Raw genomic sequence first — 53,697 nt, forward strand, 5'->3', positions numbered from 1 at the left:
AGCCGCCCCAATCGCCTCAATATGGGGGTCCGTACCAGCAGCCGCCAGCACCGAAGCAGTCGAACACAGCTCTCGTCGTGGTCAGCACCGTGGCGATCCTGCTGGCGCTCGCGCTCGTCGGGTTCTTGGCGTATTACCTCGTGTCTGGTGGCGGCCCCGGCAATAAGTCGGACGGGGCGGCCGCGCTCACGAGCCGGTCAGTCGATTCTCCGCCGCCGGCCGCCAAGTCGACGGTCACGACGACGGTTGATGAACCGGCTCCTGCGCAGAAGCCGGTCTCCGCTTCCTGCGATTACTCCACATGGGATGTCACTGATCCGGAGGTGACTACACCCGGATTCGCAAGCAATGTCTACAGCGATTTCAAGGCCGCCTGCCGCAATGAAGGCACGCCCAACGTCACGCTCGTGGATGTGTACAGCCCGACCACCGAGAAGTACTACACCATGACCTGCCGCGACCGCGGCGATCAAGTGGTGTGCACCGGCGGACGCAACGCTGCCGTCTACATCTCGTGAAACGGCAGCTAGCGGCGCTTGCCGGTCTTGGAACACTGACACTGAGTGCTTGCACCATCGGGGACCCTCTGACTGAGCCGGCACCGGAATCGGTCGAGATCGTCACAGTGACTGAGACATCAAAGACCTCCGACACACCTGCACCGAGCAGCCCCCCGGCCCCGGCAACTGAAAGTGCTCACGATCTCACCCCTGCTCTGACGGCGGCGGTCGATCACGTGGTCGCCGCTCACGGAGGACAAGCCGCGGTATCGGTCGGAGGAGACTTCTCAGCCGGTGACGCGTCCGGTTTCGCATCCTGGTCAACAATGAAAGTGCCCGTGGCCATTGCGGCGCTCAACGCCCACCCAGAGCTCAGCACCGAGGCAGCCAACGCCATCCAAGTCTCCGATAACGGAGCGGCGGACATCTTGTGGAGGAGCACGACACCTGAGGCTGTTGAAGCTGTCATGGCGGAGGGGCACAGCCCCGTCTCGGTAGAGCGCGAAGTGATCCGACCGGGATTCTCTGCTTTTGGCCAGACCCGCTGGCCTATATCCGAACAGGCTCGCTTCGCGTCCCACCTCGGATGCGTGGCGGGCGCGGCCCCCGTCCTCGAGCTCATGGGCAATATCGCCGGAGGTCAAGCCTACGGCTTAGGCACGATTCCGGGGGCGAGGTTCAAGGGGGGCTGGGGGCCGTCGATAAGCGGCGCGTACGAGGTCCGCCAGTTCGGCCTCGTGCCCGACGCACACGGCCGCATGATCCCCGTTGCAATCGCTGCGAGCGCCGCTGACGGCACGTACGAGTCCGGGCAAGCGATGCTCACGCAGCTGACCACTGAACTCATTCCTGCCCTCGACACCGCACCCAACGCTGTGTGTGCATAGAAAATCTCCCCGCATCCTTGGGATAGGAGGCGGGGAGAAAGGTCGAACTCTACGCTGTCATCGTCAACCAGTGATTTAGCGGCTGGTGAACGGCAGGAGAGCCATCTCGCGCGCGTTCTTCACAGCGGTAGCGACCTGGCGCTGCTGCTGCGGCGTCAGGCCAGTGACGCGACGCGAACGGATCTTGTGGCGATCGGAGATGAACAGACGCAAGGTCTCAATGTCCTTGTAGTCCACAGCTTCGATGCCCTTGGCCTTGAGCGGGTTCTTCTTCGGGCGGCGGGACTGCTCCATCCGCACCTTGCGGTTGTTATTGCGCTTCATGTGTATGCACTCCCTTGCTTACCACGAGGACTTGCGGACGCCGGGCAGCTCACCGCGGTGGGCCATCTCGCGCATACGGACGCGGGAGAGGCCGAACTTGCGGAGGTAGCCGCGGGGGCGGCCGTCGTGCGAGTCGCGGTTACGGACGCGAGCCGGGGAGGCATCGCGCGGCTGACGGTTGAGCTCAAACTGAGCCTCGAGACGGTCCTCGTCGGACGTCTCCGGGTTGCGGATGATCGCCTTGAGCTCCTGACGGCGCTCAGCGTAACGCTCGACGATCTCCTTGCGCTTCTCGTTCTTAGCGATCTTGGACTTCTTCGCCATTCTTATCGCTCCTCGCGGAATTCAACGTGCTTGCGCGCAACCGGATCGTACTTCTTCAGAGTGATGCGGTCCGGGTTGTTGCGCTTGTTCTTACGGGTGACGTAGGTGTAGCCGGTGCCCGCGGTGCTCTTGAGCTTGATGATCGGGCGGATATCGTTACGTGCCATGAGCTAGATCTTCTCCCCTCGGGCACGGATCTGAGCAACAACGGACTCGATGCCGTCGCGGTCGATGATCTTCAGACCCTTGGTGGAAACATTGAGCGTGATGGTACGGCCCTCGGAGGGCAGGTAGAAACGCCGCTTCTGCACGTTGGGGTTCCAACGGCGCGAGTGGCGGCGGTGCGAGTGAGACACGGTTTTGCCGAAAGACGGCTTCTTTCCCGTGACCTGGCAATGTGCCGACATGGTTACTTCTTTCTCCTAGCCGCTTGAGCCACGGAGACTGTGAGGTGGACGCCGCGCTCGTAGCTGGTTATCGGCCGGAAGTGTGAGGATGGCCGTGGTGCTCGAGGGCGTCGCAAGTCACCGGTTGACTAAGCGTAAACGTGTACTTCGACAACAGCGAGAGTAAACACTACACGCGCAAGGTCTCATTTCATAATCGTTTGCACGCTTATCGACGAGCCACTGGGTCAGCCTAAGCAGCTGAGCGCAGCCAGCGGCAGTCCGACTGCGAACGGCGCAAGAACGGCTCCCCTCACAACCACTGTTCTCCAGGGGATGTCAATGCCGTTTCGGCGGAGCTGGTCATGCCACAGCAGGGTGGCGAGCGATGCCCACGGCGTGACGATTGGCCCACAGTTGACACCTATTAATAGGGCGTCAATATGCTGCGGAGTCGGTGCCGACGGCTCAAGGAGGAGGAATGCCGGAATATTATTGAGGGCGTTGGCGGCCACTGCGCCCACCACCGAGAGTGTCGCCGGTCCGGCGTCGAAGATGAGACGACCGTCGGCGAGAACGAGCACTGCGCCGACGCCGAACGACAATGCTGCCGCGAGTGCGAGTGAATCCCATGGAACGAGCGAGAGCGCCTCACGGAAATCCGGCTTCGCGAAAATAAGTAGAACAGCTGCCGCCACCGTGCTGACCAACCAGTACGGCAGCGGGGACACCAGCGCCGGCGGAAGCAGCGCTAGCACGATCAGGGATATCCTCAGCAGCGGGGAAGTGTCCGCCCTGATCTCCGTATCCTGCAGCTTCGGTTCCGAGGGTGCGAATCGGTAAACCACCCAGGAAGCGACGACTGCGACCGTGATGGCCGCTACGGCCGGCACGTCTGTAGACCCGTACGGGTGGGCGAGCAAGTTGGTCAGGTTCGACACTGGAAGAGCGAGCGAACCGAGGTTCGCTATCCACACCACCGCGAACGACACGGGCACGACCTTCAGTCTGTTCTTGCGCGCGAGCGCCACCGCCATGGGCGTGATCATGATCGCGGTCGTGTCCAACGAGAGAAAGACAGTCGACACAATGGCGATGACGACAATCCCGAACCACAACGCCCACTTAGATTTCAATCGTTTTTCCATGGCCTGCGCGATTGCGTCGAATGCGCAGGCTCGGGCCGCCAGGTTGACCACCACGGACATTCCTGCGACGAAAAGTAGCACGGGCGCGAGCCGCAGCGCGGTGGTTTTCAACTCTTCTGGAGCCGCCGCAGCCAAGTAGAGAATGCCCGCCGCGAGCACTAGGAGGAGGCCGATCCGCGATTTCGGGAATGTATCCATCACCTGTACTATGTATCAAGTTGTCTGATCAGGCGTATTCGCCCTGCTCGGATGAAGGACCATTTTCGAACCCAACTCAGGCACGATCCGGTGAAAGCATTGCCGGAACCGACCTGAAGTATCAATCCTGAGGGAAACGAAGAGATGAAAAAAGATATTCACCCCGATTACCACCCGGTGATCTTCCAGGACGCAGGTACTGGCCACCAGTTCCTGACCCGTTCCACTGCAACCTCCGGCCGCACCGCCCAGTGGGAAGACGGCAACGAGTACCCGCTCATCGTCGTCGACGTGACCAGCGAGTCCCACCCGTTCTGGACCGGCGCACAGCGCGTCATGGACACCGCTGGCCGTGTTGAGAAGTTCAACCGCCGCTTCGGCGGCATGGCCCGCCGCAAGAAGAAGTCCGCTAACTAGACGCGGTAAAGGAGGAAAGACACCATGGCAACACCTAAGTTCCGTAAGTCCCGTTCGAACACCCACCACCGCCGTTCGCAGTGGAAGGCAGACAACGCCGCGCTGCAGGAGGTCAAGATCGACGGTCAGACCGTTCGCATCCCGCGCCGCCTGATCAAGGCTGCAGAGCAGGGCCTGATCGACGTCGAGCAGTTCTAAACGCTGCTTCTAACTAGCTAAGCCGGATACCCTTTCGCGGTGTCCGGCTTTTCTTGTGCTTCGAGCCCATTGCCATAATGGGGGGCATGAAAATTCTGGTGGTCGACGATGAACAAGCCGTGCGGGAGTCATTGAGGCGCTCGCTGAAGTTCAACGGGTACGAGGTCGTCTTGGCCGGAGACGGCATCGAGGCACTAGAAGCGATCAAGGCAGAGCGGCCAGACCTGACCATCTTGGATGTGATGATGCCCCGGCTCGACGGTCTCGGGGTGTGCCGCGAATTGCGGTCCTCCGGATACGACCGCCCGATTCTCATGCTTACCGCCCGTGACGGGGTGGCGGAACGTGTCGCGGGTCTGGATGCCGGTGCAGACGACTACCTGCCCAAGCCGTTCGCCCTTGAAGAGCTGCTCGCTCGTGTCCGCTCGTTGTTGCGCCGTGCGCTGGCGGATTCGGAGCTGAATGAGAAGAAGACCCCGAGCGCAGAGGTGACGTTCGGGGACTTGTACCTCAACGCCATCTCGCGGGAGGTGATGCGCGGGAAGCGGCATATCTCGCTGACCCGGACTGAGTTCTCCCTCCTTGAACTCCTCATGCGCAATCCGCGTCACGTGCTGTCCCGCCAAATGATCTTGGAGGAGGTGTGGGGATATGAATTCCCCTCGTCCGGTAATGCGCTCGAGGTCTACATCGGATACCTGCGGCGGAAGACCGAGGCAGGCGGTGAATCGCGCCTGATTCACACTGTGCGCGGAATCGGGTATGTGCTGCGGGAGACCGCTCCGTGATTCTGCGCCGGATGAGCACCGAAGGGGAGACGCTGCTTCGTCCCGACCACAGCTCGCCCGTCCGCGGCAAGATCGCCGCGTTCGCGGGTGCCGGGGTGGCCGTGGCAGTGGGAGCCACGGCGGTGTTGGCCTATTTCGCGGTGTTCGACGCGATGGAGGAGCACGAGCTCAGCTCCTTGAACTCGCGCACAGTGGCTTTGACACGGCAGGTGCAGGAGGCGGATGGGGAGGCGCTGGAGGGGATCGTCGATAAGTTCAGGGCCGATAACCCCTGGTACCGCGCCGCTGTCTCCCCGGCGGAACACGCTGCTTTCATCGGTGATCCGGTGCAGGTTGACCAGATGGCGCGCGACGGTGACCCTGCGAATTGGTCGCGCATTGAGTTCGGCGACGAGATGGTGTCGGTGCTGCGCGATGATGACGGCACGACCGTCGCCGTGGCGCACAACAGGTCGGATTTCGCGCACCTGAAAAGCAGGCTGAAGGCGACGCTGGCCGGCATTGTCGGATTCGGCACCCTGCTGGCCGCGTTGACGGGGAGTGTCATCGCGCGGGCGACCATGCGGCCGGTGGGGCGGTTGCGCCGGGCCGTGGACAGGGTGTCCACGGAAGGAACGCTGGAACCGATCGATGTCGCCGGCGGCGACGAGTATGCGAAGCTCACGGAATCGCTCAACGCGATGATGGAAACACTCAATGAATCCCGGGTGCGGCAGGCCCAGCTTGTCGCGGACGCGGGCCATGAACTGCGTACCCCGTTGACGTCGATGCGCACGAATATCGAGCTGCTGATCATGCTGCACCGCTCCGGACGTGTCGCGCAGGTCCCGGTGGAGGAACTAGATGAGCTGGAGAAGGACGTCAACGCACAGATGGAGGAGCTTTCTTCGCTGATCGGGGATGTGGTGGACCTAGCGCGCGAGGATGACCTGCACAAAGAATTTGAACCCGTCCGATTGGATTCAGTTTTGGCTGAAGCCGTCACTCGCGTGCAGCGCCGTCGCCCCGACGTGAAATTCCGCTTCCGCGCCGACCCATGGGTCATGGATGCGGACCGCGCCGCGCTATCGCGTGCACCGGTCAATTTGCTCGATAACGCGGCCAAATGGTCGCCCCCGGGCGGTGTCGTCCGGGTGTCCCTCCGGGCTGCAAAGCACAGCGCTGTGCTCATCATCGATGATTCCGGCCCAGGAATCCCCCCGGAAGAACGGGACAATGTCTTCGAGCGTTTCTACCGCGCTCCTGAGTCGCGGTCCATGCCTGGTTCCGGGCTCGGTCTCGCCATCGCCCGCCAGGTGCTGGAGCGGCACGGAGCAACGATCTCGATCGGGGATTCAGATGACGGAGGCACGAGGATCCGTGTGCTGTTCCCTGCGGCTCACAGCGACCATTCAGTAACCACTACGATGAAGGATTACTGGAAAAGATGACTGGCACAGCGTCGAAAGGGACAATGACCGACCATGACAACTCCGGAATATCCCACGAACCCGACTTTCGGCGGGCCGGTCACCCCGCCGCCGTACACTGAGCAGCCACCCGTGCAGGTGGTGCCCGCGAAGAAGCGCGGAGTCGGTGCGGTCGCAGCCGTGGCCATCTCTCTCGTCACCGGCCTTGTTTCCGGCGTGGCCGGCGGTTACGTGGCGGGTTCGATCGCTGGGGCCGCAAAAGAAACAGCGCAAACCTCCGGAATTGGGGCCAGCGACAACGACAACGCGCTCGAGGCTCCGGTGAAGCCGGATAAAACACCTGCTGCTGAGGGCTCCGTGGAAAAGGTCGCGGAATCTGTCCTGCCCGCAGTTGTGTCCATTGAGGTCGCCACTCGCACGAGCGGGGCCGAGGGATCCGGCTCCATCATCAGTTCGGACGGTAAGGTGCTTACCAACCACCACGTAGTCGCGGACGCCGAAAGCGCAGGCGCGCAGATGAGGGTGACACTTAACGACGGCTCGAAGCACCCCGCCACCTTCATCGCCTCCGATGTGAACACCGATATCGCTGTGATCCAGATCGAGGGTGTGAAGGATCTGCCGACGATTCAGTTCGGCGATTCTGACAGCCTCGCTGTCGGCCAGTCAGTGGTCGCGGTGGGGTCGCCGCTCGGGTTGTCGGCGACCGTGACCACAGGCATTGTGTCGGCGATGAACCGGCCCGTTAGAGCGGCACAGGGTGGGGGAGAAAGTTCCCTGATCGACGGCATTCAGACCGACGCCGCGATCAACCCCGGTAACTCAGGTGGCCCGTTGGTGGATATGAACGGTCACCTGATCGGTATGAACTCGGTCATTGCGTCTCTGTCCCAGGGTGCGTCGGGTGAAGCGGGCTCGATCGGCCTCGGTTTCGCTATTCCCTCCAATTTCGCGCGGCGGGTCGCCGAACAGCTCATTACCGAGGGCAAGGCCCGGCAGCCGATGATGGGCATTGAGGTGGATATCAGGCAGGCATCCGGCGGCGCGCTGGTGAGCAGAGTGCAGCCGGGCAGTCCCGCTGACCGCGGCGGCTTGCGGGCAGGTGATCTTGTCGAACGCATCAATGACCGGCCGATTGAATCGTCTGATGCGCTTGTCGCCGCGACCCGGTCCTTCGATTTCGGCGAGACCGTTAAGCTGCAGGTTCAGACTCAGGGATCCGAAGAAACCAGAACGGTAGAGGTGACTCTAAGTTCCGAGTAGATTCACTAAGTAGCAAAAACGCCACGTCCACGAGGAGCCCGACCATGTCTAACACTCTCGATGCGCTAGACCTTCACGAGCCCGACGAGGCTTTCCTGATTGCTTCGGAGGCGGAAGTGGAGTTGCCGTCGCAGCCGTGCGCGCTCGCGGTGCTGATCAGCGACCACAAGCGGGGCGGGGCCATCGCCGAGGGCTCCGACCAGCTCGTGTTCGAGCTCTTGCAGGAGATGGGCTACAAAGTCGACGGCGTGGTGAGCGTGAAGTCGAAGAAGTCCGAGATCCGCAAAGTCATTGAGACTGCAGTCGTGGGTGGAGTGGACCTCGTGGTCACCATCGGCGGCACCGGCGTGGGTCCGCGCGACAAGGCTCCGGAAGCCACGCGTGCGGTGATCGACCAGCTCGTGCCGGGAGTGGGTCAAGCAGTGCGCTCTTCCGGTCAGGCGTGCGGCGCGGTAGATGCATGCACATCCCGCGGTATTTGTGGTGTCTCGGGCTCGACCGTGGTTGTGAACTTGGCTCCGTCCCGCGCAGCTATCAGGGACGGCATGTCCACCATCGCTCCGCTTGTCGCCCACCTGATCAGCGAACTGCGTAAGTACAGCGTCCAGTAGTTGCAGATGGCACCGCGGCAGCGGCGTCGGGTGAAACGCATTTCCGACGTCGATTACGACAGGAAAGCGGACCGCCCCAATGAGGAACGGTCCGCTGGTGACGGCGAGAGGTTCGTCGAATTCGACGATGCGCTGACGGACGACGCGCCGTTGGATTATGCGGCGGAGAGGCCGCCACACTACGGCGATTAGCCCTTGATCTGCGGGTTCTTGCCGCTTGCGAGGAGGTCGCGGATCTCGGTGAGCAGTTCCTGCTCGGTCGGGTCCTTTGTGTCCGGGTCGATGCCCTTGCGGCGCTTCTGCTGCTCGTCCAGCTTGTTCATCGGGGCGACGATGAGGAAGTAAACGACAGCTGCGATCAGCAGGAAGTTGATGATTGCGGTGAGCAGTGCACCGAAGTCCATGAAGGTGGCGTCGTTGCCCGGAATGATTTTGAAGCCGAGGCCGGAGAAGTCGGCGCCGCCCACGGAGTTGATCAGCGGGTTGATGATGTTGTCGGTGAACGCGGTGACGATAGCGGTGAAAGCGGCACCGATCACGACACCGACTGCGAGGTCGATGACGTTGCCGCGCATGATGAAGTCTTTGAAGCCCTGGAGCATGATGAGTCCCTCCTAATGGGGGTTGATGAATTTTATTGCCCGACAGAAATTACTACAGTGACCTCGCTAAAGCCATCCTCGTGCGTCTAAGTTCGCAGAAATGTCAGCGGGAGTTCGCCTGATGTACTAAGAAGCAATAGCTATGACCACTGCGAGTGGCGAGGATAGTGACGCGGCAGCAACCTCAGCCGCGTCAGCGTGGCGCAGCAGCAGGAGGACGCTGGAGCTGCTGTCGTCGTCCGGGGTGCCCGCCACGACCACTGTGCCAGCCTCTGCCACCGTGCGCGGGGCGCCGTCGCCGGCTGTGACGACTGACACCTGGTCCCCGTGGTGGAGCATCGGAATGATGTCGGGGTCGGCGAGCTTCACCGGAACCAGGGTGTAGTCTGCCGCGTCGTTTCCGACGAGCGCTCGGGTGAGGTCGGGCCCGATGAGACGGGTGGGGGTCACGACTTCCCCCGCGGACGCGTGCGAAGCAACGATCTGACCTTCCGCGTCATCGACGGAAGATAGAGCAGCCGCGGGCGCGACATCTCCGGGTAGCGGGCGCAGATCAACATCGCCCGCCGCGATCACATCGCCCGGCCCCACGTCGCGCGCGAACACGAGAACCTGGGGATCAGAACCAGCGCGGCTGACCAGAGCGCTCACCCCCGCGCAAAGAACGAGGGCGACGGCGGCGCCCCGACGCAGCATCACTGCCCGCCTGTAACCAGGGGTGCGGAGTAAATCAAAGATGTCCATGCCCTATTGGACTGCCGGACCACCCCTTCGGTTCCCCAGCCGCATGAATCCGGACTGCGTCACCACCCCATCGACCGGATGATCGTGCGGCTCGCACGGTAGCTCGTCGTGAACCTCGTCGTCGTACACGAGTGCCACCACTGGGCACGCGACCGATTTCAGCGCGCGGTCGTAATAGCCGGCACCTTGCCCAAGACGGACCCCTGCGCGATCGACGCCGAGCGCAGGAACAATCACGGCATCGCACTCGAGCCCGCTTATCGACGTCTCACCTGGCCCCTCCGGCTCCCAAATCCCGAAGTGCGCCCCCCGGCGGAGTTCTCCGGTGAATTGTCCCCATCGCAGGTCACCTTCCCTGGGCGTAATCGGCAACCACACCTCATGGGTCCCAGCGAGGGCAGGGAGGAGATGCTTTCCACCCGGTTCACCGGGGAGAGGGACGTAGGCGGCGACGCGGGAATACCCTTCGAGCCAGGTGAGGAGGTGGGAGGTCAAAGCGGCGTCGATAAGCTCATGCACCATGGACGCGCGACGGGCACGCGTTGCGCCGCGCACGTCTGCCTTGGAAACGGGCCGCTGGTTTGCGGAGTGGCCTACACCGAACACGCAATCATTGTAGGTACACTATTCATTCATGCAGAATTCTGACCAGAGCCCGCATTCAGGCCCGCACGCTGCCGGTTCTCGCTCCAGCGTGAAGACTGTGGTGGTGCCGGCCGCGGGGATGGGCACCCGGTTCCTCCCGGCGACTAAGACTGTGCCGAAAGAACTGCTGCCTGTAGTGGACACCCCGGGAATCGAGCTGATCGCTGAGGAAGCTGCTCAGCTGGGAGCTCAGCGTCTCGCGGTGGTCACCGCGCCGGGCAAGGGCGAGGTCATGGAGCACTTCGGCGACTTTGAGCAGCTTCGCTCCACGCTTGTTGCCCGCGGTAAAGAGGAACAGGCACAAAAGGTTGCCCGCGCAGCATCGATCATCGCTGCGGAAGCGGTTGTCCAGGATGAGCCCCTTGGCCTCGGGCACGCAGTGGGGTGCGCCGAGTCGCTTCTGGATGACGACGAGGACGCCGTCGCCGTTATGCTTCCCGACGACTTGGTTCTGCCCACCGGTGTCATGGAGAAAATGGCTGAGGTGCGCGCCACGCTCGGCGGGTCCGTGCTGTGCGCTTTCGAAGTGAGCCCGGAAGAAGTGTTCAACTACGGCGTTTTCGATGTGCGCGAGGTGGACGGAGACTCGGGACTGGATGCCGCCGAGGTCAAGCGTGTTGTGGGCATGGTGGAAAAGCCTGAGCCTGCGGACGCCCCTTCCAATTTCGTGGCAACCGGCCGCTATCTGCTCGACCGGAAGATCTTCGATGCGTTGCGCCGAATCGAACCGGGCAAGGGCGGCGAGCTTCAGCTCACCGATGCCATTGAGCTGATGATTAGCGAGGGGCACCCGGTCCACGTGGTCGTTCACAACGGAAAACGCCACGACCTGGGTAATCCGGGCGGCTACATTCCGGCTAATGTCGATTTCGGGTTGCGCCACGAGAAGTACGGCCCCGCGCTGTACAAAGCGATCAAGCAGATCGTGGCCGATTACGAGTCGGAGCACCCAGAAGTCCGGTAGGGAGGGACCATGCGCAGTGTCGACGACCACCTCGCCATGATCATCGATGCGACGATGCGGCCCGAACCGATCCGCATCGGCATCACTGACGCCCTCGGCCTCATGTGCGCCGAAGAAGTCCAGGCGAGTGCTCCGCTGCCCGGTTTCTCCCAAGCGGCGGTGGACGGGTACGCCGTCCGTGCCGTCGATGTCGGCGGGGGTAAGAGTCTTGGCCAGCGCGAGGACGCGCCGCTTCCGGATGCCTCGCTCCCGGTCGTGGGTGAAGTGGCCGCCGGATCCCAAAAGCCGTTGCGTCTTCAACCGCGCCAGGCAGTCCGAGTGGCTACGGGTGCCCCGTTGCCCACGCTTGCGGACGCTGTGCTTCCCCTCGAGTGGTCCGACCGCGGCCGGAAACGAGTCACTCCGCACCGTCCGGTGCGTTCGGGCGATTTCATCCGCCGGGAGGGCGACGACATCCAGCCCGGCGACATCGCTGTGCGCTCCGGTGCTGTGCTGGGCCCCGCTCAAATCGGCCTGCTGGCTTCCACAGGCCGGGACAAGGTGCTGGTCTACCCGCGTCCCCGTGTGACAGTGATGTCGTACGGTCTCGAGCTTGTGGATATTGACCGTAAGCCGGGTCTAGGCCAGGTCTTCGATGTCAGCTCGTACGCTGTGGCGTCGGCCGCTAAGGATGCCGGGGCGGAGGTCAACCGCGTGGGCATCATCAACGCGGAACCCCGCCGCCTGAAAGAGCAACTGGCTGTTCAGGCACAGAAGAGCGAGTTCATGATCATCACCGGTGCTGTGGGCGGTTCCAGCGCCAAGCCCGTCCAGGATGCGCTGGGGGAATTGGGCGACATCGACACGACTCGCGTGGCCATGCACCCCGGTTCCGCCCAGGGCTTCGGTCTCGTGGGGCCGGACCGCATTCCTGTCTTTCTTTTGCCGTCGAACCCGGTGAGCGCTCTCGTTGTTTTTGAGGCCCTTATCCGTCCGGCAATCCGCACCTCCCTGGGCAAACGTGTGCCGACCCGCCGGACCGTGAAAGCGCGTTCGCTCGGCCGGATCGAGTCGATTCCGGGACGCATCGGTTTCATCCGTGCCCGTCTCATGCGCGACGCGGAAACTCACGATTACCTCGTCGACGGAATCGGGGGAGTCTCCGGCAGTCCGGCCCACTTGCTGGCGGGCCTGGCGGAAGCGAACGCGATCATCCGTATCCCCGCGGACGTGTCCGAGGTGCGTCCCGGTGACATCGTGGATGTCATTTTCCTTCAACAGCGGGCGTAGGCATGTTCAATTTCTTCGGTCGGGCGAGCCACCCCGGCTGGCCTGAACCGACCCCGACTGTGCATATTCCGGGCGGCTCCACGTTGCGCCTACGTCCTCTCTCACCGAGAGATGGGAAAGACTGGGCACGTATGCGCGTTGTCGACGAATCCATTCTCCGTCCGGTGGAACCCACCGTCCCCGGCACCTGGGAGGAAGCTCACTCGCCAGCCGCCTGGCGCGTCAACTGGAGCAATTTGCGGCGTTTCGCGGCCGACGGGATCATTGTTCCCCTGGTGATAGAGCTCGACGGCCGCTTCATCGGCCAAGTCACGTTAGGCAATATCCAACACGGGGCGATCGGGGAGTGCTGGATCGGGTATTGGGTCTATTCCCGTTATTCGGGTCGCGGCATAGCCACCGTCGCGTGCGCCCTCGGCGTCGACCACGCCTTCGCTCGGATCGGAATGCATCGCGTCACCGCCACCTATCTGCCGGACAATCCGGCATCGGGCAGGGTATTGGCTAATGCCGGCTTCCGCCCCGAGGGCTACCTCCGGGAGAATTTGCATATTGACGGTGCCTGGCGCGACCACCACTTTGTTGCCCAGAACATCGACGACTTGCCGGGCTCCGCCGTCGAACGCCTCGCTGCGCGCGGCCGACTCTGGATCTAGAAAAACTGCCTGTTTTCTGCGGCGTGGGTCGTTCATCGCCGCCTGCGGCCTCTATATCCTCAGGCAGGAATACGTGACCGGAAAACAGAAAGGTCGTTGCACATGTCCGGCAGCCTGAGCCTGATCATCGTCCTCATCGTCGTGGTGTGGGCGATCGTTCTCGCACCGATGGTGTTGGGGGACTCGAAGCCGATCCGGCGCTCTGGTGAAGGCTATGACGAGACGCGTGTCCTACATCAAGGCACTACCCCCTTGCAGGCACGTCGCCGCCCACGCGTGACCAAGGCGGACATCCACAGCTACGACGAGGAGAGCGACTACGAGGTTCTCGACCCCGTCGCGGACGAGGAAGAAGTGCTTATCGACGACTCTTCCGGCTCCACCTCCCTCAAGAAGCTCTTTGCCCGGAAAGAAATTGAGGGCGAGGTCGTGGAACCTGAACCCGAGAACGAAGTCGAGGCTGTAACCGAGGCTGTAGTCGAAGCCGAGCAAGATTCTGAGGCCGACGCAGAGCCTGTTTCTGAAACCGACGCGGAGCCGGCAGCTGAGTACGAGCTCGACGCGTCTTACCTCTCCCCGGAGGATTACGGCTACTCCACAGTGACACAGCTGGAGGAGAAGGAGCCGGAAGCGGAACCGGAAGCGGAGCCTGCGACGGAGCCTACGGAAGATGAGCTCGCGTTCGCGCGGGCACGCCGCGGCCGCGGAGGATGGGACCCTGAGGCAGCTAAGAGTGTGCGCGAGGAGCGATTCCGCCGCCGCCAGCGCACACTGCTGGGCTTGGTGCTCGTCTTTGCTGTTGCTTTTGTTTTCGGCATCGTCTCCGGCGGATGGGCGTGGCTCGCTCCCGCGGCAGCGGCAGGACTGCTGGCGTGGTACTTGGCGGCTCTGCGCACCACGGTGAAGAAAGAACGCGCTTTGCATGAGCGACGGGTGCGCCAGCTTCGTCGTGCTCGTCTCGGCGTGATCTCTTCCGCGGAGGACGCTCCGGTGCCGCCCCACATGCGTCGACCGGGCGCCGTTGTCGTGGAAGTGGACGATGAGAGCGCCGACTTTGCCAACCTTCCTACCTACCGCCAGGAAACTGAGCCGGTCCGAGAAATCGCATAGTTTTTCGGCCAATAAGAGGTCGTCATAGCCGGTAACATCCCCGGGTATGACGACTTCTTTTTCTACTCAGGTAAACACGAACCCGGGCAAGTCTGCGCAGCTGTGGGAGAAATTCAGCGACACCAAGTTCAAGCGCCTCCTCTTCTCCGCTTTCTACTCGGTGAAGGCGCCGTACTTCCGCACGGTCATGCCCCGCGTACAGGTCGCTGAACCCGGCCGTTGCGTGGTGCGCCTGGGCAAGTGGTGGGGTGTGCAGAACCACATTGGCACCTTCCACGTCATCGCCGGGCTGAACGGCGCTGAGGCTGCCATGGGGCTGCTGTGCGAGGTCACGGTCCCCGACACTCACCGGTGGATTCCGCGCGGCATGCGCGCCGACTACCCGGCCAAGTCCACAGGTGGACTGACTATCACGGCGACCGCGGACTTCCCGGAATTCGACACCATCACCCGTGAGACGGGCGGACAGTTGGTCACTATCAACTGCGAGATCGTCGATGATGCCGGTGTGGAGCCAATCACCGCGGAGATTGACGTCTGGGTCACTGCGAAGAAGAAATAATCATCTCGATCATTCCCTCCATCGTCTTCGGGCCAATGTAGACGAAGCCCAGAGGCCGCAAATAGGCGGTCAAGGCTAGGCCGTCCTTGAAAGGATCGGTCTCAAGAAACCAGTTGATGAGCTGCGACAAGGATCTGCGATCCCGCATGGCGACGGTAGCTTTCGCGTTGGTCACCACAGCTTCAATCTTGCGTCGGTTGCGGATCAGGGCGGGATTCTTCATCAGGTATTCGATGTCATCCTCGTCGAATTCGGCCACGAGCTCCGGGTCGAAATCGCAGAAAGCATCTTTCAAAGCGTCGCGCTTCTTCTGGATCAGGTCCCAGGACAGGCCGGGGAGAAATACTTCGAGGGTGAGCAGTTCGAATGCTTGCGTGTCGTCGATAAGCGTTGTTGTCATACTTACTTTGACTGCTGTCGCAGCCCGAATGGTTCCACGTTGTAGTGTTTAGATCATGAATAGCCCCGCCCTCCGCGATTTCGCTTTGCTCATGGCGCGGCTCGTGCTCGGAGTCGTGTTCATCGCGCACGGCTACCAGCACTGGATCGGGGAAGGCATGCGGCGCACTGCGCAGCAATTCGCGCAGGCGGGCGTGCCACAACCTCGCTTAGCCGCATACCTCGCCGGATCGTTGGAACTCGTCGGCGGGGCCATGCTCATCATCGGGCTGCTCACCACGATCGTGGCCGGCATACTCGCGTTGATGATGCTCGCTGCTGGGTACTTCATGCACCTAGAAGCCGGGTTCTTCGCAAGTGACGGCGGAATTGAGTTTCCGCTCGTTCTCATCGTGCTGCTGGGGCTCATCGTCGTGTTTGGCTCAGGCCGGGTGAGCTTGGACAAGGTGCTTGTCGATGGTTGACCACAACGACGTCCAAGCCGCCCTCTCCGCCCGGATCGATGGGGAAGACTCCGCGATCGCAGACGACGTGCTCGACGCGCATCTCGCCGAATGCCCGGAATGCCAACGCTATTGGGAGCAATCCCTGCAGTTTTCGCGCTCCCTGAGTGCAGTGCCAATGTCGCCGCCGGATAATCTCTCCGATGTCATCTACGCGGGGGTTGAAACCGAGTTCCAGCGGGTCTCCGCCCGCCGAGTCCTGCTCATGACCGCCTGCCGCGTGACGCTAGTGCTCCTGGCACTCGTTTATGTCGTGTGGGCCGGGCGTCTCCTCGCGCCGGAAATGACAGATGTGGAGCTCGGCGCTGCTTCTGTGCGGGTAGGTATCGCGACAGCGTTGCTCTTCGTCAGCTGGAAACCTTCGCAGATCCCCGGGGTGCTGCTGATTGTGGGGGCAATGTTCGGCTTCAGTCTGGGCTTCGCAGTCCTTGAGGCCATTACCGGTGGAACAGCCCCGTGGAGTCAACTGCTCACTCTTCTTTTCACATGCGCTGTGCTCGTGGCGATGTGGGTTACGGACTACGGCAACCCGCTGCGGGTTCTCAACGCCCGGCCGATCTAGTTATTTCCAGCTCGGCAACCACATCAGCTGGTTATAGAAGCTGTCCGGAATGACGAAGCCGTACAGGATCGGGGAGAAGTACAGGAACATCCCTATCACGGTTGCCAAGTAGACAATCACCCCGAGCTGACCGGATGTAATGGGGCCCGCGATCCTACTCATCCACGGGACACGCTTACCGCGTTTGGAGAGCTCACCAAGAGCCAGTGCGAGCAACACAATGGTGAAAGGAACGAGCGGGCCCGCGTAGAAGAAATACATCTGGCGGTCAAAAGCCGCGAGCCACGGAAGAAAACCGGCGGCGAAAGCGATAAGCGGAATGATGACGCGGCGGTCCTTGCGGGAGATCCACGCCCAGATGGCCCACAGCAGGATCGGAACGGTCAGCCACCAGATTGCGGGGGTGCCAAAGAGAAAGATCATGCGGCGGCATTCTTGGCCGCCCGCGCATTCGATGCCGGTGGAGGAATAGTAGAGGATCGGGCGCGAGGCAACCAGCCACGACCATGGTTTCGAATCCCAAGGGTGGGAGTGCCCCGCCGACGATGTCAGCTCCGAGTGAAACTTCAGCACCGAGAGGTGGTAGTAGAGCCACCCGGCGGCCGCCTCAGGCAATTTAGCTAGGGCAGGCCAGTCGGAGTTGGCAATCGTGCCGTCGGAAAGCGAATGGCGGTAGACGGCAGTCTCGGATGCGAACCATGCGCGCCACGACCACATGTAGAGGACAGCCGGGATGAGAACGATGGAGGCGAGTGCCGAAGGGACGTCTCTCAGCAGCGTCTCGCGCACCGGATTCTTCACCCCGTAGCGGTGCCGCAACCAAAGGTCGTAGAACGATGACAGTAGGCCGAAGAAGGCGATGTAGTACAGGCCCGACCATTTGACGGCCAAAGCGCATCCGAGCAGCACACCGGTGGCGAAGCGCCACCAACGGAATCCGAGCCGAGGGTTGATCTCCCCGCGCAAGTACGCGTCGTGAAAACGCTGGTGCACCTGCCGCATGTCCCCGGCGAGAGTCCACGCCGCCATGACGACAAAGAGGAGGATGAACACGTCGAGCATGCCGAAACGGCCAATGACCAGCAAGACTCCGTCGCAAAGAGCCATGACACCAGCGAAGAGGGCGATCATCCACGACTGGGACAGACGCCGAGCCAGCAGCATGGTGAATACGACGACGGCCGAGGCGAACAGCGCCGCCATGACGCGCCAGCCCAAGGGCGTGTAATCGAAGACCATTTCGCCGAGCGCTTCGATCCGCTTAGCCAAAGGCGGGTGCACAACGAGACCGTAGCCCGGGTTCGATTCAATGCCGCCGAGCACAGGGTTGAACCACGACCGCGCGATATCCCAGGCTTGCGGCACGTAGTGCTTCTCGTCGAAGACCGGGGTGCCGTTCGACTTTGCCGAAGTCAGACCCACGAATCGGGTGAAGAGCGCAAGAAAGCCGATGGCGACCGTGACAATGGTGTCTGGGCGCGACCATGGAACAGTCACGGGGGCGGTTGGCTCCGGTTTACGGAGAAGGGTCGAACTCACGGCAATGATCTTAGCGGGTGGGTATGACAAGCTTGGTGGCATGGAAACTCATTACCTGCCGCAGCGCGGGATCGTGCTCGCAGCGACACCGTTGGGCAACGTTGGAGACGCTTCAGCGCGGCTCGTGCACGCCCTCGAGCACGCGGATGTCATCGCGGCGGAGGACACCAGGCGCACACGCAACCTCGCGTCGGCGCTAGGAGCGAACATAGCCGGCAAGGTCGTTTCAAACTTCGACCACAATGAGGACAAACGGGTTTCTGAACTCATTGACATCGCCCGCACATCGGTCGTCCTCGTTGTGACGGACGCAGGGATGCCTCTGGTCTCCGACCCGGGGCATTCTCTCGTCGCCGCCGCTCACGGTGCTGGCATTCCAGTCACCTGCTTGCCGGGGCCGTCGGCGGTGACAACAGCTCTGGCCTTGTCCGGACTCGGAGTCGGCCGCTTCATCTTCGATGGGTTCGCCCCCCGTAAGCCCGGCGCGCGCGCCGCGTGGCTCGAATCGCTCAAGAATGAGAAGCGCGCAGTGTGCTTCTTCGAATCGCCGCACCGCCTCGAGGCTACCCTCACAGAAGCGGCCGAGATTCTCGGGCAGCGGCAAGCAGCCGTGTGCCGTGAGTTGACCAAGACGTATGAAGAGGTGAAGCGGGGCACTCTCGCCGAGCTCGCGGAGTGGTCGGCCGAAGGTGTGCGCGGCGAAGTCACCGTCGTCATTGACGGGGGAATCGAGTCCGCTGAGCCGGAGGACGTTCTCGCACTCGTGCAGCAAAGAGTCGACGACGGAATGCGGCCAAAAGACGCAGTCAAAGAAGTCGCCAAAAGCGCGGGAATCAAGTCAGGCGAGCTTTACGACGCCTTCATAGCCGCTCGCAGCTTCTAGCCAGCTAACGTGCACTTAGTGCACATCTCCGTTACCGTCTTAGGTGAAAGGAGCCTTGAATGACTGGTAACGAGATTCGCGACCCCCACGACCCCGATGCCGAGCCGCATGCGGAGGATCCAATTGAGCACGACCGCCCAGCGACGGCGGAACTGCAGGACCTTCTGGACGCGCGGAACCACGGCAATCAACAGAAGATTTCTGATCCGGAGGACGCTATTGAGCGTGCCTCCGAGGATGACAGCTTGCAGGTCGACTGGGCGGTAGTCGCCCCTCTCGCCGCTGTTGTCATCGCGGTAGTCGTCTGGGGTCTTACCGCGAAGGAGAGTTTCAGCGCGTTCTCTGACGCATCCTTCACCTGGGTGATCAGCAACCTCGGCTGGGCATATGTTTTCTTCGGAACAGTCTTCGTCCTGTTCATTATCGTGATGGCTGCCTCCCGGTTCGGCAAAATCCGGCTCGGGGCCTCCGACGAGCAGCCAGAGTTCAGCACGATGTCCTGGATCGCGATGATGTTCGCGGCCGGCATGGGCATCGGCCTGATGTTCTTCGGTGCATCCGAGCCGCTGAATTTTTACCGCGACGGAGTTCCAGGCATGGACAGCGCGGACGCGGTGGGCACAGCTATGGCCCAGACAATGTTCCACTGGACACTGCACCCGTGGTCTGTGTACGCGATCATTGGCCTCGCTATCGCGTACTCCACCTTCCGTCTCGGTCGCAAGCAGCTTCTATCCAGCGCCTTCATTCCTCTGATCGGGGAGAAGCGGGCTGAAGGATGGCTGGGCAAGCTTATCGACGGCCTGGCGATCTTCGCCACCATTTTCGGCACCGCCTGCTCCCTCGGACTCGGTGCGCTCCAAATCTCTACGGGCCTTGAAGCCTCCGGCCTCGTCGATTCTCCGTCGACCCAATTGACCATCGGAATCGTCGCGGTGTTGACCCTCGCGTTCCTCTTGTCCGCGATGTCCGGCGTGGGCAAGGGCATCCAGTGGGTGTCCAATTTCAACCTGATCATCGCCACTGTCTTGGCCATCTTCGTGTTCGTGTTCGGCCCGACCTTGACGCAGCTGAACATGCTGCCCACGGCTATCAATTCCTACTTGGACCAGTTCTTCCTTATGGCGTCGCGCACCGCGAACTCCGCCGATTCCTCGGCCGGTGAATGGTTGGGTGACTGGACCATCTTCTACTGGGCATGGTGGATTTCCTGGTCCCCGTTCGTGGGTACCTTCCTGGCCCGCATCTCGCGTGGACGCACCATCCGCGAATTCTGCATCGGAGTCGCCCTTGTGCCTGCTGGGCTGTCCACCGTGTGGTTCTGTATTTTCGGTGGCACTGCCATCCACCTGGAGCAGATTGGCGAGTCTATTTACGGTGACGGTGCGTCCGAGGAACAACTGTTCAACCTTCTGCACACCCTGCCAGGGGGCACCTTTATGGGCATTCTTGCACTGGTCCTTCTCGGCACCTTCTTCATCACTTCGGCGGATTCTGCGTCGACTGTGATGGGATCCTTGTCCCAGAACGGCAAGACCGATGCGAAGCCGCTGCTGACCGGTATGTGGGGCCTGGCCACTGCGGCTGTCGGTCTGACACTGCTCATTGCGGGTGGCGACGACGCGTTGAACTCTCTCCAGAGCGTCACCATCGCAGCGGCCACCCCGTTCTTGATCATTCTGATCCTGCTGATGTTCGCGATTGTCAAGGATGTCAGCAATGACACGATTTACCTCGACATGAAGGAACAGCAGCGTTTTGCTCACCAGCTGGCAATTGAGCGTCGCATGCACCGCGACGCCATCGCTAAGTCCCGCAAACGGCAGCGCATGTTCGGTACGAAGCGCTAGTCACTTATGCTGGGGCACATGACTGTCTCCCCGAACAACCCCACCTCCGAAAATGTCCTTGTGTGCGTGGCCTGGCCGTACGCCAACGGCCCGCGCCACATCGGTCACGTCGCCGGATTCGGTGTCCCGTCCGACGTCTTCGCGCGCTACCAGCGCATGGTGGGGAACAACGTGCTCATGGTCTCGGGTACGGACGAGCACGGCACCCCCCTTCTCGTTCAAGCGGATAAGGAGGGTGTGACTGTCAAGGAATTGGCGGACCGGTACAACCGCCAGATCGTGGAGGACTTGGCGGGTCTCGGTCTGTCCTACGATTTGTTCACCCGCACCACCACCCGCAACCACTATGCGGTGGTGCAGGAGCTGTTCAAGGGACTGTACGCCAACGGCTACATGATCAAGGAGACCACGCAGGGCGCGATCTCCCCGTCGACCGGCCGCACTCTTCCGGACCGTTACATCGAGGGCACCTGCCCGCTATGCGGCGCCGACGATGCCCGCGGCGACCAGTGCGACAACTGCGGTAATCAGCTCGACCCGGTCGACCTGATCAACCCGGTGTCCAAGATCAACGGCGAAACCCCCGAGTTCATCGAGACCGAGCACTTCATGCTCGACCTCCCGGCGCTTCATGACGCGTTGAAGGAGTGGCTCGAGGCCCGCGAAGATTGGCGCCCGAACGTGCTCAAGTTCTCCCTGAATCTGCTCGAGGACATGCGCCCGCGTTCGATGACCCGCGACATCGACTGGGGCATCCCGGTTCCTGTCGAGGGCTGGGAGAACGATCCGGGCAAGAAGCTCTACGTTTGGTTCGACGCCGTCATCGGTTATCTCTCCGCATCCATCGAGTGGGCAGCCCGCACCGGAAACCCGGATGCGTGGAAGCAGTTCTGGCAGGACCCGGACACCCGCGGCTACTACTTCATGGGCAAGGACAACATCACCTTCCACTCTCAGATCTGGCCCGGTGAGCTCCTCGGTTACGCCGGCAAGGGCTCCAAGGGCGGCGAGGTTCACGAGCTCGGCGAGCTCAACCTCCCGACCGAGGTCGTTTCGTCCGAGTTCCTCACCATGTCCGGTTCGAAGTTCTCCTCCTCCAAGGGCGTGGTCATTTACGTCAAGGACTTCCTCGCCGAATTCGGTCCGGATCCGCTGCGCTACTTCATTGCTGTCGCCGGCCCCGAGAACAACGACACCGACTTCACGTGGGATGAGTTCGTCCGTCGCGTGAACAACGAACTTGCCAACGGCTGGGGCAACCTAGTCAACCGCACCGTGTCCATGGCCCACAAGAACTTCGGGGAAGTTCCGGAGCCGGGCGAGCTTCTCGACGTCGACCGTGCCATCCTCGACCTCGCATCCCAGACTTTCGACTCCGCCGGACGCGAACTGGGGCTTGCCCACTTCAAGGCTGCAATCACCAAAGTGATGCACGTTGTCGGCGAAGCGAACGCCTACATCGCAGACCAGGAGCCGTGGAAGCTGGCTAAAGACGAATCCCAGCGTGAGCGCCTTGCCACCGTGCTTTGGACCGCGCTCCAGGTCGTGTCTGACTGCAACGCCATGCTGACGCCGTTCCTGCCCCACACCGCGCAGAAGGTTCACGAGACGCTCGGCCGCGACGGTGTTTGGGCAGCAACCCCGACCGTCAAGGAAGTCACGGACGATGCTGAGCTCGAGCTGGTCGGCGTTGGTCTTCCGGAGCAGGGGCAGACTTACCCGGTGATCACTGGAGAGTACGCATCCCAGCAGGCCGTATGGGCGCGCGTTGATGTCGTGCCGGGCACGAAGCTGGAGAAGCCGCAGCCTTTGATTGCCAAGCTCGATCCTGAGCTCGGTGTGACCGGCCCTGAGTGGGCACCGGTGCAGTAACTTGTCTGGGTCTGTTTCTCAGTTGGCCTCCGGGTAGAAGGGGAATTCGAGGCGGTACTCGCGCTCCAAGTCGAGGAGTGCCGCCACGCATGTCTCGTAGTCGCGGTCGATGTCGTAGGCGTCCAAGATCGCGTGCCCTTTGGCGAAGAACCGCTCCCGGTCCCGCTTGAGCCGCTGAATGTCGTCGAGCGTGCACTTCCAGCGTGGCTCCTCGGCAGTGGTGTGCCGCGCGAAGAGCCCTTCCGGATCGACTAATGCGTATGTGCCGTCCTCGAAGAGCCACACGATATCGCCGGTGACTGGGTCGGGAACGTACATGCCGCGCTTATCGGTCTTCAGGTTGTGATGGTGCTGGCAAAGTGAGAAAAGATTTGCCGCCGTAGTCTGCCCGCCCTCTTCGTAGGGGATTCGGTGGTCGAGCTGGCATTTCCATGCCGGGTGGTCGCATCCAGGGAAGATGCAGGTCCCGTCCCTGCCCTGCACGTAGGCGCGAACCGAGGGCGGCGGCACGTAACCGGCGACCGTGTGATCTCGCGCGGGGCGTAGATCGACGATCGTTGATCCCGCGCCATGAACCATCTCAGTTCCCGCGGCAGTGGTGTGCCCGAAGCCGGGAATGAAAGCAGAAGCGGATTCGTCGGCGGTGCCGTCCTCGTGCATCGGCGCATAAGCGAAAATTGTGACGCTGGCGGGCGGGGTGATTTCCCCGGTGATGAGTTTCACCACTGCTTCGACCGGAGTGATGTCTTCGGTTTTCGCCGCTTCCAGGATGAATTCCTTGATCATGGCCATTGTGGCGTGGTCCGCGGTCAGAGTCATTCCGGAGGTCCCATGGGTGCCGCCGGGGTGAAAATCGAGGTCGCATTGGCCGGGCGCCGCGCTTTCACGGGACTTCCGCTTGCGTTTGTCGTGCGCGATCGAAGAGTCGATGTCGCCGATGAACTTGTTCAACCGGTGAGTAATGGTGTGGGCGCCCGGCAACTCTTGATTCTGCTTGGTCGGCGTGAAGAGCTTCATCAGCATATCGTCGATGAGATCATAAATGTCCTGGTCCACGTTGTTGCCGAGCATGCTCATGGCGCGGTCGATCGCTTTCAAACGCGATAGATCCAAGCGAGCTGTTTCATCCTGCAGCTGCTTGAGATGCGGCAAGCACTTAAGTGTCATGTAGCAGTAGACCCCCGATTTCACCTCGTTAAGTGGAAGCCCAGTAGTGGTGCGTAACCGCGCCATCTCAATGTCGTGGTCGGCGGAACCGAGGAACTCCTCGCCGTCTTCGGCGTACTGGCGGAAGAGCGCATGGTGTGCCCGGCGGAGTGCCATGCCGTTAATGGCGTCCGGATCGTCCAGGTTTTCAGTGGCGAAAAACGGATCCATCACGGTTCCTCCCCTCGATCTGGCAGTTCCAGCAGTGTCATGATTTCCCCCTCAACGTGACTGCGTTCTCTGTTTGTGCGAACAGTCTTTCATATTGGGTGAACCATGCCTGCGGGAACAGCATTATCAATCGAACGTGTGTTCGACTATTTGAGCAAACTACCAGGTCGCTAGAGTGCGCTGTCGAACAGGAACCGGGGTTCGCCTCGATCACGGGGCTGGGCGAGGCATTGCCCGGGCTAAGCGACGGTCGACGTGGTCAGCTTCGAAATCTAGTTGCCCAGGAACTGCTTGATGAAGGCAGTCAACTTTCCGGGTTCCTCGTCTTCGAAACGGGTGTCCACGACCACCAGGGGGGCGGTGTACATGTCGTGGTCGGGGGAGGTGACGACGAGGTCGGTGCCGTAGTCGTCGATAAGCAATTGCCATTTGAAGTCGTGCTCGCGGATGAACGCGTCGCCGAGCGCTGTGCCGTACATGCGGGCGACGTCGCCGCGGGAGTACGCGCGCCGCAGGTCGGGCTCGAGGGCGAGGTATTCCCTCAAGACCTCTTCGAATGAGGCGACGATGTCGTCGATCGAGCCGTTGATTCCGGCGACGGCAGCTTCGGCAAGGTCGCGCTCGATTTGGGTGCGGGTTGCGGCATCGATGTCGTGGAACTCCATGCGCCCGAGGATAGGCTGGAACGCATGTCGAAGAAGAAACCGCGCCCCACGCCCGTTCCAGCCGCGCGAATTGCCGGGCTTGTCGACGCCCACACGCACCTCGCCTCCGCCAAAGCCCGCACCAAAGACGAAGTCGATGCGATGGTGAATAGCGCTGTGGAAGCGGGTGTCGAGCGGATCTGCACGGTTGGCGACGGACTAGATGAGGCGGAGCTGGCGCTCGAGGCGGCGCATATGAATGACCGTGTTTTCGCTGCGTGCGCGATCCATCCGACGCGCGCGGGGGAGCTGGATGAGACGGCGCGGAAGCGGCTGACTGAAATGGCCGCGGATGAGCGGTGTGTGGCGGTGGGGGAGACCGGCATCGACACCTACTGGATCAAGCATGACCCTGACGGAACTGCGTCACTAGACGTCCAGGAGGAGGCGTTCCGCTGGCACATCCAGCTCGCCGTCGATTCAGGCAAGGCGCTGATGATCCACAACCGCGAGGGCGACGCAGACATGATGCGGATTCTCGCCGACGCCCCGCGGCCCGAACATGTCATGTTGCATTGTTTTTCTTCGCCCATCGACTTCGCCCGCGAGGCGATCGACCGCGGCTACGTCCTGTCCTTCGCCGGCAATGTGACGTTCAAGCGTAACGACCAGCTGCGGGAGGCGGCGAGGATTGCGCCGGCCGGGCAGTTGCTCATTGAAACGGATGCTCCGTACATGACGCCCGAGCCGTTCAGGGGTGCACGCAACGAGCCGTCCTTGATCGGCCACACCGCGAAAGTTGTAGCCGAGGCGCGAGGGGTGCCGGTCGAGGAGCTGGCCGCCGAGGTGAACGAGACCTTCCGACGCATCTTCGGGGTGTGAGGTAACGCACTTTTCCAATTCATGCAGGGCGGAAGTTGCGTGGGTGGACGGACGTTGTGCATGTGATTGTTGGGGTGGCAACAAAAGGGATGGCCAGCTGAATTTCTGGTGCGGCGTCGTTCTTTACCGTATTGTTACTTGAGTTCCGTGGACCCTCAGTGAGGAATTCTTTTCTATGTCGCGTCATCGTCGCATCAACAAGACTTCGACCACCCGTGCCGTCATTGCTTCCACCGCTGTTGGTGCCCTCGCCATCGGCGGAGCAACCACGGCCGTCGCCGCGCAGAAGTCGGTGACCGTGGACGTCAATGGTGAGCCGATCGAGCTGACCACGTTCGCCGGTAATGTCGGCGGTGCCCTTCAGGCTGCCGGTGTCGAGGTGGGGGACCAGGACCTCGTCTACCCCGCGCCGTCGGATGCTCTTGCGAACGGCGACACTGTGACAGTCAGGACTGCGAAGCCGGTGGCTGTGACTATTGACGGCGGCGAGGCCCAGGAGTTCACCACCACAGCCGCTACTGTGTCCGACTTCCTGAAAGAACTGCCCGGTGTTGCAGGATCCAGTTCCGCATACGCGGGTGATGAACCGGTCACCGACAACATGACCATCGATCTGACCTCCCCGAAGATCGTGGCTATCCACGACGGGGGAAAGACGACCTACACCGCTGCGGCGGCGAAGACGGTTTCTGAACTCCTCGCTACCCGCGGCGTTTTGGTGGATTCCAATGACCGAGTCTCCCCGGGGATGGACACCCCGCTGACCGGGAACATGGACATCACCATTGACCGGGTAGACGTGGAGGAGCGGACTTCTACCGAGGAGTTCGATGTAGAGCCCCGTTACGTTGACGACGAGAACCTCGCCGAGGGCGAGGAGCAGGTGCGTGAGAAGGGCGAAAAGGGCAAGCGCGAGACGACCCGTCGCGTCGTCACCGTCAACGGGGCGGTTGAATCCGACGAGGTGGTCAAGAACGAGGAGATCCGCAAGGGTCGTGCTGCCGTCATTGCCCGCGGCAAGAAGGCGGCCGCGGCGTCCGCTCCGGCCGTCGCCGGCGGCTCCGTCTGGGATTCGCTCGCGCAGTGCGAGTCCGGCGGAAACTGGGCCATTAACACCGGCAACGGTTTCTATGGTGGCCTGCAGTTCACCGCTTCCACCTGGGCCGCTTACGGCGGAACCGCCTACGCTCCCACCGCGAACCTGGCTAGCCGTGAGCAGCAGATTGCCATCGCTCAGAAGGTTCAAGCTGGCCAGGGTTGGGGTGCGTGGCCTGCCTGCACCGCGAGCCTGGGTATCCGCTAATCTCGGAGGACATGACGCGCCCCGACATCCAGTTGCTCGGCCCGGTGGAGATCCGGGCTCTCGCTGATGAGCTCGGGGTGTCCCCGACGAAGAAGCTCGGGCAGAACTTCGTTCACGACCCCAACACCGTGCGCCGCATTGTGGCGGCTGCTGAGCTCTCGCCGGACGATACTGTTCTGGAGGTCGGACCTGGCTTGGGCTCCCTGACGTTGGGGTTGCTCGAGGTTGGGTGCCAGGTTTCTGCCGTGGAGATCGACTCGCGTTTGGCGCAGCGACTCCCGCAAACAGCGGCTGAATTGGCTCCGGAGGCGGCGGGCAACCTCGAGGTTATCAACGCCGACGCGCTCAAAGTGGGAAAGCCGGATCTGCCGGTTCCGCCCACGGCTTTGGTAGCGAACTTGCCCTACAACGTGGCGGTTCCGGTCTTGCTGCACTTGCTGGAGGAGTTTCCGAGTATTCGCCGCGTCCTTGTCATGGTCCAGCTCGAAGTGGCGGACCGTCTCGCGGCGGAACCAGGATCGAAGATCTACGGCGTGCCCAGCGTGAAGGCATCGTTCTACGGGGACGTGCGGAAAGCGGGCAACATCGGCAAGAATGTTTTCTGGCCTGCGCCCAACATTGAATCGGGGCTCGTGCGTATCGACGTCCGCGATAAAGGCTGGCCACTCTCCTTGCGCGAGCGCGTTTTTCCGCTTATCGACGCAGCTTTTGCCCAAAGACGCAAGACCCTCCGCGCCTGCTTGAGCGGGGTTTACGGGTCAGGGGCGTCCGCCGAGGAAGCGCTGCGCGCCGCGGGGATCGACCCTGCGCTGCGGGGAGAAAAGCTCGCTGTGGACGACTTCGTCCGTCTCGCGGAGGTGAGTGAGCAATGAAATTCACGGCACGCGCCAACGGCAAAGTGAACCTGCATCTCGGGGTGGGGGAAGTCCGGGCTGACGGCTACCACGATCTGTCCACCGTCTTCATGGCGGTGGACAGGCCGGAAACAGTCACGCTCACCACGCTCGAAGGCGGTGAGCGTCACCCGGATGCATCGCCTCTCAGCTTCATCTCGGAGATGAAGACGACGTACCACGTCCAGAAACCCGACGAGGACCTGGATACGCCGAAGAACCTGGCCTGGAAAGCGGTGGATTCGATCTGCACCGGCTACATGGGGATTCTGGGGCAGGACGAGTGGCGCGAGGACATCAAGCCGGATTTGCCGATGATGCGCCTCGAGGTGGACAAGACTGTGCCCGTGGCCGGCGGGATGGCGGGCGGCTCCGCCGACGCCGCCGCTGCGGTGGAGGCGATTAGCGCGCTCATCGCCCACTACGACCGGCCGCTGCCGGAGGAGCTGTTCACGTACTTGGTGCCCGCGCTGGGGGCCGATGTCCCGTTTGCTCAGATGGGCGGCATCGCGCTGGGTACCGGCCGCGGGGATTCGCTCGTGCCGATGATGGGGCGCGGGAAGTACTGGTTCGCATTCCTGAACCCCAAGGTGGGGCTGTCCACGAAGGATGTGTTTGAGAAATTGGACGATCTCCGTTTCACGTACCCTTCGATGGTCCCGCACATGGACACGACGACGTTGTCGCGGGCGCTCGTGTCCGGTGATCCGCAGCTCGTGGGGGCCGCCATGCACAATGACCTGGAAGCCGCTGCGCTGGCGTTGCGGCCGTCGTTGCAGCAGCTCATCCACGACGCTGAAGATGCCGGCGCGATCCGCGCGATGGTGTCCGGTTCCGGCCCGACCGTTGCGGCGCTGTGCGGGGATGAGGAGGCGGCAAGGGGGGTCGTCGATAAGCTGACTGCGCGCGGTGACATCGAAGGCTTCGCTGCTCACGGGCCTGTCGGGGGCGTGCGTCTGCTATAGGCCGAGGGTATACTTTGCGGTATACTGGGTGCATGGCAGAGCAGACGACGATCAAAGTGCCCGTTGGTTTGCGCGACCAGATCAAAGTTATTGCGCAGCAACGGGGTGCGAGCATGCCGAGCATCATCGAGGAAATGCTCGAGGTCTACCGTGAAGAACTTCGAATGCGCCGGTTGCAAGCTCAAGTCGAAGCGACTCCGCTAGAGGAGTTGAAAGACTACATGAAGGAATCGGCTGAATGGGATCGGGCATACGGGTGGTGACCGAGGAGCTCGCGCCGGGGGACGTGGTGTGGATCGAGTTGGATCCCACCGCGGGAAACGAACAGGCAGGAACTCGACCGTGCGTTGTGGTGTCCTCGCGAAATCACTTGAGAACTGTTCCCACCTTGGTGTCTGTCGTGCCCGTGACCTCAAAGGATCGCGGATGGGATAGTCACGTTCCAATTGATCCTGAAGGCGTGCTGCCTAAGCAGAGTTGGGCGATGGCTGAACAAGTTCGGACGCTTTCGCGGGAACGGATCCGGCGCGGAAATGGTCGAGTGAGTGTCTCGTGTTTTCGCGAAATTCTGTGGTGGGTGCGGGCGTTCATTGCAGACCCCTCTCGTGTCTAGAATGGCCCCATCATGGCGAACCTGATCAACCTGGAAAATGTGTCCAAGACGTGGGGGCTGAAAACCCTGCTGGACGAAGTGTCTCTCGGTGTGCAGACCGGGGACCGGATCGGCGTGGTGGGACTCAATGGTGGCGGCAAGACCACGCTGCTCGAGGTGCTCACCGGTATTGAGCTGCCTGATGAGGGGCGGGTGTCTCACACCAATGGCCTGCGTATGGCGGGGGGGACCCAGCGTTTCACCCTGCCGGACGACGTGACGGTCGGGCAGGCCGTGGTGGAGCCGCTGGGGCTCGAGGTCTTTGAATGGGCATCGAATGCCAAGGTCCGCGAAGTTCTGGCCGGAACGGGTGTGGCGGAGCTGGGACTGGACACGCCAGTCGGAAGCCTGTCGGGCGGCGAGCGGCGCCGGGTGAACCTGGCTGCGGCACTCGTACGCGACCTTGACCTGATTGTGCTCGACGAGCCGACGAACCACCTCGATGTGGAAGGCGTGCAGTGGCTTGCGGACCATTTGCTCAAACGGAAAGTGGCCATTGTGGTGGTCACGCACGACCGCTGGTTCCTCGACACTGTGGCGACGTTGACCTGGGAAGTCCACGACGGAAAAGTCGACGTCTACGAAGGCGGGTACAACGATTGGACGTTCGCGCGCGCGGAGCGTGCGCGGCAGGCCGACGCGATTGAGCAGCGGCGGCAGAATCTGGCGCGGAAGGAGCTCGCGTGGCTGCGCCGCGGTGCGCCTGCCCGCACGTCGAAGCCGCGTTACCGCATCGAGGCAGCGGAAGCGCTGATCGCGGATGTTCCCGCCCCGCGCGACACGGTGGAGCTCATGGCGTTCTCGAAGCAACGCCAAGGCCGCGTGGTTGTGGAGTTGGAGAACGCGCGTATTGACGCACCAGACGGTCGCACCCTCGTGGACCACCTGACGTGGCGGCTGGCTCCGGGCGAGCGCATCGGTCTTGTCGGTGTGAATGGTTCAGGAAAGACAACGCTTCTCCGAACCATTGCCGGGGATTATCCGCTGGCGGAAGGCAAGCGCATCGAGGGGCAAACCACCAAGATCGGGTGGCTGCGGCAGGAACTCGATGACCTGGATCCGTCGCGCCGGGTGATCGACGCAGTGGAAGATGTGGCCACGTACATCACGCTGGGCAAGAAGGAAATGAGTGCGTCTCAGCTGGCGGAGCGCCTCGGATTCTCCCCGAAACGCCAGAGGACACCGGTCGGTGATTTGTCCGGCGGCGAGCGGCGCCGGCTGCAGCTCACGCGCGTGCTCATGAGCGAGCCGAACGTGCTGCTGCTCGACGAGCCGACGAACGACCTGGACATTGACACTCTCCAGGAGCTGGAAAACCTCCTCGATTCCTGGCCCGGCACCCTGGTGGTGATCTCCCACGACCGCTACCTCATCGAGCGCATTGCCGATGTCACCTACGCTCTCTTCGGGGACGGGGCACTGACCAATCTGCCCGGCGGCATCGAGCAGTACCTGGACCGCAGAAAGGCGATGTCGGAGGAATCCGGTGTCTTGGACTTGGGAGAGACGGCACCGAAGAAGAAGCCGGAGGGCGGAATCAGCGGGCAGGAGCGCCGTGAGCTGTCGAAGAAGATGAAGTCGCTGGACCGCAAAATGGAGAAGCTCGACGAGCAGGTGGCTGCCCTGGAGTCCGGAATCACGGAGATGTCTGGGGCGGCGGCCCCCGATTTCGAAGCAATTGGGGCGAAGACTGGCCGAGTGGCTGAGCTGCGTGCGGAGCGTGAAGAGCTGGAACTGGAGTGGCTCGACTTAGGTGAGCAGCTGGAATCTTGAGTCCAAGCTATATTTTTGAGAGAAATAGTTCAAAGTGCAAAATAAATGATGAGCTCTCTGTAGTCTTCGGGCTATGGGGAATCCAGTGAGATCAGTCACAGATCGGATCAGCTTCAAGCGGCGCACGTTCCTCGCGGGAGCAAGCCTCGCCGCAGCAACAGCCGCGATGGGGGTGCCACGCGCAGCAGGGCAAGAAGCCGTGCTTACGGTGGGCCGCGGCATGGCGGACATGACCGGCGAGCCGCTCGGCGCCGGCATGAACGGGTACGCGGTGATGAAGCAGTCCACCACCGGCATCCGCTTCCGTCAGTTCGCGCGGGCCTTCATCTTCGAGGACGCGGACGGCGTGAGCAGCGTGTTCGTCATCGCCGAGATGGGGTTGATGTTCCAATCCATCCAACTCGAGGTGCTCCGCCGCCTGCGGGGCTTGTTCGGAGGCAAGTACAACGAGTCGAACGTGTTCATCACCGCCACCCACACGCACGTGGGGCCGGGCGGCACCTCGGGCCACCTCATGGTGGACCTGACCACCCTGGGTTTCCGGCCCGTGACGTTCGAAGCGACAGTCGCCGGCATCGTCGAGGCAGTGGAGAGGGCGCACGCGGACAAGCAGCCGTCGAACCTCCGTCTCGTGCGCGGCGAGGTGAAAGATGCCGGCGTCAACCGTTCGTTCCAGGCGTTCTCGCGCAACCCGGAGGAGGAAAAGAGGGCGTTTCCCACAGGGGTCAACCCGGAGAGCCTCACCTTGTTCGTCAGCCGCGGCGGAAAAGACGTCGGCCTGATCAACTGGTACGGCATGCACGCCACGAGCTTCGGGCACGAGCACACGCTTATCGACGGCGACCACAAAGGCTGGTCATCCTGGCGCATGGAAAAAGAGCGTGGCACCGTTCACCGGGATGCGGCGAATCCTCCCTTTGTCGCGGCGTTCGCCACCGCCCCTCAAGGAGACATCACCCCGAATGCCGGACTGGAACCGAAGACCGGTCCGGGATACGAGAATGAGGCGCTCTCCGCCCAGATTCTTGGCGACCGGCAGATTGACGCTACTCAGGGGAAGTTGGTGGACATCAGCGGCAGCCGCATCCGCAACCGCCACAAATGGGTGGACATGCGCAATGTGGCCGTCCGCGGAGAATTCACCCCTGACGGTTCGGACCAGAGGACTGGCCCGGCGATTCTCGGTGCCGCGTTCGCCGCATCCAGCCAGGAAGACGGCGGTGGTTTGGAGGTTCCTATCTTCAACGAGGGGGAGCGCGGCGGCACCCCGTGGGTGAAGCATCTCAACGACGTGACGGTGCCCTCAGACTGGAAAGAGATTCACGGCAACAAGGAGATGCTGCTGCCACTCGGCTACATCGACGGGATGATCCAGCAGGTGCTGATGTTCTCGGTGACGCAGATCGCCGGGTTGACCATCATCACTAACTCGATGGAGCCGACGTCGATGGCGGGGTACCGGATGCGCAAACGCGTGGCGGAAGTCCTCGGCGTGCCGCTGGAGACCGTGGTGTGCCAGGGATACACCAGCGGTTACGCCCACTACGTGGCCACCCCGGAGGAATACGACAACCAGGACTACGAGGGTGGCGCAACCATCTTCGGGCGCCACGAGTTGTGCGCGATGGTCCAGGTCTACGATGAATTGGCGCGCTCTTTGCGGGACGGATCGCAACTTGATTCCGGAGCTCCCGCGGGTGATCTGACCGGGTGGATCCCGAAGTCGCTTCCTGGCCGGCCCGGTATCGACCGCCCGGCATGGGGGAAGCAATTCGGCGACGTGATCACGGCAACGCAAAAGGTCAAGGCGGGCGACACTGCGTCGGTGACGTTTTCCTTCGCCAACCCCAACTCGGATCTCCGGCGCGGAGTCGGCTACCACGCAATCACGGATGCGTCCGGCGCGATCGTCGCGGACGATTTCCACTCCAGCACCATCATCGAGTTTGTGAAGAACGCCGATGTGGTCAACGCCCGCATCTCCTGGGATACGCAGGGTTTCAGTCCTGGGACCTACACGGTGACAGTGGAAGGGAAGTCCCGGGCAATCAGCGGTGAGCTGACACCGTTTGAGGGCACGGCGGAGGTGACCGTCGTTTAGCTCGTACACTGGGGCGCATGATTTTGATCAACGTACGTTTCCGCCCCCTGCCCGAGAACACCGAGAACTTCCGTGAGCTGGTCAACGACTTCACTGAGGCCTCCCGCGCTGAGGAGGGCAACCTCTTCTTCGAGTGGTACCGCAACACCGACGATCCGCGCGAGTACATCCTGGTCGAGGCATTCAAGGATGACGCGGCTGAGGCCCACGTGAATTCCGACCACTTCAAGGCCGCACAGGAACTGTTCCCGCAGATCCTGGAGAAGACCCCGGAGATCATCAACACCCTCATTGAGGGCAAGACCGAGTGGGACGAAATGGCCGAATTCAAGGTGCAGTAGCAGGCGTATTACCGTTGTAGGTATGAGTTCTGAGAGCACTAACAAACCGCCGAAGCTGTCCAAGAAGGCCTACGAGGAGGAGCTGCTCCGCCTCCAGGCAGAATTGGTGAAAATGCAGCAGTGGGTTGTGGCCACCGGCGCACGCATCGTCGTCGTCATGGAGGGCCGCGACGCGGCGGGAAAGGGTTCCGCAATCAAGCGGATCACCCAATACCTCAACCCGCGTGTGTGCAGGATTGAGGCGCTGCCGAAGCCGACGGAGCGGGAGCAGACGCAGTGGTACTTCCAGCGGTACGTCGAAAAGCTCCCTGCCGCCGGCGAAATCGTGATCTTCGACCGCTCCTGGTACAACCGTGCCGGTGTGGAGCGCGTCATGGGCTTCTGCACCACGGAAGAGTATCGGCGCTTCCTGCACCAGGCGCCGATCTTCGAGCGTCTGCTGGTGGAAGACGGGATTTACCTGCGCAAGTACTGGTTCTCCGTGTCCGACGAGGAGCAGCACGCGCGCTTCCAGTCCCGCCGCAACGATCCGCTGCGCCAGTGGAAGCTCTCGCCGATGGACCTGGAGTCCATCACCAAATGGGAGGACTACTCCCGCGCGAAGGACGAGATGTTCATCCACACCGACATCCCGACCGCTCCGTGGTACACCGTGGAATCCGAGGACAAGAAGCGTTCGCGCATCAACGTGATCTCGCATTTGCTGTCCACGATCCCGTACGAGCACGTTGAGCCGGACCTGCCGGAGATCCCCGAGCGCCCGGAGTCCGACGAGTACGAGCGTCCGCCGCGCGCCGAGTTCCGCTACGTGCCGGATGTGGCCTCCAAGTTGGAAAAGGGCAAGAAGAAAGACAAGAAGAGCAAGAAGAAGTAGCTACTTCGGGTAGCCGCGGGGCGTGCTCACCGTCTTGTTCCTGGGTATCCAGAAGCGGTAGGGCACCTCCGCGTTCTTGCTGATGCCCACGCGCGGGCCCGCGACCCATTCGGGTTCCTCGTCGCGCGGGGCGAGCATGACAGGGGCGCCGTTGTCCTCCAAGGAAAGGCCGAGGGCGCGCCCCAAATTTCCTGGCCCGCGCGCAAGGTTCTCGTAGGCGACGACTTTGCCGTTCGCTTGTCGACGTTCCCGTGCCAGCTCTTCCCCCTCCAGGACCTCCCCGCCCCGCATGAGGCACCCTTGGCCGGTGCCTTCGGGCGCGCACACGATGTTGCCGTTGAGGTGGATCCCGTAGGAAAGGTAGACGTACAGTCTGCCGGGCGGGCCGAACATGGCGGCGTTGCGGGGAGTTTTCCCCCGGTAGGTGTGCGCGGCGGCATCCTCCGCGCCGAGGTACGCCTCCACTTCGGTGAGCCGGATGGTCACGCCGTTGTGCGTGACGGTGCAGCCGAGCAGCTGCGGTGCGACCACGTCGGCAGGAGCGGAGAAGTCGATCCGGGAAGGCATAGAAGCCTTTTTAGCCTAACGAGGCAGGGGATTAAAGACGGGGGAGGGCATCTGCTGGCCGATGATGCGCACTGCCCCGTATCCCAGCGCGCCGAGCGACGTAATGATCCCAGTAGCGGCTAGGACAAACGCGATGGTGTTCGTCGTGTCTGCAGCGATGGAGTCCTTGTCGGTGGAAGACAGCGCTCTCCAATCAATGGCATGGGCCGTGTCGGGGGATGCTGTGAGCGTCCCAGCCGCAAGGCAGAATGCGAGACCTACAGCTGGCAAACGACGTTTCCGGACGAGGGGCATGGTCTTCACTCCTAGCGCGGCATGAAGTTCTGCCAAGCGAAGAACAGTCCGCCGCCGATGAGAGCGATGGCTGCGATCACGATTCCAATGATGGAACCGGTGCTCAGGCTGCTTCCTGATTCAGTAGTCGGAGCCGGCTGCGTCGTAGTCGGGTCAGATGGCTTCGGTGCCGTCGTGGTCGCCGGGGATGTCGGTGCAGAATTCTGCTTGTCGCCGAACTTGAGGGTGTAGTTGAACGCATCCGCTTCCGGCTTGTACGTCTCGGAATAGGAGATCAAGGAATCAAAGCCGCCCTTGCCCAGCCTGCCTTCCTTGGTTTTTCCCGTGACTTCGGCTCCGGCAACCGGAGTAATGGGGTTCTCGAGCTCGTACACTGCAATCACGGCATCGTCAGCTTTCGGGACGGCGGCTTTCTTTCCTCCCGGGAGTTCGCCGTTCGCCTCGTAGTCTGCGGTGAACGTCACTTTCTTGCCGTCTACCTGAACCTTGAAGTCTTCGTAAGAGAGGTCCAGGCCCCAGCCACGGTTCGGGCCGAGACCCTTGTGTCCGTAGAACTGGATCTTTCCGTCGAGGTTGATTGTGCCGTTGCCCTGGGCGTCGAGCTTCGACTTAGCAGCGTTGACGGGAAGATCGAAGCCGGTGGTCTTGCCGGTGGCCGGCGTCTTTGTCGCACCGTCGGAGACATTGATCTCGCCTCGAGCGAAGCCCTGGACATAGTTCAGGAAGCTGCTCTTAAGGGGCCAGTTCACAGATCCGGACTGCACAACAGGTGCGGACTCCGCGGCGGTAGCTGCCAGCGGGGCGACGGTAAGAACGCTTGCAGCAAGAGCGGCGGCTGTAACTGGGGCGAGGGATGTGGAGAAGCGCATGGGCATCCTTTCAGAGAGTGCACTTTTGCATATATAAATAAGGTGTGCCTAACCTTGGTAGAACTATATAAGGTGTGCCTAACCTTAGCAAGGTTCTGGGGCGAATTTTTTGGAAAACAGGACGGAGGTGTGTTCCTCGATGCGGTCGTCCCGCTCAGGGCGCACGTAAAGGCCAGATGGTGTGTGCTCAACGTTGATCGGCCATTGGTAAACCTCCGACAAAATCTCGGGGGAGTACACGTCGTGGACCGAACCTGCTGCGGCCACCTTGCCGCGGTTGAGGCACACCACCTTGTCGCAGTAAGTCGCCGCGGCCTGGAGGTCGTGGAGGACGACGATCACTGTCCGCCCGGCATCTGCGAGGCGGCGCACAGTTCCCATCGTGCTTTCCTGGAATCGGATGTCCATCGCGGCGGTGGGTTCGTCGAGAATGGCGATTGGGGTTTGTTGAGCCAGGATTCGCGCGAATGCGACGCGAGCGCGTTCGCCACCGGACAGAGTGGTTACATCGCGGTCCTCTAAATGGGCGACACCGGCGGTTGCGAGTGCTGCGTCGACGATCGTGCGGTCCATCTCCGGTGTGCTTTGCTTCGACCAGGGTGTGCGTCCCATTTCCACGACATCGCGGACCAGGAATGAGAAGGCCACTGAAACGTCTTGGAGCATCACCGAACGAGTTTGCGCGAGGAGGGTCGGCGGGGCCGATAACACGTCTATCCCATTTAGGCTCACGCTTCCTGTGGTCGGGCGACTATCACCTGAGATCGCAGCCAGAAGCGTGGATTTCCCAGCTCCGTTCGGGCCGATCAGTGCGGTGACTTTTCCTGCGGGGGCGGCAAAAGAGACGTCGTCAAGAATGAGGTTCCCGTTCTTTACCACCGTGATTTTTGAAGCCTCTACAGTCATGCGACCCTGCTCTTTCGGATCATTTGCCGCAACAGAATGAAGAACGTCGGGCCACCGAACAGCGCGGTGAAGATGCCAATGGGTAGGTCTGCGAACGGGATCAAAATGCGTGCGAATATATCGGACGCTCCAATGAGGAGTGCGCCCCCTACGATCGAAGCGGGAATCAGGACTCGGTTCGACGGGCCAGCAACCGTACGGATGATATGTGGAATCACCAAACCAACAAAGGCAATCAGGCCAGCGAAAGACACCGCCGCGGCTGTAAGCAAAGTGGACAGGAAAATGGCTGCGATTCTCACCTGTTGAACATTCAAGCCCACGTGTGACGCGGCAGTGTCGCCCAGCGCGAGAAGATCGAGTTTCCGGCCAAGCGTCAGCGCAACGAGAGCTGCTGCAGTGACAATCAGCGCGACGATCCCTGTTTGCTCCCAATTCGCACCAGCGAGAGTGCCCATCTGCCAGAAAATGATCTGCTCACGGGCGGTCGTCGGTGCGAGAAACACGAGCAATGAGATTGCTGCACCTGCTATTGCGTTAGCGGCGATACCGACGAGAACAAGGTTGATAACCTGGACTTTTCCATCGGATCGTGACAGCTGGTAGACGACGATCGTAGTGGCTATACCTGCCGCGAACGCGCACACAGGAACGGACCAGGAGCCGAGTGCGCTGGTGCCGAAGACGATTGCAACGGCAGCGCCCACCCCCGCCCCACTCGTGACACCGATAATCGATGGTTCAGCGAGAGGGTTCGAGAACACCGCTTGCATGAGTGCCCCGCCTAGTCCAAGCGCGGCGCCGACAAAAAGACCGAGCACGAGACGCGGAAGACGGATTTGCCAGAGAACGGACGCATCGAGTTCCGTGGCGGACATCGGTCCGGCGGCGAGAATAGGCCAGAGATCGTCCAACTCTAAGTCGTACTGGCCGACAATGACAGAGCAAATACATGTTATGGCGAGGAGCGTGAGCACGACCGCGAAGAGCACTCCGCGGCGGAACCGACGCTTTTGGAAGGTGTCTCGCTTACCGCTAGCTTGTGTCGAGTAGATTGCTTGATTCTTGGTGCTGGTGACAGCAATCATTTCGCGTCCGTTTCGCCATATAGAGCGTGCGCAGCCCGCAGCAGCAATTCGGGTGTTTGGGGCCCGTAGGCTAGAGAATCACCGTCGGGGAGAGCGAGAACGCGGCTGTTCTGGCCTGCGGTTGTCTGTGCCACGCCCGGACGCTGAAGCAGACCCTGGATATCGCCGGTGGATTCAAGGCCCCCGTTCATCATGACGAAAAGCTCGGGGTTCACCTCGGCGAGCGCCTCTGGGCTCGCGGGAGAAGGAGCTCCAATGCCGTTCTCGGAGTTCACATCGATTCCACCCAGCGCGGAGATGAGGTCCTTAGTGTGGTTCTCATCTCCCAGAAGGTAGAAGACTCCACCCGTGCCACGGGCATAGAGGAACGACATTCTAAGCGGGTTCGAGGGAACGACTTCGGCGATGGCTTGCTGGGCGTCGGCTAGTTCCTTCTCAGTCCGATTTGCGAGCTCTTCGCCTGCTTTCGGTGCACCGACAACCGCTGCCAAGTCGCGGATGTCTTGGCCGATGGAGTCCATCTGGCGCTTCGGCTGCATCACCACCACGGTGATACCCGCATTGCGAATTTGGTCGATGGCCTCTTCTGGCCCGATCGAATGGTCGACAATGACCAAGCTCGGTTTGAGGTTGAGCACGGCTTCGGCGTTGAGAGTATGGCCGCCCTCCGTGACAACGGGGAGGTCCTTGAGGGATTCCTCGGCGGAGGAGACAGTGCGGCCGACGATGCTGTCGGAGAAGCCGAGACCGCGAAGCGTTTTGGTGTACGTGCCATATAGATCGAGGGCAAGGATCCTGGAAGTGTCGGTTACGGACACCTCGTAGCCGTCAGCATCCGTGAGCTGAACAGGAAGTGATGGTTGCGGGTTGTTCGTCACTGGTTCCACTTCGCTCAACTGATCCACGCGGGCAACTCCGGTCCCCGCATGAGGGTCAGAAGCGGACTCAAGGGAATCGACGAGCTGCTGAGTTTGAGACTGGGTTGGGTTATCCCAAGAGGCGCACCCTGAAGCCAGTAGTAGGGAGGTGGCCAGGATTACGCCGGTGAGAGTCTTTTTCATTGTCGAACTTTCTAATTCTTCAAAACGAAACGGGTGAGTACACCGCCGGAGGTGACAAAGGACGCGAGAATGAGCAGCATCTGGGCGATCGTGTTGTCGTCCCAGGAGAATCCATCTTCGCCGGCGGATTTGATTTGGAATTGACTCTCTCCAGCCCCCTTAGAAGTAGATGAGCTGTCAATGTCGTGCTGTTCATCCAGAACAGATCCGTTTGCCCCAGCATCAGTGCTTTCGGTCGTTGAAGCGGAGTCATTGCGCAGTGATGCGGCTTGATCGGCAGAGCCTCCTTGGCCGGTTGCTTCACCTGAATTGGAATTACCTTGGCCATCGGCGCAGTTCGGTGATCCCCCCAACTGCGCTACGAACGAGATTGGGTCCAATGAGTCCCCGGCAGGATAGAACTGTCCGAATGCTTCCGCACCAGCTGCCGTCAGTGAAGTGTTTGCACGCCCTGAGACAGCGTTGTCCGAGATGTTGAGTTCGGAAAAGGAAAGATTAGCAATGGTCACGCGGCCGAAATCGTGGGGATTGCCTTTAGGGTCATTCGATTTCGTGTTGAGGATCAGCTGCCCGGTGTTGCCGGAGAACTGGACTTCCATGTTGGAGAAACGTGTGTCCAGAATGCCGTCATGCCCGGTGAAACGAATTGCTCCGGGGAAGAGGATTGAACCGGATTTGCTCTGCGTGTTGACAGATCCAGAGTTTCCGGACCACTGGAAGGCGTTGTTTGAATCGCCGACCCCGCTGAGTTCCCAGCCGCCTCTTGCAATGGATCCTTTGATGTAATTCCTGAACGACTGGCGTACGCCCCACGTTGCGTTGGCCTTCTGCACGCCACGTGCGGCGGAATCCGCACAGACGTTTCCTGGCCCGGATGCTTTGGCTGAAGCCGCGACTGTTGTTCCGCCCACCGGGGCTTTACTCGTGCTCATCGGTAGTATCGCAGGCGCTCCGCCGCCTCCTGGTGCCCCGCTGTCTGCCAACGGGCTGACGTCCGCCGCAGCGAATTGCTGGCCACCCTCGATCGGTGAAGGTCCCGGTGTAGCAGTCGAAGGTGTTGCTGACGCAGCGTCGCTTGCTTGCCGGTTGAAGAGCTTTTCTGCGTTGGTCAACACGTTGTCGGTGTTGACCATCAAACCGTTGACTTCGATCAAGGTGTCGTTGATCGTTCCGACCAGAGCGGCGGGTCCTTCAGTGGCATTCGAACGGGTCTGGCCGCGATCGGTCGATGCGCTGATACCGGATTGTGAGGGTGCGGCACCTGCCTCATCACGGAGCTGAAGCTGGACATCTATCGGGTCCATTTCTGCTCCTGCCTCATAAAATGTCTTCCCGAAGACCTGCAGAGCTTGGGGGTCATTGTTAAGAGTTGAAGTGCCCTGCAATCTCACGGTGGCGGCAGAGAAATCCGGAGCGGCACTAAGGACGACGTTGGCGAGCCGGGTATCCTTCCAAACCTTCCTTGGGCCTTTGGTCTTGGTGTCTATGAATTCGTTTCCCTCGGCATCAACGATCACTTGAGCCCGCGACCCATTCACGAGGAGACGGATGTTGCTCAACGTCAGGTCCAAGATCCCGTCGTGGCCGTAGAAGTGGACTTTTCCGTCGAATTTGATCAGGCCCGAGTCCTTTGAGCTCATTCCTGACAGGGTTGCCGGGAAGGTGTACTGGGTGTTGCCGTCGACTCGTCGGCCGTTGTACTCGATGTAGCCCTGGGCAATATTTCCGGTGATGTACTTCCGGAAGGACTGCTTTACACCCCACGTCAGTGTGCCGTTGTGGACCGCGCGGTGGGTTTGGCTGGTGCCGGCATCCTGCGCGTAGGAGATGGCGGGCAGAGCGAGCATGGGGGCGCCGGCGCCGAGAACAGTGATCGATGCTACTGCGGCAAGCGCAGAGAACTTTCTTTTGAGCATTGGGATCCCTTTTTGTGCAGTGCTCGGGAGGGGAGCAGGATTTCAAACTTTAGCGTGTTAGGTTAGGCTAACTTATATAGCAAACGAAGGTGAATGGAAGGTTGATAGGGCAGATGGCTCACGATGATTCGACTCAAGTCATTAGCCGCGTGGCAGAGGGGCCGCGGGCGAAACTCGAAGGATGGGAGCGCGGGGCGATCACACTGGCTACTGCCGTTCTTGCTTTTGGGGGAGCGGCCGGCAACTCGCTGGTGGCGCTAGTTGGGGCGGCGGGGCTCCTCGCTGTTGTGGTGGTGATGACGCAGATGCCGGCTCGTAAGGCCCGGAAGTTACAGGGTGGGGGCCGAGAATTCCGTACCGGACCGGCTGTCGTTTTCGGTGTGGCGTGGGGTCTTGTGATGGCCGCGGTCGGAGCAATCCTGTTTCTTTTTCCGAACGGCTACGCCATGACCGGAGGGATGCTCGCGGCGGGAGTGAGCGCGGTGATCATGGTGATCGCGCTGGCGATTGTCGATAAGTGAAGTGCTAGCCCGCGAGTTCAATGAACACCCTGCTGTTAAGGGTGAACGCCTGCCTAGCGTTGGAGAGCAGTGAGGCGCGTTCCACCTCATCGAACGGCAGGGAATCGAGCGTGTCCTTGTACTGCTTCCGGTACGGCGGAATCTTCCCGATGGCCGAGAAGTCGTAGAAATTCAACTCGTCGGCGGTGAAACCGTAGTGTCCAGCTAGCACTCGGGCGATGACTTGGCCGCCTGCGATGTCTCCGAGGTAGCGCACATAGTGGTGTGCGATTAGGGCGGGGGCATCCGCGTCGGGAATGTGCTCCAGTGTTGCGACGTACTGGCGAGTAGCGGGAAGCGGGCTGATTTGTTCTCGCCAGTCAGGTCCGATCATTGCCGCAAGGTCGCGCCCGAGGGCGGGGACCCGCTCTAATCGCGGGTCGGCGATCCGCGATGTCGTGACGCCTTCGGGGTCGGCGGAGCAGCCGCGTCGGGCCGCTTGCTCGAGGGCGGTGTAGATAAAGTAGTACTGCGCGGTCAGATTGACGGCGTCCTGCCGGGTGAGGTTGCCGCTGCCCAATGCTGACATGAATGAGGTGTTTTCAGCCTGGGAGTGAGCGGTGGCTGTGCCGTCGCGGAGGAGCGTGGAAATGGGGGTGGCGGTGACAATCGTCATCGGGAGCCTCCTGTGAACTAAGGTTAGGGATACCTAAAATAGATACAGTAAGGCTAACCTAATTTACAAGAGGTGAACGCATGGCGATGGGAATTAGCAAACGTTAGTATGACTTAATTCGGGTAGCGGGCCCTACAGCCAACTCTCGATCATCTTGATCGCTCCGTGGTCCGCGTTAGATTCAGCCACGATGTCCGCGATCGCCTTGAGTTTCTCGTGCCCGTTCTCCATGGCCACGGCGGTGCCGGCGGTCTCGAGCATCTCGTAGTCGTTCAGGTAATCGCCGATAGCGGCGGTGTCGGCGATGTCGACATCGAGAATCTCCGCAAGTGCTTTGAGTGCGTGGCCCTTATTGGTTTCCGGCGACATGATGTCCACCCAGTGCTCGCCACTGACGGCAATGTTCTGGTCTGACGCAGCCCGGGCGATGGGGAGGCCGTCTTTCTCCGCGTCTGTCTCCACGAAGAGAGAGACCTTGATGGTGGGATCGTCGGAATGTTCCGCGGCTTCGAGCAGAGAGGGGACGGGCCGCTGCGAGTGGTAGTACTTCGAGGTTTCGCGGGCGATGTTCTCCGGCATGTCTTCTAGCACAAGCGCGTATTCGGGTTTGCACACCACCGGGTAGACAGGCGCGTCGGCGGCGGCGCGGAGAACGCTCGTCACAGCATTTTCGTCCATCGGCTTGGTGGACACGATGTCGCCGTCGTGCCACACCGCTCCGCCGTTCTCGGCGATGAAGGTCTGGATGCCGCGTCCATCGAACATGTCTTGCAGCGTGGCCAGCTGGCGGCCGGATGCCGGGGCGATCACCATGCCTTTGCTCTTCGCTTCCTCGAGCACGTCCCAGAACTCGTCGGGGATATTTCCCTCCGGATCGACGAGGGTTCCGTCCATGTCGAGGGCGACGATTCGGGGGAAAGTCATAGCAGTCCTTTACGTGCTGTGGAACACTGGCTTCATGGTAGAAAGCACCACTGGGCCAGTACATATTGCCGTCCGGCAGTCTACCGGAGTGATCACTCTGGACCGGCCGGAGGCGTTGAACTCCATCAACCCGGAGATCCTCTTTCCCGTCATAGAGGCGCTCGAGGAATGGAAGGAAGACGATGGGGTGGAACGCGTCGTGGTCACGTCCTCCGGGAAGCATTTCTGCGCGGGCGGCGACGTGCGCTGGGCGCGGGAGGCGGCCCTGGCAGGTAAGGGGGAGCAGGCCGACGAGTTTTTCTCGCGCGAATACGAGATGAATCTGATGATCGCGCAGTACCCCAAGCCGTACATTTCCCTTATTTCCGGTGTGGTCATGGGCGGCGGTCTCGGTCTGTCCGCGCACGGAAGCCACGTCGTGATCGCACCCGATGCGTTCTCCTCGATGCCGGAAATGAACATCGGGTTCTTCACTGATGTGGGAATGAGTCACCGGCTGCAGAATCTGCCGAAGTACCCCTCGCTGGATCTAGGAATGTTCCTCGCGTTGACCGGATACCGGATGAGCGCGGACGACATGATGGCCACCGGCTTGGCCACGCACCTCGTGGGCTCGCTCGATGGTCTCCTGGACCGCATCATCGAGGAGGGGACGGGGGTGCTCGATGAGGCGGCGATCGAACCTGGGCCGTCGGAACTGGAAAAGCTCTACCCTCTTATCGGGGGAGCGTTCTCCGCACCGTGGTCCGACATCAAGAACAACATCGATTCCAACCCGGAGCTGGCAGAGGTTGTTGAGCCGTTGATCCCGCACGCCTCCCCATCGTCGCTGGTGGCAACGGCAGAGTTGGTGCTGGCTAATTCCCGGCACGATCTGGCGGGAAGCCTCGAGAACGAGCGGCGCTACGCCAAACTCCTCCTGCGCGAGCCGGATTTCCACGAAGGTGTGCGCGCCGTGCTTGTGGACAAAACCAAGGACGCCCAGTTCCAGCCGGAGCCAGGGCCGGAGAAATACCGGGACGTACTAGACTGAGGGCCGTTTGAGCAACGCGACATGTGAAAGGACGCAGCGTGAACGCTGAAAGCCCGGTCAATCCCAACCCGCATGAGAACCCGATGGACGACTGGAACCACAAACTACACTTGGCGCAGGAGATGCTGCCGCTGATCAGCCAGCTGCACCGTGAGAACAATGTGGTCACCTCCATCTACGGGCGTCTGTTGGTGGGTATGACGGACATCGAGATCATCAAGGCGCACCGCTACGCCCGCCGCGTGGTTGCGCGCGAGCTCCCGTTGGACGCGACTCTGCCGATCCTGCGTGAGTTGACCGAGATGAACCTGGGCACCGCTTCCATCGACCTGGGCCGCCTGGCCAAGAACTATTCCCGCACCGAAGGCACGGAGCTGCGCTCCTTCCTCGAGGAAGAGCTCGCCGAGGTCATTGGTGCGGACAGCCACCGCGTCCCGCGCGATGTGATCCTGTACGGCTTCGGCCGCATTGGCCGCCTGCTTGCACGCATCCTCATCGCCCGTGAAGCTCAGTACGGCGGCGTGCGTCTGCGTGCTGTGGTGGTGCGCAAGAAGGGCGACGACGACGTGGTCAAGCGCGCCTCCCTGCTGCGCCGCGACTCGGTGCACGGCCCGTTCAACGGCACCATCACCGTGGACAAGGAGAACGAGATCATCTGGGCTAACGGCACCCCGATCCAGATGATTTACTCCGATGACCCAGCTGCCATCGACTACACCGCATACGGCATCAACGACGCGATCGTGGTGGACAACACCGGCCGTTGGCGCGACCGCGCCGGCCTGTCCCAGCACCTGCAGTCCAAGGGCGTGGCACGGGCTCTGCTCACCGCGCCGGGCAAGGGCGACGTGAAGAACATCGTTTACGGCATCAACCACGGCACCATCGACGATTCGGAGCAGGACCGCGTCCTGTCCGCGGCTTCCTGCACCACGAATGCCATTACTCCGGTGCTCAAGGTGGTCGGGGACCGCTGGGGTGTCAAGCACGGCCACGTGGAGACTGTCCACTCCTACACCAACGACCAGAACCTGGCCGACAACTTCCACAAGGGGCCGCGCCGCGGTCGCGCCGCCGGATTGAACATGGTGCTCACCGAGACCGGTGCGGCGAAGGCTGTGTCCAAGGCCCTGCCGGAATTCGAGGGCAAGCTCACCGGCAACGCCATCCGCGTTCCCACCCCGGACGTGTCTATGGCGGTGCTCAACTTGGACCTGGAGAGCGAGGTCGACCGCGAGGACGTGAATAACTACCTGCGCCGCGTGTCCACGGACTCTGACCTGCGCCAGCAGATCGACTACATCCAGTCCCCGGACATCGTGTCCACGGACTTCGTGGGCACCACCCACGCGGGCATCGTAGATGGTCTGGCCACCATCGCTTCCGGGAACCACCTGGTGCTCTACGTCTGGTACGACAACGAGTTCGGCTACTCCAACCAGGTGATCCGCATCGTTGAGGAGATCGCCGGCGTGCGCCCGAAGATTCTTCCGGTGCGCAAGGATCCGCAGGACATCCGTTAAAAGGACGGTCACGTGCTCAAACTTTCGGGCAAGGTCCAGAATTACGCCTGGGGCGACACCTCCAGCATCGCCGGTCTGCAAGGCCGCACACCCACCGGCGAACCGGAGGCGGAGATGTGGTTCGGCGCTCATCCGTCCGCGCCCTCGGGTACTGCAGAAGGGCCGCTCGACGCGGTGATCACCGCCGATCCCGAAGGCACGGTGGGCACACAGGAGACGCTGCCGTTCCTAGTGAAGTTGCTGGCTGCGGCGCAACCGCTGTCCATCCAGGCGCACCCGTCAATCGCCCAAGCGCAGGAGGGGTTCGCGCGGGAGGATGCCGCGGGGATTCCGCGGGACGCAGCGCACCGCAACTACAAGGACACCAACCACAAGCCCGAGATCCTCATCGCGCTCACTCCGTTCCGGGCGATGGCGGGGTTCCGTCCGGTGGATGAGACGGTGGCGCTTCTCGACGAACTCGATGTTCCGGAGCTTGAGCATGTCCGCGCATCGCTTATCGACGGCGACCTCCGCTCCGTCTTGTCCAGCTGGCTGGCTATGGAGGATCCGGCGCCGCTGGTGAACACTGTGCTGGACCGCGCGGCGGAACTCGACTCGGATGTGGCACGCAACCTGGTGTTCATCGGGGAAGCGTTCCCCGGGGATGTGGGAGTGCTGGCGGCGTTGCTGCTCAACCACATCAACTTGGAGCCAGGGCAGGCGCTTTTCCTGCCGGCAGGCAACATGCACGCTTACCTCGAAGGCTTCGGCGTGGAAGTCATGGCGAACTCGGACAATGTGCTCCGCGGCGGCCTGACAGAGAAGCACATCGACGTTGAAGAGCTGGAAGACATTGTCATCTTCGAGCCGATCAAGGACCCGGTTCTGGCGTCCCGCACCGCGGAACAGGGCGGGGCCGTCGTGTCCGAATTCCCGGTTCCCGTCCCGGATTTCTCGGTGACGCGGTGCACGGGGGAGGGCACTATCCCGGTCGAAGGCCCGGCTATCGTGCTGGCGGTCGCAGGGGAGGTCGAGCTTGGGGGAGAGCTGAGTCTCCGAGCGGGCGAAGCGGCGTTTGTTCCGGTCTCCGACGGTGTGGTGGCCGCGGCTTTCGGCTCCGCGGACTTGTTTATTGTGCGGCCCGGCTAATGCATTCCTCGTAGTACTCCACCAGTTTCTCGGTGGCGGCGCGCCACGACCACCGCTCGGCTTCCTGGCGGGCGGAGAGGGCCATGGTGTCGCGCAATGGAGCGTCGATAAGCAGGCCCGCGAATGCGTCTGCCCACTGTTGGGGTGTGGCGTGCTTGTCCACGAGTCTGCCTGTTTCCCCGTCCTCGATGACGAACGGGATGCCGCCGGCGCGTGCGCCCACGACGGGCACGCCGGAGGCGAACGATTCGAGCGCGACGAGGCCCAGGGTCTCCGTGAGCGAGGGGAACGCGAAGACGTCGGCGGACGCGAAGGCTTGGGCGAGGGGCGTGCCCGACATGTAGCCGGTGAAGACGGTGTAAGCGGGGTCGAAGGTCTTCTTCATCTGCTCCAGTTGCGGGCCCGCGCCGACCATGGCCAGACGTGCGCCGGGGACCTTCTCACGCATAAGCGGCATGACTTCGTTGAGCACGGCGAGGTTCTTTTCCGCGCTCATGCGGCCGACGTAGATGAGCAGCGGGGCGTCGTCTCCATCGGTGAGACGCCCCCGCATTTCAGCCGAGTAGTTGTCTGGGTGGTAGCCCACGGTGTCCACGGCTTTCGGCCACACCGCAAGGTCGCGGAAGCCGTAACCTCTCGCGGTCTCCAGCATGGGGTCGGAGGTGACCAGGTTCATCTGCGCGCGGTTGTGAAGCGCGCGGATGAGAGCCGTCGCGGGCGTTTTCACTGCGCCGATCTTGAGTGCTTCCGTGTACGCCGGAACGTCGGTGTGGAAAGAGGCGAGCAGCGGCTTCTTATGGAGCTTGGCGAGAAGAACTCCGTACCCAGCGAAGAACACCGGGTTGACGGCGTGGACGATGTCCGGGTTGAACTCCTTCAACTGCTTCGCCACTGCCGGGGTGGGTAGGCCCACCTTGATCTCCGGGTAGATGCGGTGCAAAGAGACACTCGGGGCGCGGACCACCGGGAAGCCGGCGTATGTGTCGGGGGCGTCTCCGGTGGCGAAGATCATCACCTCGTGGCCCATCTCCGCCAGCTGGTCGACAGTGCGGATGACGCGGGTGACCACGCCGTCGATTTTGGGGAGGAAGACCTCCGTGAAAATCGCGATGCGCATCTACGCGTTCTCCGGCACGCCTTCTGCCTGGTTGCGGGTCCACAAAGAGCGGGCCGGGATCTTGGTGCGGTCGACGCGGTCGGCGTACTTCTTCGCCACGTCCTCGACTTCCTGGAGCAGACCTTCGGCGAGCTTGGTCGGCTCGAGGCCCAGGCTCAGGAACGTGTCGTTGGACACGTGAAGCTCATTCTCCGCCGATTCCTTGCGCGGGTTGGGCACCAGCGCGTACTCGGTGCCGGAGATCTGTGCCACCAGCTCGGCGAGGTCACGAACGCGGTGGGTCTCCGTCATCTGGTTGAAGATCATCACACGGTCGCCCTTTGCCGGCGGGTTCTCCAGCGCGATCTGCACGCACTTGACCATGTCGCGGATGTGGATGAACGCGCGGGTCTGGCCGCCGGTGCCGTGAACGGTGAGCGGGTAGCCGATGGCGGCCTGCATGAGGAAGCGGTTGAGCACCGTGCCGTAGTCGCCGTCGTAGTCGAAGCGGTTGATCAGGCGCTCGTCGCGCTCCGTCTGCGGGGTGTGGGTGCCCCAGATGATGCCCTGGTGCAGGTCGGTGATGCGTAGCTCGTCGTTCTTGGCGTAGTAGGCGAAGAGGTTCTGGTCGAGCACCTTGGTCAGGTGGTAGACCGAGCCCGGGTTGGTGGGGTAGAGGATCTGCTGGTCCACGAGCTCTTCGCCGTTGTCCACCTTGATGTCCAGGTAGCCCTCCGGGATCTTCATTCCGGCGGTGCCGTAGCCGTACACGCCCATGGTGCCCAGGTGGACGATGTGGATGTCCAGGCCGGACTCGACAACGGCGACGAGCAGGTTGTGGGTGGCGTTGACGTTATTGTCCACGGTGTAGCGCTTGGTCACCGGGTTCTTCATGGAGTACGGGGCGGCGCGCTGCTCCGCAAAGTGGATGACCGCATCGGGCTGCTCGGTGACAATGAAGTCTTTGAGTGCTTCGTAATCCTGGGCGACATCGATGTTGCGGAAGGCGATTTCTTTCCCGGAGACCTCTTTCCAAGCGGCGATGCGCTCCTCAATTGTCGCGATCGGGGTGAGGGATTCGGCGCCCAGTTCTTTGTCGATTGCGCGGCGGGAAAGGTTGTCCACGATGGTCACGTCGTGGCCGATATCCGAAAGGTGCAGTGATGCCGGCCAACCACAGAATCCGTCGCCACCGAGAACCGCGATTTTCATTAGGTATACCTTTCTTTTTGAACGCTTCTCGGTCACGTTACCCGGCTTCGTCGGTTCGCGCCGGGTGAGTGGAAAATGGCCACAGAGCCAAGACGATCCATGTATGTTTCGGGTATGAAACAAAATGCGGGAGACATCATTGTTGTTGGCGCAGGACTGGCGGGGCTGGTTGCTGCGCATGAGGCGGTCAAAGCAGGGCGCAAGGTCGTCTTCGTCGAGCAGGAAAGCCGCGCGAACCTCGGCGGCCAGGCATTCTGGTCGCTCGGGGGCCTGTTCATGGTGGGCACCCCGGAACAGAAGCTCATGGGGGCGAAGGACTTCGAGGACCTGGCATGGGCTGACTGGGAGAACTCAGCGGATTATGACGACGAGGATTATGACCGCTGGCCGCGCGAGTGGGGCCGCGAGTACGTGCGCTTCGCGTCCAATGAGATGCACGGCTACCTGAAAGAGCTGGGCCTGCGCGTGTTGCCCACCGTCGGCTGGGCAGAGCGCGGCTCCGGTGACGCGTCCGGCCACGGCAACACAGTTCCGCGTTTCCACCTCACGTGGGGTACAGGCCCGGAAGTCGTGCGGGTTTTCCGCGAACCCGTTGAGCGCGCCGAGCAGGCGGGCCAGGTGGAGTTCAAATTCCGTCACCGCGTCGATGAGATCGTCGTAGAAGACGGCCGTGCCGTTGGAGTGAAAGGGATGAAGCTGGCTGCAGATTCTTCTGACCGCGGCGTCGCGTCGAATAGCGACGAGGTGGAGCCTTTCGAGGTGCGCGGGGCCGCAGTGGTGATCTCCACCGGCGGAATCGGCGGCAACCTGGACAAGGTCCGCCAGATGTGGCCGGAGGACCGCTGGGGGCCGTGCCCGGACGACATGGTCACCGGTGTGCCGGAGCACGTGGACGGTAGAGGCATCGATATTGCCGCTGCTGCCGGTGCCAACCTGGTCAACACCGACCGCATGTGGCACTACCCGGAGGGCATGATCAACTGGGATCCGATCTGGCCGGGCCACGGCATCCGCATCATTCCCGGTCCGAGCTCCATGTGGCTGGACGCAACGGGTAAGCGCCTGCCCACCAACTTGTTCCCGGGGTCGGACAACATCGCGGCGCTCGCACACATCGGCAGGACGGGCCACGGGTACTCATGGTTCATCCTCAACCAGCACATCGCGGACAAGGAATTCATTTTCTCGGGCTCGGAGCAGAACCCGGACCTGACTGACAAGTCTCTGAAGAAGCTGGCCGGCAAGGTCGGCCCCGGCACGCACCCGGCGGTGAAGGCTTGTCATGGACAACGGCGTCGACTGGGTCACGGCCGACACGGTCGAGGACCTCGTGCGCACAATGAACGAGCTGGGCGACATCGAGCTCGACGGCGAGCTGGTGCGCAAGCAGTTGGTGGAGCGCGACGCGCAGCTGACCAACGACTTCTCCAAGGACGCGCAGGTCAACTACATCCGCACGGCACGCAACTTCCTGGGCGACAAGCTCGTCCGCTGTGCTGAGCCGCACCGTCTCCTCGACCCGAAGAAGGGTCCGCTCATCGCAGTGAAGCTGCACGTGCTCACGCGCAAGACGCTCGGCGGCATCGAGACGGACTTGAACGGCAGGGCCTTGCTTGCCGACGGCTCCGTGTTCCCCGGCCTCTACGCCTGCGGCGAGGCCGCCGGTTTCGGCGGCGGAGGAATGCACGGAAAGAATGCCTTGGAGGGAACCTTCCTCGGCGGGTGCATTCACTCCGGCAAGCGGGTGGGGGAGAACGCAGCCCGGGAGTGATTACCGCTGCCAGTGAAGCGAAGCTGTGGCCGCCTGTCCGCGTAGGCGGTCTTTGTCCCGGTCGGGGATGAGCGAACCCCCGGTGAGCCAGACCAGGTGGGTGGCGGAGTCGGGGACGTCCGGGAGCCGCCACGGAATGGTGAGCCCCGCGGTGGCGGACGGTTCAACGATGATGCCGGAGGTCCGCTCGAGCCAGTTGACGGCGGCGAGGAAGGTGATGTCGCCGAGCGTGTGGAAGCCGCTGACCAGATGCGCCGCATGCTCCATGGCGAGCGGGGAGGGGCTCTGCACGGCGAGGCCATCGGCGATCGTGCGCCCGGGCAGACCGTAGTCGGCGCACGAGACTGACGGGTTCTCGGTGAACACGCCGAGCGTCATGCTCGGGCTGGCGGTGGGCTCGACGAAGTGGCAGGAGACTGCATCGCCGAATGCCATCTTCAGGCCGAAGGTGACGCCGCCGGGGCCGCCGCCCACGCCGCAGGGAAGGTAGACGTACAGGGGGTTGTCTTCGGTGAAGTGCTTGCCAGCGGCGGCGAACTGTTCCTTGAGACGTTCACCCGCCACCGCGTAGCCGGCGAAGAGGCCGAGGGAATTCTCGTCGTCGATGAAGAATGCGTCGTGGGAATGTTCGCGAGCTTCCGCAACGGTGTCGGTGAACAACCCTGAGTGCTCGACGACGGTGGCGCCGCGGGAGCGGAGCAGGTCCTTCTTCCATTGTTTCGCATCCACTGACATGTGGACCTCGGTGTCGAAACCGAGCAGCGGACCGACGGTGCCGATGGACAACGCGAGGTTCCCCGTGGAGGCGACGGAGAGCTTCTCGTACTGCTTTTCCTCCGCCAGCCGAAAGACTTCGTGGACTCCGCCACGGGATTTGATGGACCCGCTGATCGGCAGGGAATCGTCGCGCTTGACCCACAGCTCGCCCGGAAGATCCCGTTCCATGAGGCGGGCCACGTAGTCCTGGGTCTCCGGAACGGGTTGGATGTCGGACTCGATGACGCCATTTCCGGTTTCGGGGAAGTGTTCGGCGACCCAGGGGGCGAACCGGTCGAAGCGTGCGACGGCTTCGTCGACGGCGCGGGCGATGTCGGGGTCGAGGGCGCGTGAGTCGGGGGTCCGGGCCCAGGAGATCTCATGTTGGTGGGTGATGCCGTCGAGAAGCGACAGCGGCTGCGGAGTCGCGGGATGAGCTGGGCGGTCCCAAGGCATGGTCATGGGGATCCATTGTAGGAACCCCTCGGGTGTACAGTTACGTGGGTCACATTCGGTGTCAGGAGGGAGACAATCAATGGAAACCAAGAAGTCTCAACCGCAGCTGGTGTTCGCCACCGTTGTGGCCTTCCTCATTACCGCGGGCTGGGCAGCCAACCATTTCGCTTCCGTGCTGGTGGTCCTGCGTGAGCACCAGCACATGTCCACCCTGCTGGTCAATAGTGCCTACGGCATTTACGCGTTGGGCCTGTTCCCGTGCCTGATTGCCGGCGGACTTGTCGCTGACCGCTTCGGATCGCGCCCCGCGGTGATGGTCGGTGCCGTCGTCGCCGCGCTGGGCAACATCGCGCTCATGTTCTGGCAGGAAGTGCCTGCGGTTCTACTCATCGCCCGGTTCGTGATCGGGCTCGGCGTCGGGCTGGTGGTCAGCGCCGGCACCGCGTGGGCCGGGCGCCTTCGCGGTGCGGCGGGAACGACACTCGCCGGCATTTTCTTGACCTCCGGTTTCATGCTCGGCCCGATCGCCTCAGGCATCATCGCGCACCTGGTCAGTGCCCACAATGCGATCTATATTCCGTACATCGCGTCGATCGTGCTCTCCTTCGCAGCGGTGGCGTTCTCTTTGGTGGTCGGCGATGCCCCGAATATCCGCGAGGTCATCGTTGAGAAGGTTGAGGAGGAGCAAGGCGTTCGCGCGCCTGCTCCGGACCGTTCGGCGAAGAAGGCCTTGGCCACCGCGTTCCCGATGGGCCTGTGGGTTTTCGCGTCGATGACCAGTGCGATCGTGGTGCTCTCCGGGCGCGTGGGACAGCACTTCGAGTCCAGCGCGTTCCTGCCCGGTGTCGCGGCTGTGACGGCATTCGGCTCCGGTCTGGTCATCCAGGCGATCGGCCGCCGCTTCGAATTCGGGCCGTCCTCAGGCGTGGTCGGGGCGGTGTGCTCCGCGGTCGGCATGACCCTCGCGGCGATTGGCGGTGCGGCCCCGTCCATGCTGATGTTCGTGGTGGCGTCTGTGTTCCTCGGCCTCGCGTACGGCTTGTGCCTGCGCGAAGGTCTGCTGGATGTGGAGACGTTCAGCCCGCCGGAGAAGCGCGGCGCCGTCATCGGTGTCTACTACGTGGCCACGTACATCGGGTTCGGCTACCCGCCGCTCATCGAATGGCTGGCCGGTCATCTTGGCCCCTCCCTGCCGTATTGGGTATTGGCCGCAGGCGCGCTGTGCTCGGCCGCAATCAGAACGGTGCAGATCCGCTCGGGATACTTGAAGCGCCCGTAGCACCTACTCTGGGGGCATGACTCCTCACAGCGCAGGACCTGAAGGAACCCGGCTCATGCACCGCGACCTGAACGCGACGGACTCGGTGCCGTGGTCGGGGCCGAAGCTTGACGGCAAGGGCGGTGAGCTGATCACCACTGACCCGAACGGAACGTGCTCCACGCTGTTCCAAGCCACGAACGGCATGGTCATCGGCCTATGCACCCGCTACAAGGAAGGGG

At 62.0% G+C, this 53,697-nt stretch carries 59 protein-coding genes and 1 pseudogene (2 of these 60 running past the window's edge); 36 read left to right on the forward strand and 24 right to left on the reverse strand.

Annotation, left to right across the window (positions count from 1 at the left end):
• Positions 1–518, forward strand: partial view of a hypothetical protein gene (locus CZ338_RS00915; protein ID WP_143341222.1) — the 3' portion only. It extends 40 nt beyond the left edge of the window; only the last 518 of its 558 coding nucleotides appear in the window; its start codon lies off the left edge, out of view; it ends in the stop codon at positions 516–518.
• A gap of 107 nt (positions 519–625) precedes the next feature.
• The gene (locus CZ338_RS00920) at positions 626–1,387 is read left to right on the forward strand and encodes a serine hydrolase (RefSeq protein WP_087116760.1); all 762 of its coding nucleotides are present in this window, start codon (positions 626–628) and stop codon (positions 1,385–1,387) included.
• 75 nt (positions 1,388–1,462) lie between these two features.
• Here CZ338_RS00920 and rpsR read toward each other — a convergent pair whose 3' ends face one another.
• From rpsR to CZ338_RS00945, 5 genes are all read right to left on the reverse strand, one after another.
• Positions 1,463–1,711: a 30S ribosomal protein S18 gene (gene rpsR / locus CZ338_RS00925; RefSeq protein ID WP_087116263.1), complete on the reverse strand. Its 249-nt coding sequence runs from the start codon at positions 1,709–1,711 to the stop codon at positions 1,463–1,465.
• A gap of 18 nt (positions 1,712–1,729) precedes the next feature.
• On the reverse strand, positions 1,730–2,035 hold the full coding sequence (gene rpsN / locus CZ338_RS00930; RefSeq protein WP_076599275.1) for a 30S ribosomal protein S14: 306 nt from the start codon (positions 2,033–2,035) through the stop codon (positions 1,730–1,732).
• Positions 2,036–2,037: 2 nt separating this feature from the next.
• Positions 2,038–2,202, reverse strand: coding sequence for a 50S ribosomal protein L33 (gene rpmG, locus CZ338_RS00935; RefSeq protein ID WP_012359793.1), 165 nt, complete (start codon positions 2,200–2,202; stop codon positions 2,038–2,040).
• Positions 2,203–2,205: 3 nt separating this feature from the next.
• Positions 2,206–2,442, reverse strand: coding sequence for a 50S ribosomal protein L28 (rpmB, locus tag CZ338_RS00940; RefSeq protein ID WP_075466037.1), 237 nt, complete (start codon positions 2,440–2,442; stop codon positions 2,206–2,208).
• Positions 2,443–2,669: 227 nt separating this feature from the next.
• Entirely contained in the window at positions 2,670–3,767 is a 1,098-nt protein-coding gene (locus CZ338_RS00945) for an ArsB/NhaD family transporter (protein WP_087116265.1), read from the reverse strand.
• 144 nt (positions 3,768–3,911) lie between these two features.
• Here CZ338_RS00945 and CZ338_RS00950 point away from each other — a divergent pair, with 144 nt between their 5' ends.
• The 7 genes from CZ338_RS00950 to CZ338_RS10770 all read left to right on the forward strand — a co-directional run bounded on the left by CZ338_RS00950 (position 3,912) and on the right by CZ338_RS10770 (position 8,645).
• Positions 3,912–4,184: a type B 50S ribosomal protein L31 gene (locus tag CZ338_RS00950; RefSeq protein ID WP_087116267.1), complete on the forward strand. Its 273-nt coding sequence runs from the start codon at positions 3,912–3,914 to the stop codon at positions 4,182–4,184.
• 24 nt (positions 4,185–4,208) lie between these two features.
• Positions 4,209–4,382 carry a 50S ribosomal protein L32 gene (gene rpmF / locus CZ338_RS00955; protein WP_076599278.1) on the forward strand — a complete coding sequence of 58 codons (174 nt, stop codon included), beginning with the start codon at positions 4,209–4,211 and terminating at the stop codon, positions 4,380–4,382.
• A gap of 86 nt (positions 4,383–4,468) precedes the next feature.
• Entirely contained in the window at positions 4,469–5,170 is a 702-nt protein-coding gene (locus tag CZ338_RS00960) for a response regulator transcription factor (protein ID WP_087116268.1), read from the forward strand.
• Positions 5,171–5,181: 11 nt separating this feature from the next.
• Positions 5,182–6,600, forward strand: a complete 1,419-nt coding sequence (locus tag CZ338_RS00965; RefSeq protein ID WP_087116761.1) for a HAMP domain-containing sensor histidine kinase — start codon at positions 5,182–5,184, stop codon at positions 6,598–6,600.
• A 33-nt stretch (positions 6,601–6,633) separates the two neighbouring features.
• Complete coding sequence (locus tag CZ338_RS00970) at positions 6,634–7,842, forward strand: S1C family serine protease (protein WP_087116270.1); 1,209 nt, start codon at positions 6,634–6,636, stop codon at positions 7,840–7,842.
• 44 nt (positions 7,843–7,886) lie between these two features.
• Positions 7,887–8,453 (forward strand): MogA/MoaB family molybdenum cofactor biosynthesis protein, encoded by a 567-nt coding sequence (locus CZ338_RS00975; protein ID WP_087116272.1) that lies wholly within the window; start codon positions 7,887–7,889, stop codon positions 8,451–8,453.
• Between the two features lie 6 nt (positions 8,454–8,459).
• Positions 8,460–8,645, forward strand: coding sequence for a hypothetical protein (locus tag CZ338_RS10770; RefSeq protein ID WP_143341223.1), 186 nt, complete (start codon positions 8,460–8,462; stop codon positions 8,643–8,645).
• Here the strand turns inward: CZ338_RS10770 and mscL are convergent.
• From mscL to CZ338_RS00990, 3 genes are all read right to left on the reverse strand, one after another.
• Positions 8,642–9,055, reverse strand: coding sequence for a large-conductance mechanosensitive channel protein MscL (gene mscL / locus CZ338_RS00980; protein ID WP_087116274.1), 414 nt, complete (start codon positions 9,053–9,055; stop codon positions 8,642–8,644). The two genes, CZ338_RS10770 and mscL, sit on opposite strands and share 4 nt — an antisense overlap.
• A gap of 126 nt (positions 9,056–9,181) precedes the next feature.
• Entirely contained in the window at positions 9,182–9,751 is a 570-nt protein-coding gene (locus CZ338_RS00985; RefSeq protein WP_235839375.1) for an SAF domain-containing protein, read from the reverse strand.
• Between the two features lie 51 nt (positions 9,752–9,802).
• Positions 9,803–10,405, reverse strand: coding sequence for a 5-formyltetrahydrofolate cyclo-ligase (locus CZ338_RS00990; RefSeq protein WP_143341224.1), 603 nt, complete (start codon positions 10,403–10,405; stop codon positions 9,803–9,805).
• Positions 10,406–10,433: 28 nt separating this feature from the next.
• Between CZ338_RS00990 and CZ338_RS00995 the strand changes: the two genes are divergently transcribed.
• The 5 genes from CZ338_RS00995 to CZ338_RS01015 all read left to right on the forward strand — a co-directional run bounded on the left by CZ338_RS00995 (position 10,434) and on the right by CZ338_RS01015 (position 15,005).
• Positions 10,434–11,408, forward strand: a complete 975-nt coding sequence (locus tag CZ338_RS00995; RefSeq protein ID WP_087116280.1) for a UTP--glucose-1-phosphate uridylyltransferase — start codon at positions 10,434–10,436, stop codon at positions 11,406–11,408.
• Positions 11,409–11,417: 9 nt separating this feature from the next.
• Positions 11,418–12,677 (forward strand): molybdotransferase-like divisome protein Glp, encoded by a 1,260-nt coding sequence (glp, locus tag CZ338_RS01000; RefSeq protein WP_087116282.1) that lies wholly within the window; start codon positions 11,418–11,420, stop codon positions 12,675–12,677.
• A 2-nt stretch (positions 12,678–12,679) separates the two neighbouring features.
• Complete coding sequence (locus tag CZ338_RS01005; RefSeq protein WP_087116283.1) at positions 12,680–13,333, forward strand: GNAT family N-acetyltransferase; 654 nt, start codon at positions 12,680–12,682, stop codon at positions 13,331–13,333.
• Positions 13,334–13,435: 102 nt separating this feature from the next.
• Positions 13,436–14,443, forward strand: a complete 1,008-nt coding sequence (gene sepX, locus CZ338_RS01010; protein WP_087116285.1) for a divisome protein SepX/GlpR — start codon at positions 13,436–13,438, stop codon at positions 14,441–14,443.
• A 46-nt stretch (positions 14,444–14,489) separates the two neighbouring features.
• Positions 14,490–15,005: a hotdog fold domain-containing protein gene (locus CZ338_RS01015; protein ID WP_087116287.1), complete on the forward strand. Its 516-nt coding sequence runs from the start codon at positions 14,490–14,492 to the stop codon at positions 15,003–15,005.
• Here CZ338_RS01015 and CZ338_RS01020 read toward each other — a convergent pair.
• Positions 14,986–15,405, reverse strand: coding sequence for a DNA-3-methyladenine glycosylase I (locus CZ338_RS01020; RefSeq protein ID WP_087116289.1), 420 nt, complete (start codon positions 15,403–15,405; stop codon positions 14,986–14,988). The genes CZ338_RS01015 and CZ338_RS01020 overlap by 20 nt on opposite strands.
• 55 nt (positions 15,406–15,460) lie before the next feature.
• Here CZ338_RS01020 and CZ338_RS01025 point away from each other — a divergent pair, with 55 nt between their 5' ends.
• Positions 15,461–15,868, forward strand: coding sequence for a DoxX family protein (locus tag CZ338_RS01025; RefSeq protein WP_087116291.1), 408 nt, complete (start codon positions 15,461–15,463; stop codon positions 15,866–15,868).
• A complete protein-coding gene (locus tag CZ338_RS01030) occupies positions 15,861–16,469 on the forward strand; it encodes a zf-HC2 domain-containing protein (RefSeq protein ID WP_087116292.1) in 609 nt (202 codons plus the stop codon). Before CZ338_RS01025 ends, CZ338_RS01030 begins: the two co-directional genes overlap by 8 nt.
• On the opposite strand, the gene CZ338_RS01035 is transcribed toward CZ338_RS01030, so the two are convergent.
• On the reverse strand, positions 16,470–18,050 hold the full coding sequence (locus CZ338_RS01035; protein ID WP_087116294.1) for a dolichyl-phosphate-mannose--protein mannosyltransferase: 1,581 nt from the start codon (positions 18,048–18,050) through the stop codon (positions 16,470–16,472).
• On the opposite strand from CZ338_RS01035, the gene rsmI reads away from it, so the two are divergent.
• Genes rsmI through metG form a run of 3 tightly spaced genes read left to right on the forward strand, consistent with a single transcriptional unit; the run spans position 18,049 to position 22,613 of the window.
• On the forward strand, positions 18,049–18,891 hold the full coding sequence (rsmI, locus tag CZ338_RS01040) for a 16S rRNA (cytidine(1402)-2'-O)-methyltransferase (RefSeq protein ID WP_087116295.1): 843 nt from the start codon (positions 18,049–18,051) through the stop codon (positions 18,889–18,891). The genes CZ338_RS01035 and rsmI overlap by 2 nt on opposite strands.
• Before the next feature lie 59 nt (positions 18,892–18,950).
• Complete coding sequence (locus tag CZ338_RS01045) at positions 18,951–20,741, forward strand: BCCT family transporter (RefSeq protein ID WP_087116297.1); 1,791 nt, start codon at positions 18,951–18,953, stop codon at positions 20,739–20,741.
• Between the two features lie 6 nt (positions 20,742–20,747).
• Positions 20,748–22,613 carry a methionine--tRNA ligase gene (gene metG / locus CZ338_RS01050; RefSeq protein ID WP_204211794.1) on the forward strand — a complete coding sequence of 622 codons (1,866 nt, stop codon included), beginning with the start codon at positions 20,748–20,750 and terminating at the stop codon, positions 22,611–22,613.
• A gap of 18 nt (positions 22,614–22,631) precedes the next feature.
• Here metG and CZ338_RS01055 read toward each other — a convergent pair whose 3' ends face one another.
• Positions 22,632–23,990: an HNH endonuclease signature motif containing protein gene (locus CZ338_RS01055; protein ID WP_087116299.1), complete on the reverse strand. Its 1,359-nt coding sequence runs from the start codon at positions 23,988–23,990 to the stop codon at positions 22,632–22,634.
• 272 nt (positions 23,991–24,262) lie between these two features.
• Positions 24,263–24,655, reverse strand: coding sequence for a DUF3806 domain-containing protein (locus tag CZ338_RS01060; RefSeq protein WP_087116301.1), 393 nt, complete (start codon positions 24,653–24,655; stop codon positions 24,263–24,265).
• A 24-nt stretch (positions 24,656–24,679) separates the two neighbouring features.
• On the opposite strand from CZ338_RS01060, the gene CZ338_RS01065 reads away from it, so the two are divergent.
• From CZ338_RS01065 to ppk2, 10 genes are all read left to right on the forward strand, one after another.
• Positions 24,680–25,516, forward strand: a complete 837-nt coding sequence (locus tag CZ338_RS01065; protein WP_087116303.1) for a TatD family hydrolase — start codon at positions 24,680–24,682, stop codon at positions 25,514–25,516.
• Between the two features lie 175 nt (positions 25,517–25,691).
• Positions 25,692–26,819, forward strand: a complete 1,128-nt coding sequence (locus CZ338_RS01070; protein WP_087116305.1) for a resuscitation-promoting factor — start codon at positions 25,692–25,694, stop codon at positions 26,817–26,819.
• A gap of 11 nt (positions 26,820–26,830) precedes the next feature.
• A complete protein-coding gene (rsmA, locus tag CZ338_RS01075) occupies positions 26,831–27,691 on the forward strand; it encodes a 16S rRNA (adenine(1518)-N(6)/adenine(1519)-N(6))-dimethyltransferase RsmA (RefSeq protein ID WP_087116306.1) in 861 nt (286 codons plus the stop codon).
• A complete protein-coding gene (locus tag CZ338_RS01080; protein WP_087116308.1) occupies positions 27,688–28,677 on the forward strand; it encodes a 4-(cytidine 5'-diphospho)-2-C-methyl-D-erythritol kinase in 990 nt (329 codons plus the stop codon). Before rsmA ends, CZ338_RS01080 begins: the two co-directional genes overlap by 4 nt.
• Positions 28,678–28,709: 32 nt before the next feature.
• Complete coding sequence (locus CZ338_RS01085; protein ID WP_087116310.1) at positions 28,710–28,940, forward strand: hypothetical protein; 231 nt, start codon at positions 28,710–28,712, stop codon at positions 28,938–28,940.
• A complete protein-coding gene (locus tag CZ338_RS11340) occupies positions 28,916–29,290 on the forward strand; it encodes a type II toxin-antitoxin system PemK/MazF family toxin (RefSeq protein ID WP_087116312.1) in 375 nt (124 codons plus the stop codon). The genes CZ338_RS01085 and CZ338_RS11340 overlap by 25 nt, the downstream gene beginning before the upstream one ends.
• Positions 29,291–29,302: 12 nt before the next feature.
• Positions 29,303–31,102 carry an ABC-F family ATP-binding cassette domain-containing protein gene (locus CZ338_RS01095; protein WP_087116314.1) on the forward strand — a complete coding sequence of 600 codons (1,800 nt, stop codon included), beginning with the start codon at positions 29,303–29,305 and terminating at the stop codon, positions 31,100–31,102.
• A gap of 73 nt (positions 31,103–31,175) precedes the next feature.
• On the forward strand, positions 31,176–33,203 hold the full coding sequence (locus CZ338_RS01100; protein ID WP_087116315.1) for a neutral/alkaline non-lysosomal ceramidase N-terminal domain-containing protein: 2,028 nt from the start codon (positions 31,176–31,178) through the stop codon (positions 33,201–33,203).
• Positions 33,204–33,220: 17 nt separating this feature from the next.
• The gene (locus tag CZ338_RS01105) at positions 33,221–33,544 is read left to right on the forward strand and encodes a putative quinol monooxygenase (RefSeq protein WP_087116318.1); all 324 of its coding nucleotides are present in this window, start codon (positions 33,221–33,223) and stop codon (positions 33,542–33,544) included.
• Between the two features lie 22 nt (positions 33,545–33,566).
• Positions 33,567–34,418, forward strand: coding sequence for a polyphosphate kinase 2 (gene ppk2 / locus CZ338_RS01110; RefSeq protein ID WP_087116320.1), 852 nt, complete (start codon positions 33,567–33,569; stop codon positions 34,416–34,418).
• On the opposite strand, the gene CZ338_RS01115 is transcribed toward ppk2, so the two are convergent.
• From CZ338_RS01115 to CZ338_RS01145, 7 genes are all read right to left on the reverse strand, one after another.
• Positions 34,419–34,985 carry a DNA-3-methyladenine glycosylase gene (locus CZ338_RS01115; RefSeq protein WP_087116321.1) on the reverse strand — a complete coding sequence of 189 codons (567 nt, stop codon included), beginning with the start codon at positions 34,983–34,985 and terminating at the stop codon, positions 34,419–34,421.
• Positions 34,986–35,000: 15 nt separating this feature from the next.
• Positions 35,001–35,279, reverse strand: coding sequence for a hypothetical protein (locus tag CZ338_RS01120; RefSeq protein ID WP_087116323.1), 279 nt, complete (start codon positions 35,277–35,279; stop codon positions 35,001–35,003).
• A gap of 11 nt (positions 35,280–35,290) precedes the next feature.
• The gene (locus CZ338_RS01125; protein ID WP_162287283.1) at positions 35,291–36,148 is read right to left on the reverse strand and encodes an HtaA domain-containing protein; all 858 of its coding nucleotides are present in this window, start codon (positions 36,146–36,148) and stop codon (positions 35,291–35,293) included.
• A gap of 84 nt (positions 36,149–36,232) precedes the next feature.
• Entirely contained in the window at positions 36,233–37,054 is an 822-nt protein-coding gene (locus tag CZ338_RS01130) for a heme ABC transporter ATP-binding protein (protein ID WP_087116326.1), read from the reverse strand.
• Complete coding sequence (locus CZ338_RS01135; protein ID WP_087116328.1) at positions 37,051–38,142, reverse strand: FecCD family ABC transporter permease; 1,092 nt, start codon at positions 38,140–38,142, stop codon at positions 37,051–37,053. Before CZ338_RS01135 ends, CZ338_RS01130 begins: the two co-directional genes overlap by 4 nt.
• On the reverse strand, positions 38,139–39,203 hold the full coding sequence (locus CZ338_RS01140; RefSeq protein ID WP_087116330.1) for a heme/hemin ABC transporter substrate-binding protein: 1,065 nt from the start codon (positions 39,201–39,203) through the stop codon (positions 38,139–38,141). Before CZ338_RS01140 ends, CZ338_RS01135 begins: the two co-directional genes overlap by 4 nt.
• Before the next feature lie 11 nt (positions 39,204–39,214).
• Positions 39,215–41,119: an HtaA domain-containing protein gene (locus CZ338_RS01145; RefSeq protein ID WP_087116332.1), complete on the reverse strand. Its 1,905-nt coding sequence runs from the start codon at positions 41,117–41,119 to the stop codon at positions 39,215–39,217.
• Between the two features lie 113 nt (positions 41,120–41,232).
• On the opposite strand from CZ338_RS01145, the gene CZ338_RS01150 reads away from it, so the two are divergent.
• Positions 41,233–41,640, forward strand: coding sequence for a hypothetical protein (locus tag CZ338_RS01150; RefSeq protein WP_087116334.1), 408 nt, complete (start codon positions 41,233–41,235; stop codon positions 41,638–41,640).
• Between the two features lie 4 nt (positions 41,641–41,644).
• Here the strand turns inward: CZ338_RS01150 and CZ338_RS01155 are convergent, their stop codons facing one another.
• On the reverse strand, positions 41,645–42,295 hold the full coding sequence (locus tag CZ338_RS01155) for a biliverdin-producing heme oxygenase (protein ID WP_087116335.1): 651 nt from the start codon (positions 42,293–42,295) through the stop codon (positions 41,645–41,647).
• Positions 42,296–42,427: 132 nt separating this feature from the next.
• Positions 42,428–43,219: a Cof-type HAD-IIB family hydrolase gene (locus CZ338_RS01160; protein ID WP_087116337.1), complete on the reverse strand. Its 792-nt coding sequence runs from the start codon at positions 43,217–43,219 to the stop codon at positions 42,428–42,430.
• 34 nt (positions 43,220–43,253) lie between these two features.
• Between CZ338_RS01160 and CZ338_RS01165 the strand changes: the two genes are divergently transcribed.
• The 3 genes from CZ338_RS01165 (at position 43,254) to manA (ending at position 46,906) form a co-directional block, all read left to right on the forward strand.
• Positions 43,254–44,252 carry a 3-hydroxyisobutyryl-CoA hydrolase gene (locus tag CZ338_RS01165; RefSeq protein ID WP_087116339.1) on the forward strand — a complete coding sequence of 333 codons (999 nt, stop codon included), beginning with the start codon at positions 43,254–43,256 and terminating at the stop codon, positions 44,250–44,252.
• An 83-nt stretch (positions 44,253–44,335) separates the two neighbouring features.
• Positions 44,336–45,775, forward strand: a complete 1,440-nt coding sequence (locus CZ338_RS01170; protein WP_087116763.1) for a glyceraldehyde-3-phosphate dehydrogenase — start codon at positions 44,336–44,338, stop codon at positions 45,773–45,775.
• Positions 45,776–45,787: 12 nt separating this feature from the next.
• Positions 45,788–46,906: a mannose-6-phosphate isomerase, class I gene (gene manA, locus CZ338_RS01175; RefSeq protein ID WP_087116340.1), complete on the forward strand. Its 1,119-nt coding sequence runs from the start codon at positions 45,788–45,790 to the stop codon at positions 46,904–46,906.
• Here the strand turns inward: manA and CZ338_RS01180 are convergent.
• Entirely contained in the window at positions 46,887–48,023 is a 1,137-nt protein-coding gene (locus CZ338_RS01180) for a glycosyltransferase family 4 protein (protein WP_087116341.1), read from the reverse strand. The genes manA and CZ338_RS01180 overlap by 20 nt on opposite strands.
• Positions 48,024–49,214 carry an NAD-dependent epimerase/dehydratase family protein gene (locus tag CZ338_RS01185; protein WP_087116343.1) on the reverse strand — a complete coding sequence of 397 codons (1,191 nt, stop codon included), beginning with the start codon at positions 49,212–49,214 and terminating at the stop codon, positions 48,024–48,026. It abuts the gene before it with no gap.
• A 114-nt stretch (positions 49,215–49,328) separates the two neighbouring features.
• On the opposite strand from CZ338_RS01185, the pseudogene CZ338_RS01190 reads away from it, so the two are divergent.
• Positions 49,329–50,985, forward strand: a pseudogene (locus CZ338_RS01190) (FAD-binding dehydrogenase).
• Here CZ338_RS01190 and CZ338_RS01195 read toward each other — a convergent pair.
• Complete coding sequence (locus CZ338_RS01195) at positions 50,986–52,203, reverse strand: D-serine ammonia-lyase (RefSeq protein WP_087116345.1); 1,218 nt, start codon at positions 52,201–52,203, stop codon at positions 50,986–50,988. It abuts the pseudogene before it with no gap.
• Positions 52,204–52,276: 73 nt separating this feature from the next.
• Between CZ338_RS01195 and CZ338_RS01200 the strand changes: the two genes are divergently transcribed.
• Positions 52,277–53,476, forward strand: coding sequence for an MFS transporter (locus CZ338_RS01200; RefSeq protein ID WP_087116347.1), 1,200 nt, complete (start codon positions 52,277–52,279; stop codon positions 53,474–53,476).
• 16 nt (positions 53,477–53,492) lie between these two features.
• Positions 53,493–53,697, forward strand: partial view of a hypothetical protein gene (locus tag CZ338_RS01205; RefSeq protein ID WP_087116349.1) — the start only. 1,109 nt of this gene lie beyond the right edge of the window; 205 of the gene's 1,314 nt are visible here — the first part of the coding sequence; it begins with the start codon at positions 53,493–53,495; its stop codon lies off the right edge, out of view.

Source organism: Corynebacterium urinipleomorphum, from assembly GCF_900155535.1.
In the GTDB taxonomy this organism is placed as follows: Bacteria; Actinomycetota; Actinomycetes; order Mycobacteriales; family Mycobacteriaceae; genus Corynebacterium; species Corynebacterium urinipleomorphum.

What these genes read in the sequence shown, in the direction of transcription:
- rpsR (WP_087116263.1), bottom strand. Translation starts at nt 1,711, where the DNA reads ATGAAGCGCAATAACAACCGCAAGGTGCGGATGGAGCAGTCCCGCCGC.
- rpsN (WP_076599275.1), bottom strand. Translation starts at nt 2,035, where the DNA reads ATGGCGAAGAAGTCCAAGATCGCTAAGAACGAGAAGCGCAAGGAGATC.
- rpmG (WP_012359793.1), bottom strand. Translation starts at nt 2,202, where the DNA reads ATGGCACGTAACGATATCCGCCCGATCATCAAGCTCAAGAGCACCGCG.
- rpmB (WP_075466037.1), bottom strand. Translation starts at nt 2,442, where the DNA reads ATGTCGGCACATTGCCAGGTCACGGGAAAGAAGCCGTCTTTCGGCAAA.
- CZ338_RS00945 (WP_087116265.1), bottom strand. Translation starts at nt 3,767, where the DNA reads ATGGATACATTCCCGAAATCGCGGATCGGCCTCCTCCTAGTGCTCGCG.
- CZ338_RS00950 (WP_087116267.1), top strand. Translation starts at nt 3,912, where the DNA reads ATGAAAAAAGATATTCACCCCGATTACCACCCGGTGATCTTCCAGGAC.
- rpmF (WP_076599278.1), top strand. Translation starts at nt 4,209, where the DNA reads ATGGCAACACCTAAGTTCCGTAAGTCCCGTTCGAACACCCACCACCGC.
- CZ338_RS00960 (WP_087116268.1), top strand. Translation starts at nt 4,469, where the DNA reads ATGAAAATTCTGGTGGTCGACGATGAACAAGCCGTGCGGGAGTCATTG.
- CZ338_RS00965 (WP_087116761.1), top strand. Translation starts at nt 5,182, where the DNA reads ATGAGCACCGAAGGGGAGACGCTGCTTCGTCCCGACCACAGCTCGCCC.
- CZ338_RS00970 (WP_087116270.1), top strand. Translation starts at nt 6,634, where the DNA reads ATGACAACTCCGGAATATCCCACGAACCCGACTTTCGGCGGGCCGGTC.
- CZ338_RS00975 (WP_087116272.1), top strand. Translation starts at nt 7,887, where the DNA reads ATGTCTAACACTCTCGATGCGCTAGACCTTCACGAGCCCGACGAGGCT.
- CZ338_RS10770 (WP_143341223.1), top strand. Translation starts at nt 8,460, where the DNA reads ATGGCACCGCGGCAGCGGCGTCGGGTGAAACGCATTTCCGACGTCGAT.
- mscL (WP_087116274.1), bottom strand. Translation starts at nt 9,055, where the DNA reads ATGCTCCAGGGCTTCAAAGACTTCATCATGCGCGGCAACGTCATCGAC.
- CZ338_RS00985 (WP_235839375.1), bottom strand. Translation starts at nt 9,751, where the DNA reads ATGCTGCGTCGGGGCGCCGCCGTCGCCCTCGTTCTTTGCGCGGGGGTG.
- CZ338_RS00995 (WP_087116280.1), top strand. Translation starts at nt 10,434, where the DNA reads ATGCAGAATTCTGACCAGAGCCCGCATTCAGGCCCGCACGCTGCCGGT.
- glp (WP_087116282.1), top strand. Translation starts at nt 11,418, where the DNA reads ATGCGCAGTGTCGACGACCACCTCGCCATGATCATCGATGCGACGATG.
- CZ338_RS01005 (WP_087116283.1), top strand. Translation starts at nt 12,680, where the DNA reads ATGTTCAATTTCTTCGGTCGGGCGAGCCACCCCGGCTGGCCTGAACCG.
- sepX (WP_087116285.1), top strand. Translation starts at nt 13,436, where the DNA reads ATGTCCGGCAGCCTGAGCCTGATCATCGTCCTCATCGTCGTGGTGTGG.
- CZ338_RS01015 (WP_087116287.1), top strand. Translation starts at nt 14,490, where the DNA reads ATGACGACTTCTTTTTCTACTCAGGTAAACACGAACCCGGGCAAGTCT.
- CZ338_RS01020 (WP_087116289.1), bottom strand. Translation starts at nt 15,405, where the DNA reads ATGACAACAACGCTTATCGACGACACGCAAGCATTCGAACTGCTCACC.
- CZ338_RS01025 (WP_087116291.1), top strand. Translation starts at nt 15,461, where the DNA reads ATGAATAGCCCCGCCCTCCGCGATTTCGCTTTGCTCATGGCGCGGCTC.
- CZ338_RS01030 (WP_087116292.1), top strand. Translation starts at nt 15,861, where the DNA reads ATGGTTGACCACAACGACGTCCAAGCCGCCCTCTCCGCCCGGATCGAT.
- rsmI (WP_087116295.1), top strand. Translation starts at nt 18,049, where the DNA reads ATGGAAACTCATTACCTGCCGCAGCGCGGGATCGTGCTCGCAGCGACA.
- CZ338_RS01035 (WP_087116294.1), bottom strand. Translation starts at nt 18,050, where the DNA reads ATGCCACCAAGCTTGTCATACCCACCCGCTAAGATCATTGCCGTGAGT.
- CZ338_RS01045 (WP_087116297.1), top strand. Translation starts at nt 18,951, where the DNA reads ATGACTGGTAACGAGATTCGCGACCCCCACGACCCCGATGCCGAGCCG.
- metG (WP_204211794.1), top strand. Translation starts at nt 20,748, where the DNA reads ATGCTGGGGCACATGACTGTCTCCCCGAACAACCCCACCTCCGAAAAT.
- CZ338_RS01055 (WP_087116299.1), bottom strand. Translation starts at nt 23,990, where the DNA reads ATGGATCCGTTTTTCGCCACTGAAAACCTGGACGATCCGGACGCCATT.
- CZ338_RS01060 (WP_087116301.1), bottom strand. Translation starts at nt 24,655, where the DNA reads ATGGAGTTCCACGACATCGATGCCGCAACCCGCACCCAAATCGAGCGC.
- CZ338_RS01065 (WP_087116303.1), top strand. Translation starts at nt 24,680, where the DNA reads ATGTCGAAGAAGAAACCGCGCCCCACGCCCGTTCCAGCCGCGCGAATT.
- CZ338_RS01070 (WP_087116305.1), top strand. Translation starts at nt 25,692, where the DNA reads ATGTCGCGTCATCGTCGCATCAACAAGACTTCGACCACCCGTGCCGTC.
- rsmA (WP_087116306.1), top strand. Translation starts at nt 26,831, where the DNA reads ATGACGCGCCCCGACATCCAGTTGCTCGGCCCGGTGGAGATCCGGGCT.
- CZ338_RS01080 (WP_087116308.1), top strand. Translation starts at nt 27,688, where the DNA reads ATGAAATTCACGGCACGCGCCAACGGCAAAGTGAACCTGCATCTCGGG.
- CZ338_RS01085 (WP_087116310.1), top strand. Translation starts at nt 28,710, where the DNA reads ATGGCAGAGCAGACGACGATCAAAGTGCCCGTTGGTTTGCGCGACCAG.
- CZ338_RS11340 (WP_087116312.1), top strand. Translation starts at nt 28,916, where the DNA reads ATGGGATCGGGCATACGGGTGGTGACCGAGGAGCTCGCGCCGGGGGAC.
- CZ338_RS01095 (WP_087116314.1), top strand. Translation starts at nt 29,303, where the DNA reads ATGGCGAACCTGATCAACCTGGAAAATGTGTCCAAGACGTGGGGGCTG.
- CZ338_RS01100 (WP_087116315.1), top strand. Translation starts at nt 31,176, where the DNA reads ATGGGGAATCCAGTGAGATCAGTCACAGATCGGATCAGCTTCAAGCGG.
- CZ338_RS01105 (WP_087116318.1), top strand. Translation starts at nt 33,221, where the DNA reads ATGATTTTGATCAACGTACGTTTCCGCCCCCTGCCCGAGAACACCGAG.
- ppk2 (WP_087116320.1), top strand. Translation starts at nt 33,567, where the DNA reads ATGAGTTCTGAGAGCACTAACAAACCGCCGAAGCTGTCCAAGAAGGCC.
- CZ338_RS01115 (WP_087116321.1), bottom strand. Translation starts at nt 34,985, where the DNA reads ATGCCTTCCCGGATCGACTTCTCCGCTCCTGCCGACGTGGTCGCACCG.
- CZ338_RS01120 (WP_087116323.1), bottom strand. Translation starts at nt 35,279, where the DNA reads ATGCCCCTCGTCCGGAAACGTCGTTTGCCAGCTGTAGGTCTCGCATTC.
- CZ338_RS01125 (WP_162287283.1), bottom strand. Translation starts at nt 36,148, where the DNA reads ATGCGCTTCTCCACATCCCTCGCCCCAGTTACAGCCGCCGCTCTTGCT.
- CZ338_RS01130 (WP_087116326.1), bottom strand. Translation starts at nt 37,054, where the DNA reads ATGACTGTAGAGGCTTCAAAAATCACGGTGGTAAAGAACGGGAACCTC.
- CZ338_RS01135 (WP_087116328.1), bottom strand. Translation starts at nt 38,142, where the DNA reads ATGATTGCTGTCACCAGCACCAAGAATCAAGCAATCTACTCGACACAA.
- CZ338_RS01140 (WP_087116330.1), bottom strand. Translation starts at nt 39,203, where the DNA reads ATGAAAAAGACTCTCACCGGCGTAATCCTGGCCACCTCCCTACTACTG.
- CZ338_RS01145 (WP_087116332.1), bottom strand. Translation starts at nt 41,119, where the DNA reads ATGCTCAAAAGAAAGTTCTCTGCGCTTGCCGCAGTAGCATCGATCACT.
- CZ338_RS01150 (WP_087116334.1), top strand. Translation starts at nt 41,233, where the DNA reads ATGGCTCACGATGATTCGACTCAAGTCATTAGCCGCGTGGCAGAGGGG.
- CZ338_RS01155 (WP_087116335.1), bottom strand. Translation starts at nt 42,295, where the DNA reads ATGACGATTGTCACCGCCACCCCCATTTCCACGCTCCTCCGCGACGGC.
- CZ338_RS01160 (WP_087116337.1), bottom strand. Translation starts at nt 43,219, where the DNA reads ATGACTTTCCCCCGAATCGTCGCCCTCGACATGGACGGAACCCTCGTC.
- CZ338_RS01165 (WP_087116339.1), top strand. Translation starts at nt 43,254, where the DNA reads ATGGTAGAAAGCACCACTGGGCCAGTACATATTGCCGTCCGGCAGTCT.
- CZ338_RS01170 (WP_087116763.1), top strand. Translation starts at nt 44,336, where the DNA reads ATGGACGACTGGAACCACAAACTACACTTGGCGCAGGAGATGCTGCCG.
- CZ338_RS01180 (WP_087116341.1), bottom strand. Translation starts at nt 48,023, where the DNA reads ATGCGCATCGCGATTTTCACGGAGGTCTTCCTCCCCAAAATCGACGGC.
- CZ338_RS01185 (WP_087116343.1), bottom strand. Translation starts at nt 49,214, where the DNA reads ATGAAAATCGCGGTTCTCGGTGGCGACGGATTCTGTGGTTGGCCGGCA.
- CZ338_RS01195 (WP_087116345.1), bottom strand. Translation starts at nt 52,203, where the DNA reads ATGACCATGCCTTGGGACCGCCCAGCTCATCCCGCGACTCCGCAGCCG.
- CZ338_RS01200 (WP_087116347.1), top strand. Translation starts at nt 52,277, where the DNA reads ATGGAAACCAAGAAGTCTCAACCGCAGCTGGTGTTCGCCACCGTTGTG.